At 67.6% G+C, this 54927-nt stretch carries 59 protein-coding genes, 2 pseudogenes and 1 riboswitch (2 of these 62 cut by a window edge); of the genes and pseudogenes, 33 read left to right on the forward strand and 28 right to left on the reverse strand.

The annotated features are described in order from the left end of the window. The 3 genes from NQV15_RS03955 to NQV15_RS03965 form a co-directional block, all read left to right on the forward strand. Positions 1–113, forward strand: the final stretch of a protein-coding gene (locus tag NQV15_RS03955; protein WP_232398302.1) for a sugar ABC transporter ATP-binding protein. Its footprint begins 1531 nt before the window's first position; 113 of the gene's 1644 nt are visible here — the last part of the coding sequence; its start codon lies off the left edge, out of view; it ends in the stop codon at positions 111–113. Positions 114–255: 142 nt separating this feature from the next. After that, positions 256–1299 (forward strand): sugar ABC transporter substrate-binding protein, encoded by a 1044-nt coding sequence (locus tag NQV15_RS03960; protein WP_255669683.1) that lies wholly within the window; start codon positions 256–258, stop codon positions 1297–1299. 274 nt (positions 1300–1573) lie between these two features. Continuing rightward, positions 1574–2038 carry a hypothetical protein gene (locus tag NQV15_RS03965; protein WP_232398304.1) on the forward strand — a complete coding sequence of 155 codons (465 nt, stop codon included), beginning with the start codon at positions 1574–1576 and terminating at the stop codon, positions 2036–2038. A 172-nt stretch (positions 2039–2210) separates the two neighbouring features. Here the strand turns inward: NQV15_RS03965 and NQV15_RS03970 are convergent, their stop codons facing one another. After that, positions 2211–2606, reverse strand: coding sequence for a nuclear transport factor 2 family protein (locus NQV15_RS03970; RefSeq protein WP_232398305.1), 396 nt, complete (start codon positions 2604–2606; stop codon positions 2211–2213). A gap of 196 nt (positions 2607–2802) precedes the next feature. Between NQV15_RS03970 and NQV15_RS03975 the strand changes: the two genes are divergently transcribed. From NQV15_RS03975 to NQV15_RS04030, 12 genes and pseudogenes are all read left to right on the forward strand, one after another. Further along, positions 2803–3675, forward strand: a complete 873-nt coding sequence (locus NQV15_RS03975) for an SDR family NAD(P)-dependent oxidoreductase (protein ID WP_232398306.1) — start codon at positions 2803–2805, stop codon at positions 3673–3675. A 149-nt stretch (positions 3676–3824) separates the two neighbouring features. Then, positions 3825–4625 carry an SDR family NAD(P)-dependent oxidoreductase gene (locus NQV15_RS03980; protein WP_232398307.1) on the forward strand — a complete coding sequence of 267 codons (801 nt, stop codon included), beginning with the start codon at positions 3825–3827 and terminating at the stop codon, positions 4623–4625. 150 nt (positions 4626–4775) lie between these two features. Then, positions 4776–6272 (forward strand): flavin-containing monooxygenase, encoded by a 1497-nt coding sequence (locus NQV15_RS03985; RefSeq protein WP_232398308.1) that lies wholly within the window; start codon positions 4776–4778, stop codon positions 6270–6272. A gap of 158 nt (positions 6273–6430) precedes the next feature. Continuing rightward, positions 6431–7975, forward strand: a complete 1545-nt coding sequence (locus tag NQV15_RS03990; RefSeq protein ID WP_232398328.1) for an AMP-binding protein — start codon at positions 6431–6433, stop codon at positions 7973–7975. A gap of 100 nt (positions 7976–8075) precedes the next feature. Further along, the gene (locus tag NQV15_RS03995; RefSeq protein WP_232398309.1) at positions 8076–8825 is read left to right on the forward strand and encodes a FadR/GntR family transcriptional regulator; all 750 of its coding nucleotides are present in this window, start codon (positions 8076–8078) and stop codon (positions 8823–8825) included. Positions 8826–9200: 375 nt separating this feature from the next. Further along, positions 9201–10364: an MFS transporter gene (locus NQV15_RS04000; RefSeq protein ID WP_232398310.1), complete on the forward strand. Its 1164-nt coding sequence runs from the start codon at positions 9201–9203 to the stop codon at positions 10362–10364. Positions 10365–10503: 139 nt separating this feature from the next. Next, positions 10504–11394 (forward strand): NAD-dependent epimerase/dehydratase family protein, encoded by an 891-nt coding sequence (locus NQV15_RS04005; RefSeq protein WP_232398311.1) that lies wholly within the window; start codon positions 10504–10506, stop codon positions 11392–11394. A 54-nt stretch (positions 11395–11448) separates the two neighbouring features. Beyond that, positions 11449–11640 (forward strand): hypothetical protein, encoded by a 192-nt coding sequence (locus NQV15_RS04010; protein WP_232398312.1) that lies wholly within the window; start codon positions 11449–11451, stop codon positions 11638–11640. Further along, positions 11637–12611: an NAD(P)H-dependent flavin oxidoreductase gene (locus NQV15_RS04015; protein ID WP_232398313.1), complete on the forward strand. Its 975-nt coding sequence runs from the start codon at positions 11637–11639 to the stop codon at positions 12609–12611. The genes NQV15_RS04010 and NQV15_RS04015 overlap by 4 nt, the downstream gene beginning before the upstream one ends. Then, positions 12604–12924: pseudogene (locus NQV15_RS04020) on the forward strand (aminotransferase class III-fold pyridoxal phosphate-dependent enzyme); the annotation flags it as partial. The gene NQV15_RS04015 and the pseudogene NQV15_RS04020, both read left to right, overlap by 8 nt. 103 nt (positions 12925–13027) lie before the next feature. Beyond that, the gene (locus NQV15_RS18180) at positions 13028–13495 is read left to right on the forward strand and encodes an aminotransferase class III-fold pyridoxal phosphate-dependent enzyme (protein ID WP_404801324.1); all 468 of its coding nucleotides are present in this window, start codon (positions 13028–13030) and stop codon (positions 13493–13495) included. After that, entirely contained in the window at positions 13398–14741 is a 1344-nt protein-coding gene (locus NQV15_RS04030; RefSeq protein ID WP_232398329.1) for an NAD-dependent succinate-semialdehyde dehydrogenase, read from the forward strand. The genes NQV15_RS18180 and NQV15_RS04030 overlap by 98 nt, the downstream gene beginning before the upstream one ends. 288 nt (positions 14742–15029) lie before the next feature. Here NQV15_RS04030 and trhA read toward each other — a convergent pair whose 3' ends face one another. Beyond that, positions 15030–15731: a PAQR family membrane homeostasis protein TrhA gene (gene trhA / locus NQV15_RS04035; RefSeq protein ID WP_232398314.1), complete on the reverse strand. Its 702-nt coding sequence runs from the start codon at positions 15729–15731 to the stop codon at positions 15030–15032. Between the two features lie 77 nt (positions 15732–15808). Between trhA and NQV15_RS04040 the strand changes: the two genes are divergently transcribed. The 7 genes from NQV15_RS04040 to NQV15_RS04070 all read left to right on the forward strand — a co-directional run bounded on the left by NQV15_RS04040 (position 15809) and on the right by NQV15_RS04070 (position 23895). Beyond that, positions 15809–16570, forward strand: a complete 762-nt coding sequence (locus tag NQV15_RS04040) for an isoprenyl transferase (protein WP_232398315.1) — start codon at positions 15809–15811, stop codon at positions 16568–16570. A gap of 374 nt (positions 16571–16944) precedes the next feature. Beyond that, the gene (locus tag NQV15_RS04045) at positions 16945–18270 is read left to right on the forward strand and encodes a PhoH family protein (RefSeq protein WP_232398316.1); all 1326 of its coding nucleotides are present in this window, start codon (positions 16945–16947) and stop codon (positions 18268–18270) included. A 217-nt stretch (positions 18271–18487) separates the two neighbouring features. Next, positions 18488–19621, forward strand: coding sequence for an extracellular solute-binding protein (locus NQV15_RS04050; RefSeq protein WP_232398317.1), 1134 nt, complete (start codon positions 18488–18490; stop codon positions 19619–19621). Further along, on the forward strand, positions 19618–20439 hold the full coding sequence (locus tag NQV15_RS04055) for a carbohydrate ABC transporter permease (protein WP_232398318.1): 822 nt from the start codon (positions 19618–19620) through the stop codon (positions 20437–20439). The genes NQV15_RS04050 and NQV15_RS04055 overlap by 4 nt, the downstream gene beginning before the upstream one ends. An 8-nt stretch (positions 20440–20447) precedes the next feature. Continuing rightward, complete coding sequence (locus NQV15_RS04060; protein WP_232398319.1) at positions 20448–21413, forward strand: carbohydrate ABC transporter permease; 966 nt, start codon at positions 20448–20450, stop codon at positions 21411–21413. Next, positions 21410–22573, forward strand: a complete 1164-nt coding sequence (locus NQV15_RS04065; RefSeq protein ID WP_232398320.1) for an ABC transporter ATP-binding protein — start codon at positions 21410–21412, stop codon at positions 22571–22573. The genes NQV15_RS04060 and NQV15_RS04065 overlap by 4 nt, the downstream gene beginning before the upstream one ends. Continuing rightward, on the forward strand, positions 22570–23895 hold the full coding sequence (locus NQV15_RS04070; protein WP_232398321.1) for a DUF2079 domain-containing protein: 1326 nt from the start codon (positions 22570–22572) through the stop codon (positions 23893–23895). The genes NQV15_RS04065 and NQV15_RS04070 overlap by 4 nt, the downstream gene beginning before the upstream one ends. 99 nt (positions 23896–23994) lie before the next feature. Here NQV15_RS04070 and NQV15_RS04075 read toward each other — a convergent pair whose 3' ends face one another. The 10 genes from NQV15_RS04075 to glpX are packed head-to-tail and all read right to left on the reverse strand — an operon-like array spanning position 23995 to position 32365. After that, positions 23995–25380 carry a class II fumarate hydratase gene (locus NQV15_RS04075; RefSeq protein ID WP_232398330.1) on the reverse strand — a complete coding sequence of 462 codons (1386 nt, stop codon included), beginning with the start codon at positions 25378–25380 and terminating at the stop codon, positions 23995–23997. Positions 25381–25434: 54 nt separating this feature from the next. Continuing rightward, on the reverse strand, positions 25435–26076 hold the full coding sequence (locus NQV15_RS04080) for a maleylpyruvate isomerase N-terminal domain-containing protein (RefSeq protein ID WP_232398331.1): 642 nt from the start codon (positions 26074–26076) through the stop codon (positions 25435–25437). A gap of 32 nt (positions 26077–26108) precedes the next feature. Continuing rightward, on the reverse strand, positions 26109–26726 hold the full coding sequence (locus NQV15_RS04085) for a spermine/spermidine synthase domain-containing protein (RefSeq protein WP_232398332.1): 618 nt from the start codon (positions 26724–26726) through the stop codon (positions 26109–26111). Between the two features lie 22 nt (positions 26727–26748). Beyond that, the gene (locus NQV15_RS04090; protein WP_232398333.1) at positions 26749–27795 is read right to left on the reverse strand and encodes a sulfate/molybdate ABC transporter ATP-binding protein; all 1047 of its coding nucleotides are present in this window, start codon (positions 27793–27795) and stop codon (positions 26749–26751) included. Then, complete coding sequence (locus tag NQV15_RS04095) at positions 27792–28583, reverse strand: ABC transporter permease (RefSeq protein ID WP_232398334.1); 792 nt, start codon at positions 28581–28583, stop codon at positions 27792–27794. The genes NQV15_RS04090 and NQV15_RS04095 overlap by 4 nt, the downstream gene beginning before the upstream one ends. A gap of 6 nt (positions 28584–28589) precedes the next feature. Beyond that, a complete protein-coding gene (modA, locus tag NQV15_RS04100; RefSeq protein WP_404801318.1) occupies positions 28590–29363 on the reverse strand; it encodes a molybdate ABC transporter substrate-binding protein in 774 nt (257 codons plus the stop codon). Beyond that, on the reverse strand, positions 29360–29758 hold the full coding sequence (locus NQV15_RS04105; RefSeq protein ID WP_232398336.1) for a TOBE domain-containing protein: 399 nt from the start codon (positions 29756–29758) through the stop codon (positions 29360–29362). Before NQV15_RS04105 ends, modA begins: the two co-directional genes overlap by 4 nt. A gap of 42 nt (positions 29759–29800) precedes the next feature. After that, complete coding sequence (locus NQV15_RS04110; RefSeq protein WP_232398337.1) at positions 29801–30436, reverse strand: FMN-binding negative transcriptional regulator; 636 nt, start codon at positions 30434–30436, stop codon at positions 29801–29803. Next, entirely contained in the window at positions 30433–31356 is a 924-nt protein-coding gene (locus tag NQV15_RS04115) for an alpha/beta fold hydrolase (RefSeq protein ID WP_232398338.1), read from the reverse strand. The genes NQV15_RS04110 and NQV15_RS04115 overlap by 4 nt, the downstream gene beginning before the upstream one ends. 1 nt (position 31357) lies before the next feature. Beyond that, complete coding sequence (gene glpX / locus NQV15_RS04120; RefSeq protein ID WP_232398339.1) at positions 31358–32365, reverse strand: class II fructose-bisphosphatase; 1008 nt, start codon at positions 32363–32365, stop codon at positions 31358–31360. A 130-nt stretch (positions 32366–32495) separates the two neighbouring features. Here glpX and NQV15_RS04125 point away from each other — a divergent pair, with 130 nt between their 5' ends. After that, a complete protein-coding gene (locus NQV15_RS04125; protein WP_232398340.1) occupies positions 32496–33020 on the forward strand; it encodes a DUF4245 domain-containing protein in 525 nt (174 codons plus the stop codon). Here the strand turns inward: NQV15_RS04125 and NQV15_RS04130 are convergent. The 3 genes from NQV15_RS04130 to NQV15_RS04140 are packed head-to-tail and all read right to left on the reverse strand — an operon-like array spanning position 32993 to position 35051. Continuing rightward, positions 32993–33235: an exodeoxyribonuclease VII small subunit gene (locus tag NQV15_RS04130; protein ID WP_232398341.1), complete on the reverse strand. Its 243-nt coding sequence runs from the start codon at positions 33233–33235 to the stop codon at positions 32993–32995. The genes NQV15_RS04125 and NQV15_RS04130 overlap by 28 nt on opposite strands. Further along, on the reverse strand, positions 33228–34481 hold the full coding sequence (gene xseA / locus NQV15_RS04135) for an exodeoxyribonuclease VII large subunit (protein ID WP_232398342.1): 1254 nt from the start codon (positions 34479–34481) through the stop codon (positions 33228–33230). The genes NQV15_RS04130 and xseA overlap by 8 nt, the downstream gene beginning before the upstream one ends. A gap of 27 nt (positions 34482–34508) precedes the next feature. After that, complete coding sequence (locus NQV15_RS04140; RefSeq protein ID WP_232398343.1) at positions 34509–35051, reverse strand: C40 family peptidase; 543 nt, start codon at positions 35049–35051, stop codon at positions 34509–34511. A gap of 3 nt (positions 35052–35054) precedes the next feature. Further along, a riboswitch (cyclic di-AMP (ydaO/yuaA leader) is annotated at positions 35055–35233 on the reverse strand. A gap of 165 nt (positions 35234–35398) precedes the next feature. Between NQV15_RS04140 and NQV15_RS04145 the strand changes: the two genes are divergently transcribed. Then, positions 35399–36394: a 4-hydroxy-3-methylbut-2-enyl diphosphate reductase gene (locus NQV15_RS04145; RefSeq protein ID WP_232398344.1), complete on the forward strand. Its 996-nt coding sequence runs from the start codon at positions 35399–35401 to the stop codon at positions 36392–36394. A 72-nt stretch (positions 36395–36466) separates the two neighbouring features. Here the strand turns inward: NQV15_RS04145 and ggt are convergent, their stop codons facing one another. Next, positions 36467–38302 carry a gamma-glutamyltransferase gene (gene ggt, locus NQV15_RS04150; protein WP_232398345.1) on the reverse strand — a complete coding sequence of 612 codons (1836 nt, stop codon included), beginning with the start codon at positions 38300–38302 and terminating at the stop codon, positions 36467–36469. Positions 38303–38392: 90 nt separating this feature from the next. Between ggt and NQV15_RS04155 the strand changes: the two genes are divergently transcribed. After that, positions 38393–40279 carry a Na+/H+ antiporter gene (locus NQV15_RS04155; RefSeq protein ID WP_232398346.1) on the forward strand — a complete coding sequence of 629 codons (1887 nt, stop codon included), beginning with the start codon at positions 38393–38395 and terminating at the stop codon, positions 40277–40279. A gap of 16 nt (positions 40280–40295) precedes the next feature. Here NQV15_RS04155 and NQV15_RS04160 read toward each other — a convergent pair whose 3' ends face one another. The 3 genes from NQV15_RS04160 to NQV15_RS04170 form a co-directional block, all read right to left on the reverse strand. After that, positions 40296–40718 (reverse strand): DUF6542 domain-containing protein, encoded by a 423-nt coding sequence (locus tag NQV15_RS04160; RefSeq protein WP_232398347.1) that lies wholly within the window; start codon positions 40716–40718, stop codon positions 40296–40298. After that, positions 40715–41797, reverse strand: coding sequence for a DNA recombination protein RmuC (locus NQV15_RS04165; protein ID WP_232398348.1), 1083 nt, complete (start codon positions 41795–41797; stop codon positions 40715–40717). Before NQV15_RS04165 ends, NQV15_RS04160 begins: the two co-directional genes overlap by 4 nt. A gap of 132 nt (positions 41798–41929) precedes the next feature. After that, positions 41930–42256, reverse strand: coding sequence for an antibiotic biosynthesis monooxygenase family protein (locus NQV15_RS04170; RefSeq protein ID WP_232398349.1), 327 nt, complete (start codon positions 42254–42256; stop codon positions 41930–41932). A 32-nt stretch (positions 42257–42288) separates the two neighbouring features. Between NQV15_RS04170 and NQV15_RS04175 the strand changes: the two genes are divergently transcribed. The 3 genes from NQV15_RS04175 to NQV15_RS04185 all read left to right on the forward strand — a co-directional run bounded on the left by NQV15_RS04175 (position 42289) and on the right by NQV15_RS04185 (position 44485). Beyond that, positions 42289–42822 (forward strand): GNAT family N-acetyltransferase, encoded by a 534-nt coding sequence (locus tag NQV15_RS04175; protein WP_232398350.1) that lies wholly within the window; start codon positions 42289–42291, stop codon positions 42820–42822. A 24-nt stretch (positions 42823–42846) separates the two neighbouring features. Next, the gene (gene ychF, locus NQV15_RS04180) at positions 42847–43935 is read left to right on the forward strand and encodes a redox-regulated ATPase YchF (RefSeq protein ID WP_232398351.1); all 1089 of its coding nucleotides are present in this window, start codon (positions 42847–42849) and stop codon (positions 43933–43935) included. Between the two features lie 196 nt (positions 43936–44131). Further along, on the forward strand, positions 44132–44485 hold the full coding sequence (locus tag NQV15_RS04185) for a DUF1801 domain-containing protein (protein ID WP_232398352.1): 354 nt from the start codon (positions 44132–44134) through the stop codon (positions 44483–44485). 108 nt (positions 44486–44593) lie between these two features. Here the strand turns inward: NQV15_RS04185 and NQV15_RS18120 are convergent, their stop codons facing one another. Further along, on the reverse strand, positions 44594–45160 hold the full coding sequence (locus NQV15_RS18120; RefSeq protein WP_304523568.1) for a TetR/AcrR family transcriptional regulator: 567 nt from the start codon (positions 45158–45160) through the stop codon (positions 44594–44596). A gap of 93 nt (positions 45161–45253) precedes the next feature. Here NQV15_RS18120 and NQV15_RS04195 point away from each other — a divergent pair, with 93 nt between their 5' ends. Next, the gene (locus tag NQV15_RS04195) at positions 45254–46267 is read left to right on the forward strand and encodes a hypothetical protein (RefSeq protein WP_232398353.1); all 1014 of its coding nucleotides are present in this window, start codon (positions 45254–45256) and stop codon (positions 46265–46267) included. Between the two features lie 91 nt (positions 46268–46358). Here NQV15_RS04195 and NQV15_RS04200 read toward each other — a convergent pair whose 3' ends face one another. Continuing rightward, positions 46359–47693 carry a DinB family protein gene (locus tag NQV15_RS04200; RefSeq protein WP_232398354.1) on the reverse strand — a complete coding sequence of 445 codons (1335 nt, stop codon included), beginning with the start codon at positions 47691–47693 and terminating at the stop codon, positions 46359–46361. 104 nt (positions 47694–47797) lie between these two features. After that, entirely contained in the window at positions 47798–48244 is a 447-nt protein-coding gene (locus NQV15_RS04205) for a DUF222 domain-containing protein (RefSeq protein WP_232398355.1), read from the reverse strand. 100 nt (positions 48245–48344) lie between these two features. Between NQV15_RS04205 and NQV15_RS04210 the strand changes: the two genes are divergently transcribed. Then, positions 48345–49403, forward strand: a complete 1059-nt coding sequence (locus NQV15_RS04210; RefSeq protein ID WP_232398356.1) for a tocopherol cyclase family protein — start codon at positions 48345–48347, stop codon at positions 49401–49403. Between the two features lie 103 nt (positions 49404–49506). Here the strand turns inward: NQV15_RS04210 and NQV15_RS04215 are convergent, their stop codons facing one another. From NQV15_RS04215 to NQV15_RS04240, 6 genes and pseudogenes are all read right to left on the reverse strand, one after another. After that, positions 49507–50118 carry a hypothetical protein gene (locus NQV15_RS04215; protein WP_232398357.1) on the reverse strand — a complete coding sequence of 204 codons (612 nt, stop codon included), beginning with the start codon at positions 50116–50118 and terminating at the stop codon, positions 49507–49509. Beyond that, positions 50115–50693, reverse strand: coding sequence for an MFS transporter (locus NQV15_RS04220; protein ID WP_232398358.1), 579 nt, complete (start codon positions 50691–50693; stop codon positions 50115–50117). The genes NQV15_RS04215 and NQV15_RS04220 overlap by 4 nt, the downstream gene beginning before the upstream one ends. A gap of 124 nt (positions 50694–50817) precedes the next feature. After that, positions 50818–51357, reverse strand: a pseudogene (locus NQV15_RS18185) (MFS transporter); the annotation flags it as partial. Between the two features lie 104 nt (positions 51358–51461). After that, positions 51462–51677, reverse strand: coding sequence for a hypothetical protein (locus NQV15_RS04230; RefSeq protein WP_232398360.1), 216 nt, complete (start codon positions 51675–51677; stop codon positions 51462–51464). Continuing rightward, on the reverse strand, positions 51674–53068 hold the full coding sequence (locus NQV15_RS04235) for a glycosyltransferase family 2 protein (protein WP_232398361.1): 1395 nt from the start codon (positions 53066–53068) through the stop codon (positions 51674–51676). The genes NQV15_RS04230 and NQV15_RS04235 overlap by 4 nt, the downstream gene beginning before the upstream one ends. A 114-nt stretch (positions 53069–53182) precedes the next feature. Next, positions 53183–53527 carry an HNH endonuclease gene (locus NQV15_RS04240; protein WP_232398362.1) on the reverse strand — a complete coding sequence of 115 codons (345 nt, stop codon included), beginning with the start codon at positions 53525–53527 and terminating at the stop codon, positions 53183–53185. A gap of 139 nt (positions 53528–53666) precedes the next feature. On the opposite strand from NQV15_RS04240, the gene NQV15_RS04245 reads away from it, so the two are divergent. The 3 genes in view from NQV15_RS04245 to rnhA are tightly spaced (at most 42 nt apart) and all read left to right on the forward strand, a layout consistent with a single transcriptional unit that may run on beyond the window. Beyond that, positions 53667–54182, forward strand: a complete 516-nt coding sequence (locus tag NQV15_RS04245) for a hypothetical protein (protein WP_232398363.1) — start codon at positions 53667–53669, stop codon at positions 54180–54182. Positions 54183–54224: 42 nt separating this feature from the next. After that, on the forward strand, positions 54225–54638 hold the full coding sequence (locus tag NQV15_RS04250) for an iron chaperone (RefSeq protein ID WP_232398364.1): 414 nt from the start codon (positions 54225–54227) through the stop codon (positions 54636–54638). Positions 54639–54680: 42 nt separating this feature from the next. After that, positions 54681–54927, forward strand: the 5' portion of a protein-coding gene (gene rnhA, locus NQV15_RS04255; RefSeq protein ID WP_232398365.1) for a ribonuclease HI. The gene runs 215 nt beyond the window's last position; 247 of the gene's 462 nt are visible here — the first part of the coding sequence; the start codon lies at positions 54681–54683; the stop codon falls past the right edge of the window.

The following is a 54927-nucleotide window of genomic DNA, read 5'->3' on the forward strand; positions in this document are numbered from 1 at the left end:
TACTGGTACTCCATGACGGTCGGCTCGCGGGGAGTTTCGACAACGGATCGAAGAACGTACAGGTGTCTGACGTTTTGTCGGCGGCCTTCGGCCTGGTCGGTACTGACAACTAAGAACTCGGGTCCGGAGAGGCGGCAGTTGAAAGTCGTCGCCGGATGTTCAATCAAATCACCGAAGGTCGAGAGAATAGGAACAGGGTCAATGATTTCAAGACGACTTAGTGCAATCACAGCCGGCGTTGCCGGCTGTCTTCTCATGGCAGGGTGCGGCTCTTCAGGATCATCTGAAGGACAGGACTTGTCGGGTTCCGGCGACTCAGTGTCCGTCGATGTGGGCCTGTCTTCGCCAATTAAGGTTTCGGGCGAGCCTAATATCGCGGTGCTGGTACCTGGGCTTTCGACTCCGTACGGAGCCGCGGTGGTGGAAGCCGTCAAAGCGCGGGGCGCGAAGTACGGCTTCGAAGTGACAGCCTTCGACGGTAAGTTCGACGCGCAGACGCAGGTCCAGCAAGTGCAGAATGCGATCACGCAGAAGAAGTTCAACGCGATGATTATCGTCCCGCAGGTGTCCGCCCTGCTGTGCAAGCCGTTGACCCAGGACGCACCTGCGGCCAACATCGTGGTAGTCACTGTGGACACGCCTGTGTGCGACGCCGGCGAAACCAGCGATATGTCAAAGGTGGCAGTGCCGGGGGTGCTTGCGCAGGTTGGTGACTCAGGTACGACCGGAGCTTTCATCGCCGGGATGAAGACCGCGCTCACCAAGTATCCCGACAACAAGAATGTTCTCCTCATCACGCCACCTACGGGCACATCGAACCACACCCAAACCGTGGACGCGTTCGATGAGGCACTCAAGCCAGCTGGCTACAAGGTTGTCGCCGAGACGGTCACAGCTGATTACTCGACTGCGAGCGGGTTGAAGGGGACACAGGATGCGCTTCAAGCCCATCCGGAAATAAACCTGATCCTCGGCCCTTATGCGCCCGTATCGTACGGAGCTTCTCTCGCCACGAAGGCCGCGGGTCGGGAGGACATTCCCATCATCGATTCCGCAGTGGGAGACAAGCTCTCCATGCAGTGGATCCAAGAGGGCAAGATCGACGCTGGTGTAACAGACTTCCCCCAGTTGATGGCGAGCGGAGCAGTTGATGCCTTGAAGGACGCATTCGAGGGCAAGGATGTGCCGCGGGTCATCACGACTGCGGAGGGCGAAGGGCCGAAGCCTGAGACGAAGGAAGGAACCTTTGTCATTGTCACACCAGACAACGTCGAACAGTGGATGAAGTATAGCTACTGAATCACGGTAGTTCTTGAGGCGTGAGGTCGGGCCTTGTCCAGCTCTGAGCTTGGGCAGGGCCCGACCTACCAGGATGAGCGGGGATTCTAGCGTGCAGAGATTGAGACGCGCCGTGTTCAGTGAGTTTCAGAAGCATCGCCTCGAGGAGATGATGAAGTACGGGTCCACCCAACCGAGCGTCGGCGGCGCGCTCATCAACACGGTGGAAGCGGTGCCGGGTCGGGAAGTCTCTTTCAACCGGTGGTAGGAGGACGACCACTTTATCTCGGGCGCCATGGTGTGGCCGTGGTGGTTCGCTGGCAAGCGACGGATTGCCACTGCCGAGCTGAAACGTATTCGGCAACCCGCTGTTTCTGACCTCGTGGATCCCATCACCACAGGCACCTTTTTGCACACGTACTTGATTAGCAGCGGTCAAATCGACGATGCCGAGTATTATGCCGTCGGAGCCGTGGAAAGATTGGCGGCGGACGGTCGGATGCGCGATTCGTCCGACCGTGTGCACGTCTATTCTCATTTTTGCGATTGCTTGGGCGTCGGCTACGCCAAGGGGTTCGAGCCCCGGGACGTTCACGCGCTGAACTACCTATTCGGGTATGCGGTGCTCGAGGTTGTCGACGCACCCAGCGTCGAGGGGAAAGAAGCGCTCGGGCATTGGCTGAGATCGCAGCATCTTCCGCAGAAGCTCCAGTCCGGCATGTCGATGTGTCTATTGTTCTCCCCTCGGCCCCCCACCTGACAAACCTGCCACCCGACATCCTCAAATCGGCCGCCCAGCACCTTTGCCGACGGCGTCAATCCGCTCGAAGAACCAGATCATCGTGATTCGCCCTTCGTGGTGGCCGAGACCTGACTCCGAGGTTCCTCAAGTAGAAGCCAGCTCGGAGACTGACGGTTTCCTGGTTGAAACGTCATTCGGCCCGCGTGACTCTGTTCGTGATTCGCCAGCCGGCGCTGGTCCGCGCCAGCGTGTCATCGTAAACGCCGAAGACGAGCGGCGTGGGTATCTCGGCAACCTTCCCGAGTACGACGAAGTAGCTTGTCGCTGTGGCGTGGTCCCCGTCGATGTCGACGCTGAGAGGCGTGACGAAATGGCGTGTATGCGATCCGGGTCCTGCGGTGCCAGCGGATCGACGGCCCTCAGCGCCCTCGGTAATGGCGGTGATTCCAGCCACAGTGCCAGCTGAATTCTCGACTAGAGCGTCGTCAGAATAAACGCTTGCGTAGGCCTCGAGCGGCAGTTCGTCTGCGACAAGAGCCGCCCGAACGATGAGATTGCGGATCGACTGCTCTTCGTTGGCTTCCATAGCTGTTCTCCTCGCGGACTCAATCCGCCTTTGTTAGATCGGCTGGTCTATCGACAAACTACGCTGCGACAGTTATCATAACTATTCTAGCCTAGATAACAGGGAGTTGCATGAATCACTCGATCTGCTGGCCGCCGGCGGGGACGTCGCTGGAGATTGCGGGCTATCGCTCACTTGACACCGGCTGGACGTTGGTATGAGCGCCTCTGGCAGCTTCATCGATCAACTCGCGGGGCTCGACGGCAAGACAGCCGTAGTGATCGGCGGCGCGGGCGGCCTGGGTGGCTATGCGACGTGGGCGCTGGCGCGTGCTGGCGCGCGTGTCGTATCTCTTGACAAGGTTGATGCCGACCTCCATCAGTTCGATGCCGCAAGTCTTGCAAACATTGAGTTCATTCAAGGCGATGCGCGAGACGCGGACGATCTGCAGCGGACATTTGTCGCGGCCGGCCCGCGAGTAGATGTTTTGGTGTGCGTAATCGGTGGAAGTTTCTTCGCAGAGTTTGAATCGTTGAGTGAGAACGCCGTCCAGAGCCTGGTGACACTGAACTTCTTGGCCCCAGTCGACGCGATCAGAGCCGCACTCCCCTTGATGAAGACCCATGGGGGATCGGTCATCACGATCACCTCCACCGAGGCTCATCGGGGATGTCCTCGGATGTCGATCTACGCGGCCATGAAGGCTGCCATGACCAGCATGACCGCAACGCTTGCAGTCGAGCTGGGCCATGCGGGGGTGCGGTTTAACACAATCGCTCCCGACGTGGTCCAAACGCCGAATCTGGAGCGACTGCTTCAAGAAGAATCGTATCCGGATGAGGCGGTGCAGCGTCGATATCGCGCGAGCGTCCCGCTTGGCCGCCCAGGCGTTCGGGAAGATTTTGTGGGCGCCGTGTTGTTCCTGGCGTCGGACTTGTCGAAGTACGTGACGGGGCAAGCGTTGAAGGTCGACGGTGGAACGTCGGCGGCACCGGGGTTCATGAATTGGGACGAACACGGATGGTTCTGCTTCCTGCCCATGGAGGTCAGTGCCGCGATAGGCGAGCGTGTGCCAGATCAGACGTCCTGACGCCTTGCCGGTGCGGCCGGCGGGGTAATTATCACAATAATAACGATGTACTCGTGGGATGGGTGTCTATCCCACGCTGAAAGTGAATGGAGCGGGGACATGGTTGGAGACATCAGGGTGACAGTTGGTCACAAACGAGATGGGACACGATGATGGCGCAGACTGACGTGCTTGGCCTCGATGGTGCGGCGGCGATCGTGCTTGGAGTCGGACCCGGCATGGGGCTGGAGACCGTGCGGGTTTTGGCCTCTGCCGGCGCCCGTGTCACATGCGTCGACCTTCAAGAAGATATCGCCGAATCCGCCAAGGAGCTTGCCGCCGAGCTAGGTAGTGAAGGTATGGCTTTGACCGGGGATGCCACCGATCGGTCATTCGTAGATTCGGTCGTCGAGCAATCTGTGTCGCGATGGGGACGACTCGACAGTTCAGTCTCCATCATAGGCAGGAACCAACTGGCAACGCTCGAAGAATCGACGGACGAGAACTGGACGTCCAACTGGGACATCAACCTTCGACCTCCGCTTTTGTTGACCCAAGCGTCCGCCAAAGCCATGAAAAAGCAAGGTTCGGGCAGCATCGTTGTCATCACGTCTATTAACGGAACCCTGTCGTCGCCTCGCGCCGCGGCGTACGGCGCCGCCAAGGCCGGACTGGTGTCGATGATGAGGACGGCGGCTGTCGAGTTTGGACGGTCCGGAGTCCGCGTGAATGCTATTTCACCCGGGGTCGTCTTGACTCCACGTATCTCTTTCTTGGCCGGCTCCGAAGAAGGGGCGCAGTTCGAAGCAAGAATTCCTATGGGAAGACTCGGTTCGCCTCACGAGATCGCGAACACCGCCTTGTTTCTCGCTAGTCCGATGTCGTCCTATGTGACGGGCCAAGTCATCGGCGTCGATGGGGGCGCGTCGGTTGCTTACCAGCTTCCGACGCCGGAGTGGAAGCAGCACTGAAGTCACCGAGGGCTCCGGCCGCGAGCGACTGGAGGGCTCCCCACCTCTTCGCACAGTCGGCGCGATGGCGCCGAACCGCACAGGCACGCCGGCGCGGCCGGTGAGGGGGCCGAGGTCCTTATCCACGCACTACTGGAAGAAGAGGCAAGTATGTCCATGACCGATACCGGGCGTCGACGTGACAAGGCGAGTTCGGGCGCACCGTGGCCACGGATTTGCATCGTAGGCGGTGGGCTGGGAGGCATCGGAACCGCTGTAAAGCTCAGACAGGCCGGCTACGAGCAGTTCACCATCTTTGAGTCCTCGTCGGGGCCTGGTGGAACCTGGCACACGAATCGTTATCCCGGATGCGAAGTTGACACCAGCTCCAAGGGCTATTCGTTCTCGTTCATGGACTACCCCTGGTCGAGCACGCACGCCAGACAGCCCGAGCTGCTTGGTTACGCGGAAGCCATGATTGAACGCTTTAACCTCCGCGACCGGTTTCGGTTTAACACTCGCGTCGTGGAGGCGCGTTGGGACGATGGTCGCGGCGCCTACTCAGTAATTCTCGAATCAGGAGAGACGCTCGAGTTCGATGTCCTGGTCAGTGCGGTCGGGATGTTCGCGTTGCCGAACATTCCGCAGTGGCCTGGAATGGAGAGCTTCGGTGGCGAAATGTTCCATAGCTCTCAGTGGCCGGAATCGATCGATCTCAGCGGCAAGCGTGTGGCTGTGGTGGGTACCGGGAGTACAGCCTCGCAAATCGTCCCTGAGGTGGCGCAGGTTGCCGAGACGGTCAAGGTATTCCAGCGGCAGCCAGGGTGGATCCTGCCCAAACCCGTCCGAACCTTCGACGACGCGGAGAAGCGTCGAATCGGACGACGGCGCTTGCGGCGCAAAGCCCGACGGGCTCTCATGTTTTGGGAGTACGGCGTTGCCGCCAAGGGGTTCACAGTGGGTTCACGCCAGCATCGGAAAATGACGGGGATAGCTCTGGAATATCTCGACTCCGCTGTTACCGACCCGGTGATCCGTCAGGCGTTGACACCGTCGTACCCGTTTGGCTGCAAGCGGCCCATCAAGACCTCCGGGTTTCTTGAGTCATTTAACAGGAGCGACGTTGAGTTGGTGGCGCAGTCAGTCACTGCGGTCTCCCCGTCCGGGCTGATCGACTCAGCGGGAAAGGAGCACCCGCTTGACGCAGTCATCATCGCTACCGGATTTCATGCTTCGAAGTACCTCGCCACCTTGCCGGTGTACGGGTTGGATGGCGTCGAACTGCAAGAGGCGTGGGATGGAGACCCTCAGGCGTTTCTGGGCATCACCGTTCCGCGTTTCCCCAATCTCTTCATCTTGTACGGCCCTAACACCAACGGTGGCGGTCCCATCACGTCTCAGATCGAACGTCAGATCGAGTTCACCGTTCGAGCTATTCGGCGCGCTGAGAAGCTGGGACGGCACACGATTCTGACAGATCCCTCCGCCTTGACGTCCTTCGTTGCGGAGGTGGATCAGCTCAACGCACAGGTGCAGTCGGCAGCGGATGCGGGATGCAACAACTACTACGTGTCCGAATCTGGCCGCAATGTCACCCAGTGGCCGACGAGTCACTTGCGATACATCCTGGCCCTCAGACGTGGGTTCGGGCGGCTCCGTTTTCAATGATGCAGGCGCCCCCCGCGATGTCCTGGGTGCTCGTCGCGCGAACGACCTCGGTCGGTGCGCCTCGGACGCGGAATTACCCACAGCCGAGGCAATTAATACTATTATAGTAGATTTACCCGAGGCGAAGTTGCCTCGAAGATTTAGGAGAAATGCGCACCATGCTCCCCAGCGTCTTGCATTATTTGGAAAGTCACGCACACGCCGATCCAGGAAGGCCCTTGATCCTCGATGCTGGGGGAGACCTGTCGTACTCGGAGGTTCGGTCTCGGGCGCGAGCGCTTGCTGACTCTCTCCGAAGGGAAGGGGTAGGGGCTGGCGACAGAGTCGTGCTCTGGCTGCCCAACAGTCCTGAGTGGGTCATTGTTGGCCTGGCTGTTCAGTACGCTGGCGCCATCGTCGTTCCTATCAACACCCGGTGGACCGTGTCGGAAGCCGCCTATATCCTTGAAAAGACCCGAGCGAGAGCAGTCGTGGCATCGGAAAAATTTCTCGGCAGAGATTATTTGACCGAGATCGAGTCATTCGCAGGAGAATTCCCGTCCCTCGAGCTGTTCATCTCCGTTGATGGCGATAGCACGCGACAAGCCACGGTCGCTTCGCTGATTGATCAAGGTTGTGCGTCCGACCCTGCAATCGATGCGCAACTCAATCGTGTGGCCCCCGGTGATACGAGCGACATCATGTTCACGTCCGGCACCACGGGGCTTCCCAAAGGCGCCAAGATCACGCACGGGTCGACGCTCGCAGCGATCTTGGGGGCCAACGAGCGTCTGCTCCTCAGGCCAGACGACCGGCAACTCATTGTTAATCCATTTTTCCATATGTTTGGCTACAAGCACGGGTGGAGTTATTGTGTCGTGATCGGCGCGTCATTCTACCCCGAACCCGTCTTCGATCCCGCCCGGGCCGCCGATATAATCGAGAAGTTTCGAGTGACGGTCTTTTCGGGTCCGCCGACGCTCTTCGAATCATTGATGGCGCTCCCAGACTTTGAGTCGCGCGACTTCAGCACCCTTCGCTTCAGTCTGACTGGGGCGACAAATGTTCCGCCGGACACGGTGCGAAAACTGCAATCTGCCCTGGGTATCGATCATGTAGCAAATGGCTACGGCCTTACGGAATCGACAGCGTGTGGCACCCACACCTCGATCGATGACGATATCGAGGTGGTCGCGACCACCACCGGTCGGCCGCTTGACGTCCTCGAATTCCGAATCGTAGGGCCCGACGGCGCAATGTGCGACGTTGACGAACCTGGCGAGATCGAAATCCGAGGACCCGTACTGATGAGCGGGTACTTCGAGGATGACGCAGCCACCGCCGCGACGATCGATGCCGACGGATGGCTGCACACTGGCGACATCGGCGCTGCCGACGCTGCGGGCAACATCCGAATCGTCGGTCGCCTCAAGGAAGTCATCATCGTTGGCGGGTTCAACGTGTACCCGGCAGAGGTGGAGCGAGTGTTAAATTCTCATCCCTCCATCGCGAGTTCTGCTGTTGTGGGCGTGCCCGACGATCGCCTAGGGGAGGTCCCCGTGGCCTACCTCGAGGTGACTGAGCCGCTAGAAGGTATGGAGAAATGGTGCCGCGAGAGGTTGGCCAATTACAAGCAGCCCCGGGAGTTCATCTTGGTGGACCAGATGCCTCGCAACGCGATGGGGAAGATCGTCAAGTCCGACCTGCAGAAGTGCGGCGCGTAACTGAGTCGCGGGGTGTTTCCCGTCGCATGGGCGCGCCATCAACGTCCGCTGCTATTAGGATAGTTGCTATGGCAATCCTAGTGTCGGTGAGGTTTCTGTGATGGCAAACGAACGAGTCAAGCATGTGCGGGTCGCAGACACGTTGGCTGACGACCTGCGAACGCGCATATTCAGCGGCGCGTTGAAGGACGGAAGACTCCCTCCGCAGCACCAGCTCGCAGAGGAGGCGGGTGTCGGTCTCGTGTCTGTTCGAGAAGCTCTGAGAATTCTCGAGTCGGAAGGCCTGATCTTCATTAAAAGGGGCAACCAGGGCGGTGCTGAAATTCGGCGTCCGGACCCTCGCACAGCGTCGTTCTCGCTGGGGTTGGTGCTCCAAAGCACTGGGACAACACTCGCGGAACTGAGTGCAGCGTTGCGAGCGTTCGAGCCGTACTGTGCTCGCATGTGCGCGGGGTCGGACGACTGCGCGCAGATCGCAGACGAGCTGGAACACATCAATGATGAGTTGTCTGGTCTCATCGACGACGCCAATGGATTTACGCCGGCGGCACGACGATTCCATGCCAGGCTAGTTGAATTGTGTCCTAACCGGGCGGTTGCGCTGGTGGTCCAATCCCTCGTCGACTTATGGAGCATCCAAGAGGACCAGTGGGCGCGCCGAATGAACGATGCTCGTGCGTACCCGGGCCCAAAGTACCGAATCGACGTGGTGAGCGTGCACGGCCGGCTAATCCAAGCCATCAGAGATGGAGACGAGGACGAAGCTGAGCGTACCGCGAGTTCCCACCTCCACGCAACGCAGTTGTACGTCATGCAGGGTCGAGAGCCAGAGGGCGTGCGGGTCACCTGAATCCGCGTGCATTGGCGCGACGAGCTCGACAGAGTCTCGGCGCTGAACTTTGCAGCTCTGGTAATTGGGCCATGGTGACTAGCTAGCGCTATCATAGCTGCAATAGCGATGGAGGCGTCAGATGCGCGAGGTCGAATGTGTGCGAGCCGGAGCGGCCAAGGCTAGCGGTGTCTTTGGACGTGTGATCGCTCCCGGTGAAACTGCGGCTGAACCACGGCGTCCGTCCTTATCAGGCCCCACCGAAACAAAGCTGTCTTGGCGTCCCAGAGATCCCCATAGGCTCCCGCTGGGAGTCGGCATGCCTCTTCTTGGGTGGAACGAGGGGTGAGTGCTGCCGAAACGCCGCCGGTGCTCGCTAGCGCTCGACGCCCCTGGGTGGTGATCTTTGACAGAAAGTTCGGCGCGCTGTTCTGGGGAAAGCTTCTGAGTACCACCGGAGTGTGGATGCACAGTGTGGTTGCAGCGATTGTCGTCTTCGACACCACCGGCTCGACCCTGTTGGTTGGACTGATTACGGTCGCGCAGTTCAGTCCCCAACTCCTGTTGACGATGCTGAGCGGAAAGTGGGCAGATCGGGGGAATCTGCGCGCCCAGATTGTGGCTGGCCGGGTCCTGTCGGCGTGCGGATCGGTTGGGCTGGCGATCTGGATCTGGTGGGCTAGTCCCAGCGGAGACGCGTTGGCGGCGAGTGTCATCGTCTCTTCTGTCGTCGTTGGGGTGGGGTTCGTGATCGGTGGGCCGGCTATGCAGTCGATCGTGCCATCCTTGGTGAGGCCCTCTGAACTCGCTTTGGGGGTGACGCTGAATTCTGTGCCACTGACCGCTGGGCGGATAGCCGGGCCAATTATCGGCGCGACTATGTACCGTGACGGATCCCCTGCGCTCGTCTTTCTTGTTGCTGGCCTGTGTCACCTCCTGTTCGCTGTCGCGGCGGCAACGCTTCCGCCGACTGACCGGCGATTGAATGGATCCGACGATGATGACTCGATCAAGGCCGCGCTGGCCTATGTTTGGCGAGATCGCAAACTCTGCATCCAGTTGGTCGCGGTGGCGGCGATTGGGTTTGGTGCAGAGCCTTCCTTGACGTTGGCGCCCGGGCTTGCGCGAGATGTGGGACTGGGGGCCGAGTTTGTGGGCCACCTTTCTGCCGCCTTCGGTGTCGGCGCAGCACTCGCGCTCATAGTCGTGTCGTGTTGGTCGACACTTCGACCCTCGGTAGCAGGTTTGGTCGGCCTATCAGTGACGAGTATCAGTCTCTTAGGTGCTGCGTTGACGAGGGACCCGGTCGCGCTGCTTTTGTGTTTCGTCCTGGGCGGTGCAGGCTTCTCGAGTTCTTTGGCCGGCTTCACCACGTTGATACATGGACGTGTGCATGACAGGTACCGGGGCCGTGTCATGGCGCTCTGGTTGCTCGGATTCATTGGTTCTAGGCCGATAGCAGCGGGAATAGTCGGCGGACTGGGCGAAATTGCCGGAGTGGCACTCGCGTTCGCCATCGTGTCTGTCGTAGTGGGCGGCGTGGCTCTCGCGGCGCGATGACTAGCCGCGCCCCATCGTCCGTGGCGCCGTCGCTTCGGCAGTATGGCTATGATAGCTATCATTATGATACTATGGGGCGAGCGAGGTCCCGTACGGGTTCTAGGTTCGATTCCGCCGTTTCATACTTGGGAGTCTTTTGATGCGCGTGTTCGTCGTGGGTGCCAACGGGTATGTCGGACGCCATGTTGCTCGGGCCTTTTCGGCTGCGGGCCTAAGTGTCCTCGGATCTGTCCGTAAGAACGCAGCTCAACTGAGCGAGGAGCTACCCGGAGTGGTTCTCCGCCAGATGCCCGAGGTTGACGAACTAGCGGTCCGCCGAATCGTCGCAGAGTCGGACGCTGTTGTTATTGCTGCTCAACTAAACTTGCAAGAAGAGAATGAGCTGTATCGACGATTCATCGCCGCAATGGATGGATCGGGCAAGACGCTCATTATGATCAGCGGGACATCTGTTCTAACTATCCGATCTGGAGGCGCAGAGGACTCCAGAAGGTTTGCTGAGGACGATCCATTCTCTCCGCTTCCCTGGCTAATCGGTCGTGTTGATACCGAAAACGATGTGCGGACAAGCGCGGCCCGAGGCGTGCGTGCCATGGTGATAAGACCGCCACTGATTTTTGGCAACGGCGGAAGTACTCAGATCCCGTTGCTGTTTGAGTCGGTGCGGAAGACCGGGTTCGCGTGTTACGTGGGTGAAGGGCTCAATCGGTACTCCTACGTACACGTTGAGGATCTCGCCGAGTTGGTGGTGGCGGCGGTGGCTCGAGGCACAGCGGGCGCGCTGTATCACGCGTCGGTGGGCGATATTCCATCGTTCAGGCACCTAGCGGAATTGATTGCTCAGCGCTTCGGGTGTCAGACGCGCAGCCTCACACTCGACGAAGCCACGCAGCTCTGGGGCAAATTCTCTGCCCACGTAGGGCTGGGGGGCAACAGCAGGACGCTGGCACCACGCGCGATGCGCGATCTCGGCTGGGAACCTCGTCGGCTCGACATCTCTAGTGACGTCCTAGCAGGTCCGTATGCCTGACAAGGGATGCCCGCTGGCACCGACTCAGTGTCATTCTGAGTACACCGCGAGAAAATGAACAAGGTGGCGACAGAACCGACGAGCGAAGTCGATCAAGCTCTCGGCGGTGACTTGCTAAGTGATGCACTCGACTTATCGCGCATGATCGAGGCAAAGAACATCTTCAACTGCCCGGACGGTAATCGAGTGTTTACCGATCTGAATGTACCTGACATCGCCGACACTAGCGAAGGGCCCCGCCCATGATCCGGACCCGGTTCACCGAGGACTTTGGAATCGACCACCCGATTCTATGTGGTGGTATGACTGGTCTCGGCACCGCCGAGCTGATCTCCGCAGTCGCCAATTCCGGGGCGTTGGGCTTCCTCACCGCGCTGACGCAGCCCACGCCAGAAGACCTGGCCAAGGAAATCGCCCGAACTCGCGAATTGACCGACGATCCGTTCGGAGTCAACCTGACGATCCTTCCGACGATCCACCCGATCCCTTACGATGAGTACCGCGGCGTAATAGTTGAGTCTGGCATTACCGTAGTCGAGACGGCCGGCGCGGACCCGGGGCCGCACATGCCGGACTTCCGGGCCGCCGGGATCAAGGTCATCCATAAGGCCACCTCAGTGCGCCACGCCTTGGCGGCCGAGCGGAGGGGTGTTGACGCCATCAGTATCGATGGCTTCGAGTGTGCAGGTCACCCGGGCGAAGACGACGTACCTGGGCTAGTTCTAATCCCCGCTGCGGTGCGGTCGCTGTCGATCCCTGTCATTGCTTCCGGCGGCATCGCCAACGGTCAGGGACTGGTGGCGGCACTCGCCTTGGGAGCGTCAGCGGTCAACATGGGCACCCGCTTCATGGCGACGACCGAGGCCCCGATCCACCAGAACGTTAAGGCTCAGATCGTCAAGAACTCCGAACGTGACACTGTGCTGGTGCTCAGGGAGTTTCGCAACACTGCCAGGGTCGTACGGAATACGATCTCTGAGCAGATCGTAGAAATCTCCGCACGGGAGGGCGCGACGTTCGACGACATAGCTGAGCTTGCCTCAGGGGTTCGAGGCCGGACCAAGGTCCTAGTCGAGGGGAACGTCGAGGACGGAATGTGGTGGGCCGGCCAGACGCAAGGCCTCATTCACGACATCGCCACGGTCCAAGAAGTGGTCAACCGGATTGTCGCTGACGCCGAGCAGATCATCGGCAATCTGTCGTCACTTGTTGAGTAGCCGAACTGGTGACGACGACGACCTCGCGGCCGTCGTGATCGCGCCGATCCAGAGCGAAGGTGGATTCATCGTCCCGGCCGACGGCTTCCGCCCGGCACTGAGTCGGTGGTGCACCGCCAATGGTGTCGTGTGCATCGCCTACGAGGTCCAAATTGGTTTCGCCCGCACCGGCGCGATATTCGCCTGCGACCACGAGGACGTCATGCCCCCTCTGATCGTCACGGCCAAGGGCATCGCCGGCGGCCTGCCGCTCTCGTCCGTCGCTGGCTGCGTCGACATTATGGACGCCGCGCACGTGAGCGGGCTGGGCGGCACGTACGGCGGCAACCCGATCGCGTGTGCCGCGGCCCTGGCCACGATCGAGACCATCCGAGGCGGACGGACTGCTCGAGCGCGCCCGCCAGATCGATCAGCCGATGCTCGACGCCCTGCAGCGGCTACAGAGCGAGGACGACCGGCTGGGCGCCGCCCGTGGACGCGGCGTGATGATCGCGGTCGAGCTCGTGAAGTCCGGCACCGACGAACCCGATGCCGAGTTCGCCCGGACTGTCGCGGCGAGCGCGCACCAGGCGGGCGTGATCGTGTTGGCCTGTGGGACGTACGGAAATGTCCTGAGATTCCTGCCACGCGTGCCCTCACCGATGAGCTCCTCGCCGAGGCGCTCAAGATCCTCACCACCGTCTTCAAGGAGTCCATCTCATGACCACCGACATCTTCATCGACAACCAGTGGATCGCGGGAGCCGATGGGACGTTCGATGTCGTCGACCCCGCGACGGGCGAGGCGATCCGGCCGGTCTCGAACGGCGGCACGGCGGATGCGAGGGCGGCCGTCGATGCGGCTGCGGGGGCGTTGGTGTCTTGGCGCAATGTGGCGCCTCGTGAGCGTGGCGAGATCCTGCGCAGGACGTTCGAGCTGATGATCCGCGATTGTGACGAGCTGGGTGAGCTGATCGCGGCCGAGAACGGCAAATCTCTCATCGATGCGAAGGGCGAGGTGACGTACTCGGCCGAGTTTTTCCGCTGGTTCGCCGAGGAAGGCGTCCGGATGGGCGGCGACTACGGCACGGCTCCGGCCGGCGGCACGCGAACGGTCGTGACGCATCATCCTGTCGGCGTCGCGGCGCTGGTCACGCCGTGGAACTTTCCCGCGGCGATGGCCGCTCGCAAGATCGCCCCAGCACTGGCTGCCGGATGCACGGTCGTTTTGAAGCCCGCCTCGGAGACGCCGCTGACCGCGTTCGCGATGGCGAAGCTCATGGTCGAGGCCGGGGTTCCGGCAGGTGTGGTCAACATCGTGCCGTCGAAGTCCGCCTCGAAGATCGTGGGCGCGTGGATGGAGGATCCGCGGGTGCGGCTGATCTCCTTCACGGGCTCGACGGGGATCGGGCAGATGCTGCTCAAGCAGGCCGCCGACCGGGTCATCAACTCCGCGATGGAGCTGGGCGGCAATGCGCCGTTCATCGTGACTGAGGACGCCGATATCGACGAGGCCGTGGCGGGCGCGATGATCGCGAAGTTCCGCGGCGGCGGCCAGGCCTGCACTGCGGCCAACCGGCTCTACGTCCATGCCGAGGTCGCGGCGGAGTTCACCGCCAAGCTTGGCGCAAAGGTTGAGGCGCTGACCGTCGGGCAGGCCAGCGAGGGCTCGGACATCGGCCCGTTGATCAACGCCGCAGCCGTCGACAAGACCCAGAAACTGCTGGATGGTGCGATCGAGGCCGGCGCGCGGGTCGCGCACCAGGCACCGATCCCGGCCGGCAGCAAGGGGTTTTACTTTCCGCCCACGGTGCTCGTCGACGTCCCGGCGGATGCCGAGATCGTGCGCGAGGAGATTTTCGGGCCGATCGCACCGATCGTCACGTGGACGTCCGACGAGGAGGTCATCGCGCTGGCCAATGACACCGAGATGGGCCTTGCGGCGTACCTCTACGCAGGTGAGCTGCAGCGCGCGATCCGCCTCGGCGAGTCGATCGAGGCGGGCATGGTCGGCATCAACCGCGGCCTCGTTTCAGACCCTGCGGCACCGTTCGGCGGCATGAAGCAAAGCGGCATCGGCCGTGAAGGAGCCCGCGTCGGCCTCGAGGAATTCCAAGAGACCCAGTACCTCAGCATCGCCTGGCCCAATTGACGCGCTGCCGTCTCGTGGCAGCGCGATGGCGGCGACAAGACACGCCTCACGCTGATGTGGAGGCCCATGGGCTATTCGTGGCACGTCGACATCGTCGACACGGAAGCGCAGCTCAGAGGCTCAGCGGCGACGTCCTGAAATCAACATCTCAGGCATGCCCGCAACCTCTTCCCGCCTCACTCAGACGGGCGTTGCTAGCGCGAAAGCGATTTGGGTTGCGCTCGGTCCGGCATCCCGGTGCCACGGTCTGATGCCGGTCGGGTCGATGCTCGTCGCCCTGGCTGCGGACTAGTACTGCTGGTACGCCAGCAGGCTGACGCCGATGTAGTGCACGATGAACGCCGCGATCGTGAAGGCGTGGAAGATCTCGTGGAAGCCGAAGTACGTGGGTGACGGATCGGGCCACTTGAAGCCGTACACGATGGCGCCGAGCGTGTAGAGCACGCCGCCGCCCACCAGCATCACCATGACGGCGGTGGAGGAGTTCTCGACGAACTCCGGGAAGTACAGCACGGCTGCCCAGCCCAGCACGAGGTACAGCGGGACGTACAACCAGCGCGGAGCGCCGATCCAGAAGATCTTGAACGCCACACCCAACAGGGCGCCGCTCCACACCAGCGTCAGCATGATCGTGGCGTGTCTCGGTGTCAGCAGCAGCAGCGAGAACGGAGTGTAGGAGCCGGCGATCAGCAAAAAGATGTTGGCGTGGTCGAAGCGTTTCCAGAAACCTCTGACGCGGTCGTTCCAGGTGCCGCGGTGGTACACCGCGCTGACGCCGAACAGCAGCATCGAGCTGACCATGAAGACCGCCACGCCGACGCGGACGCGCACGTCGTCCGCGATCACGAGCATGACGATGAAGGCGAAGAACGCCACCGGCAGCGTGACGGCGTGCAGCCAGCCGCGCAGCTTGGGCTTCATCTCGTCGACGGTCTCCCGGATGCGATCCGACGTCTCCTGGACGACGCCCTCGTGACCGTGGATGCTCATGGTTCAAGACTATGGCACCTGAGCGAGTCACCGGATGGGCCGTCAACGGCAGATGTGGTCAGCGTTACGCTGCCATCATGGGAGTCAGCGATCTGGCCTACGGCGTCTATGAACGACGCCTCGCCAAGAGCCTCGATCCGGCCAAGCTCCCGCGCCACGTCGGTGCCATCGTCGATGGAAACCGGCGTTGGGCCAAGCGTGGTGGCGCGAACTCGGAGGCCGGTTATCAGGCCGGTGCCGACAAGATCTTGGAGTTCGCCCAGTGGTGTGACGACCTGGGGGTCGAGATCGTCACTCTGTGGCTGCTGTCGACCGATAATCTTCAGCGACCCGCCGCGGAGGTCAACAGCATCCTGGCGGCCGTCGAGTCGTTGATGGAGCGGATCGCCGCCGACGGGCGCTGGTCGCTCGCGCTGATCGGCAACCGCGACATGCTCCCGGCGGAGTCGGCTGCGCGGATGAAGCGACTCGCCGACGCCACGGCCGGCGTCCAGGGCATGCGCGTCAACATCTGCGTCGGCTACGGCGGACGCCAGGAGCTGACCGACGCGATGCGCTCCCTGCTGCTCGACCAGGCCGCGAAGGGGCGATCGCTGGAGGAGGTCGCCTCCACCCTCGAGGTCGACCACATCGCCGAGCACCTCTACACGCGCGGGCAGCCCGATCCGGATCTGGTCATCCGGACGTCGGGGGAGCAGCGCCTGTCCGGATTCCTGCTGTGGCAGAGCGTGCACTCGGAGTTCTACTTCAGCGATGTCCTGTGGCCGGCGTTCCGCCACGTCGACCTGCTGCGTGCGATGCGTTCGTACGCGGCCAGGGAGCGCCGCTTCGGCGCCTGAACGCTGACGCGTGGGTTACGCACGCTGACGCGTGGCTTGCGTCCGGTGAGGCGTGGGTTGCGTGCCGTGACGCGTGGGTTACGGCCGGTGAGGCGTGGGTTGTGGCTGCCACCGGGTGTACCTAACCCACGCGTGAGCGTGCGTAACCCACGCGTCAGCGTGCGTAACCCACGCGTGAGCGTGCGTAACCCACGCGTCAGCGTTTGGCGGGGGTTGTTCACATGGATGTCACGTGGCGCTGCGCGTGTCGTCCGGGGAAACGCGTTGCGACGGTCGTACGTTCGGGGTGTGTTGAAGCTCGCGCCTGAGCCCGGATCCCCTACCCACGAGTAGGGTCCGGCGCAGGCGCGCGCGGGCCCGTTGAGGAGTCAGCTGTGGCCGCATCGCGCACGTCCGAGACCCCGAGCTCCACCCGCCGCACCTATGTCCTGGACACGAGTGTCCTGCTGGCAGATCCGAATGCCGTCACCCGGTTCCACGAGCACGAGGTGGTCATACCGGTCGTCGTCATCAGCGAGCTGGAGGGCAAGCGGCACGATCCCGAGCTCGGCTACTTCGCCCGCAGCGCCCTGCGCTTCCTGGACGACCTCCGGGTCCAGCACGGCACCCTGGACGTCCCGTTGCCGATCGGCGACGAGGGCGGCACGATCCGCGTCGAGCTCAACCACACCGACCCCTCGTCGCTGCCGTCCGGATTCCGTCTCGGCGACAACGACACCCGCATCCTGTCCGTCGCCCGCAACCTGGCCAACGAGGGCCTCGACGTCACGATCGTGTCCAAGGACCTGCCGATGCGGGTCAAGGCCTCGGCGGTGGGGCTGGTCGCCGAGGAGTACCGCGCCGAGCTGGTCAAGGAGTCGGGCTGGACCGGCATGCGCGAGCTCGAGATCGACACCGACGACCTCGACGTCCTGTACGAGACGGGCACGTTGGACCTGCCCGAGGCGCGTGAGCTGCCCTGTCACACCGGGCTCGTCCTGCTGTCCGGCAAGGGCAGCGGCCTCGGCCGGGTCACCGCCGACAAGGAGGTGCAGCTCGTCCGCGGGGACCGTGACGCCTTCGGCATCCACGGACGCTCAGCGGAGCAGCGCGTCGCCCTCGACCTGCTGCTCGACCCCGACATCGGCATCGTGTCGCTCGGCGGGCGCGCCGGCACCGGCAAGTCGGCGATGGCCCTGGCCGCGGGGCTGGAAGCCACGATGGAGCGCGGTCAGCACAAGAAGGTCGTCATCTTCCGCCCGCTGTACGCCGTCGGCGGCCAGGAGCTCGGCTACCTGCCGGGCAGCGAGTCCGAGAAGATGGGCCCCTGGGGCCAGGCGGTGTTCGACACGCTCGGCGCCGTGACCTCGCCGGCGGTGATCGAGGAGATCCTGGACCGTGGGATGCTCGAGGTGCTGCCGCTGACCCACATCCGCGGTCGCTCCCTGCACGACTCGTTCGTCATCGTCGACGAGGCCCAGTCGCTGGAGCGCAACGTCCTGCTGACGGTGCTGTCGCGCATCGGGGCCAACTCCAAGGTCGTCCTGACCCACGACGTCGCCCAGCGCGACAACCTCCGCGTCGGCCGCCACGACGGGGTCGCCGCCGTGGTCGAGCGGCTCAAGGGGCACCCGCTGTTCGCCCATGTGACGCTGACCCGCTCGGAGCGTTCGCCGGTCGCGGCGCTGGTCACCGAGATGCTGGAGGATCTCACCTTGTGATCTGACTCCTCGACCAGCATTGGAGGGCCCTTTTCGTGCGGCGGAGCCCGGCTGCCGGAAAGGGCCCTCCCTCTGTGGCAAAGTTGCGCCCGTGATGGCCCCAGGGAGACCCGCGTCACGGTGGCAGCGCCGCGCAGCGGGTGTTGTCGTCGCGTCCCTGATGTGCGCGCTCGCGGCCTGTGGGGGCGGGTCCGACGCCGACCGCGCGGCCCCCACCGTGACCTGGTTCGTGGGTCCGGACCGGCTCGACGCCGACCTGCTGGCGGCCGCCTGCACCGACGAGGCGGCCGGGGCGTTCACGATCCGGGTGGAGCAGCTGCCCGCCGATGTCACGGATCGGCACGCGCTGCTGGCTCGGCGGCTGCTGGCCGAGGACTCGTCGATGGACGTGCTGAGCCTCGACACCGCCTTCACCACAGAGTTCGCCTCAGCGGGATTCCTCACGCCCGTCCCACCCGCCCAGGCCCAGGCAGCGAGCGAGGGCATCGTGCCGGCTGCCCTTGCCGCAGCGACCCTCGACCACCGGCTCGTCGCCGTGCCGTGGTTCCTCGATCCGCAGGTGCTCTGGTTCCGCGGCAACACCGCCGAGCGGGCCGGGCTCGACCCGTCCAAGCCGATCAGCTGGGACGACCTGATCGCGGGGGCCCAGCGCATCGGCGTGACGGTCGAGATCGAGGACCGCGACGACAGCGGTCTGGCGGAGTGGGTCAATGCGCTGGTGGCCGGCGCCGGCGGCAGCCTGCTGACGGGTCAGGGACGGTCGGCGACGGCGGGCCTCGACTCCGAGGCCGGACGGGCCGCCGCATCCATCGTCGAGCTCTACCACCAGGCCGGCGTCGGGCCGGGGCCCTCGGCCGATGCCCTCACCCGTTTTGCCGGTTCGTCCGGTGGGTTCCTGCTGGCCTCCACGTCGGCGATCGCCGATCCGGCGCTGGCCGCCGTCCAGTCCGACATGCGGGCCACGACCTACCCGGTCGTCGGCGACGCCGTGGTCGCGCCGCTGGCCGGTGTGGCGCTCGCCGTCCCGACGCACGCGAAGCACCCCGAACAGGCCTTCGCCGCCATCGCCTGCCTGACCTCGCCGACGGCCCTGCAGCAGCTCGCGACGGGATCGCAGCACAGCGCGAGCCGCTTGGCGACCTTCGACGATCCGGGCGTCACGGCCGGGTTCCGCGGCAGGGACGCCGCCCTCGCCTCGGTCACGACCGGCGTCACGGCTCCGGCGACGCCGTACTGGGCGCAGGTGATCGATGCGATCGACGAGACCTGGCGGCGCGACGTCAACCAGGACGAGACGCCCGTTGCCTCGCAGGCCGAGGTCGTGGCCGCGATCAGGGGAGAGCTGCGATGAAGGCCTGGCGCTGGCTGATGCCGGCCGTGCTCGTGCTGCTGCTGGTGACGGCGTGGCCGATCGGCCGGGCGGTGTGGCTCTCGTTGACGAGCCGCCCGCTGACCGGAGCGGACGACCGCGGCTTCGTCGGCCTGGACAACTACGTCGACGTCCTCTCGAGCCGCACCTGGTGGCTGGCCGTGGCGGCGACCCTGGTCATCGTGGTGGCGGTCGTGCTCGTCCAGCTCGTGCTCGGGCTGGCCTTCGCGGCCGCGCTGCAGCGCCTGACCGCCGTGTGGCCCGTGACCCGGGTGCTGGTGCTGCTGCCGTTCGGCCTGCTCGCGGTCGTGTCGGCCGTCGTGTGGCGGGACGCCGTCACGACCGGGTTCGTCGCGGACTGGTTCGGCCTCGACGACGTCGGCCAGCTCGGGTCCCTCGTGGGTGTCGTGGCCGGCGAGGTGTGGCGCGGCACCGGCATCACGGCCGTGATCCTGCTGGCCGGGCTGCTGCGGGTGCCGCGCACCCTCATGGCGTCCGCCATCGCCGACGGGGCCACGGCCCGCCAGCGCTTCACCCGTGTCGTCCTGCCGGCGATGGGCCCGGCGCTCGCGGTGGCCACGACGTACCGCGCCCTCGACGCCCTCCGGATGCTCGAGGGGCCGCTCGTGGTCGACGAGCCCGGCGCCACGGTGCGGACGGCACCGTTCCTGGTCTGGGACACCACGTTCAGCTCCTTCGAGCTGGGCCTGGGAGCGACGATGTCGATCCTCCTGCTGCTGATGGCCGCTCTGCTGGCGGCCTTCCTCGTGCCGGTCCTGCGGGTCAGGAGGGTCCTGTGACTCCTTCGGTGCGCTCACGTCTGTTGGCCGCGGCGGCCTCGTTCGCCCTCGGCTTCGCGATCGGCAACTACGGCGTCCTGATGATCGCGACACCCGACCGATGGCTGTGGGTCGTCGTGGCGGTGGCCCTCATGCTGACCGGTGCGCTCGGCGTCCTGTTCGCCGACACGCCTCGCCGCATCTCCTTCTGGGCCGTGCTGGGCGGGGAGCTGTTCATGGTGTTCACGCTCGTCCCGCTGCTGTGGACGTTCCGGGTGGCCACCACGCCGGCAGAAGTGACCCCGCGGACGCTGTGGCCCCAGGACGTCACCTTCGCGGCGTTCGGTGACGCGATCTCGTCGGACGTCCTGCGCGACGCCGCCGGGACGTCCTTGCTGGTGGCGGCGCTCGCGACCCTGATCGCGATGCCGCTGGCGGTGTCGGCGGCCTACGCCCTGGTGCACCTGTCCGCGCCGGGACGCCGCTACGTCTACGGATTCGTGGTCGCGGCGCTGCTGATGCCGGTGCTGGCACTGGCCGGTCCGTGGGCCGACCAGCTCATCGGCCTGGGCGTCTACGGCTCGCGGCTCGCCCTGGTCGTTCCCACGCTGGTCATCACCGTGCCGCTGGCGATCTGGCTGTGCGTCACGGTGTTCCGCGATGCGTCGTGGGGGCTGTTCGACGCGGTGCGCGCCGACGGCGCCACCCGCGGGCAGCTGCTGCGGCTGTTCGCGGTGCCGCAGCTCGGGCCGGGGCTCGTGACGTCCGCGCTCGTGGTCTTCGTGGTCGCCTGCAACGACTTCGCGCTGGGCGCCGGGCTGGCCCCTGACCGCCCGAGCCTGCCGCTGCCGGCGACGCTGCTGCTCGCGGCGGGCCGCGTCGACGGGGCCGGCGCGATCGCCGCGGCGGGCCTGCTGTGGCTCCTGCTGCCCCTTGCCGTCCTGCTCGTCCTCCCGCGCCGGATCAACCACCTCCTCGGAAGGTCCTACCGATGACCTCGATCGAACTGCGTCACATCACGACCGACGGCCCCGGGGCCCGGCCGTTGCTGGACGACATCAACCTGGTCGTCCCGTCCGGCACGACGCTCGCGATCACCGGCCCGGACGGGGCCGGCAAGAGCCGTCTGCTGCGCACGATCGTCGGCCTGGAGGAGCAGACGTCCGGCGACGTGCTGATCGACGACATCGTGGTCAACGCGGTCGACCCCCGCGGGCGTGACATCGCGATGGTGTTCCAGGACTTCGCCCTGCACCCGCACCTGGACGTGTTCGACAACCTGGCGTTCTCGTCGGTCCTGCGCAAGGGATATGACAAGGACGAGCTGTCGGACCGCATCAACGAGGTGGCGGACCTGCTGGCCCTGACCGATCTGCTCGACCTGCGTCCCGCCGAGCTCGACGAGCCGCAGCGCCAGCGGGTCGCCCTGGGGCGCGCGCTCGTCCGTGAGGCGCACGCGTACCTGTTCGACGCGCCGTTCACCGCCCAGCCGGAACGGGTGCGCACCCACGTCCGATCGGTCACGACCCAGTGGCAGCAGGAGGCCGGACGGACGTCGATCTTCACGACCAGCAGCGTCGAGGAGGCACTCAGCTCGGCCGACCGGGTCGCCGTGATGCACCAGGGGTTCATCCACCAGGTCGGGACGCCGCGCGAGCTGTACGACCGTCCGGCCGACATGTTCGTCGCGGGCTACCTGGGCGCCCCGCCGATGAACCTGGTCCCGGCGACCCCCCAGGGCCAGCAGCTCGTGATGCCGCTGGGCACGATGCTGCTCGACGACGCACTGGTCGAGCGCATCGGGGACCGGGGCCTCGTCGTGGCGGGCATCCGACCGGAGCACTGCCACGACGGCACGCACCCGGCCACCACACCCGTGACCGACCGGGTCGAGTTCACGACCCGCATCGACGACATCGAGTGGCGTGGCAGCTCCCAGTTCGCCTACCTCGGCTACGAGATCGCCCCGGAGGTCGAGGCGTCGCTGACCGAGGTCGAGGACCTGCTCGAGTTCGGCCTGTTCCAGAACTTCCTCGTCGCACAGCTGCCCGCTGACAGCGAGCTGCGCGCGGGGATGTCGATCCGTGTCGTCATCCCACGTGGCAGAGTGCAGGTGTTCGACCCCCAGACCGGAGAGAACCTGACCCTGCCATGACCGCCAGTCGCGCCCAGCACGCGCTCGCCGGGGCTCTGGCCCTCGTGTGCGCGGTCGCCTACGGCGCGCTGACGCTGATCCGCTTCCATCGCTTCGCGATCAACTCCTTCGACAACGCGATCTTCGAGCAGGTCATCAAGAGCTACTCGCGACTGAGCACGCCGGTCGCGGACGTCAAGGGCCCCGGCTACAACATCTTCGGCGACCACTTCTCGCCCGTGACGGCGCTGATCGCGCCGTTCTACCGGGCGTTCCCATCGGCGCAGACCGTCCTGCTCGCCCAGGTGGTGCTGATCGCGATCTCGATCTACGTCATCGCGCTGCTGGCGATGCGACGGCTCGGGACGCCCCTCGGCCTGGTGATCGGGATCCTGTACGGGTTCTCCTTCGGCCTCCAGTCCGCCGTGCAGGTGAACTTCCACGAGGTCGCGTTCGCTGCGCCCCTGCTCGCGATGGCCGGCGCCGCCTACGTCGATCGGCGCTACGACCGGGTCGTGTGGTGGTCCCTGCCACTGCTGCTGGTCAAGGAGGACCTCGGTCTGACCGTCGCCGTCATCGGGGCGGTGCTGTGGCTGGCGGGCGAGCGCCGCCGCGGTGTCGTGCTGGCGCTCGTGGGAGTGCTGGGCTCGGCGCTGCTCGTCCTGGTCGTCATCCCGGCGTTCAACGGCTCGGGGGAGTACACGCACTCCACGCTGGGCGAGCGGGGGCTGCTGACGACTTTGTTCGACCAGGTCGACCGCAAGGCGGCGACGGTCCTGCTGACGGTGGGAATCACCGGGCTGGCGGCGCTGGCCTCGCCCTGGGTGCTCCTGATCCTGCCCACGCTCGCGGGCCGGTTCATCAACGACGTGCCGTACTACTGGGGCACGGAGTACCACTACTCGCTGGTGCTGATGCCGGTCGTCTTCGTCGCGATGATCGACGCGATGGTCCGCTGGCCGCGGCTGCGATGGGCGACGGTCGTCGGCGTCGTCGTGAGCGGGTTCATGATGATCAACTCGCCGCTCTCGGTCCTGGTCGAGTCGGAGACGTACGAGGACCCGCCGCGGGCCGACAGCGCCCGGCTCGTGCTGTCACTGGTCCCCAAGGGGGCCAGCGTCGAGGGCGACATCGGGCTGCTGAGCCACCTGGTCACCGACCACACGACCTACTGGGTCGGGACGGTCGGCAGTGGCGACGTGAAGCCCGAGTACGTCCTGTTCGACGTCCAGGCCCCCATCGGCTCACCCAAGGACGTCGCGGCGTACGCCGAGAAGGCCCACGGCGGCACCTACGACGTCATCTTCGAGCGCGACGGCTACGTCCTGGCCCAGCGCCGCTGACGCGTGGGTTGCGCACGCTGACGCGTGGGTTGCGCGGTGCGCAACCCACGCCTCACGGTACGCAACCCACGCGTCAGCGGATGGGGCGGAGAGAACTTCTCAGGGGTGGGTCATGCTCATGACGTCGAGGGCCTTGTCGAGGTCGGCCTCCGAGACCTCGCCGCGCTCGACGAAGCCCATCTCCACGACGACCTGGCGGATCGTCTTCTGCTCCTTGACGGCGGTCTTGGCGACCTTGGCGGCGTTCTCGTAGCCGATGTACCGGTTGAGGGGCGTGACGACCGACGGTGAGGACTCGGCCAGCTCGAGGCAGCGCTCCTCGTTGGCGGTGATGCCGTCGATGCAGCGGTCAGCCAGGACGCGCGAGGCGTTGCCGAGCAGGCGCATCGACTCCAGGATGTTGCGCCCGATGACCGGGAGCATGACGTTGAGCTCGAACGAGCCGGACGCACCGGCGGTCGCGATCGTGGCGTCGTTGCCGATGACCTGGGCGGCGACCATCAGCGTCGCCTCGGGCAGGACCGGGTTGACCTTGCCGGGCATGATGCTCGAGCCGGGCTGCAGGTCGGGCAGGGCGATCTCGCCCAGACCCGTGCGGGGGCCCGACCCCATCCAGCGCAGGTCGTTGCAGATCTTGGTCAGGCTGACCGCGATCGTGCGCAGCTGGCCGGACATCTCGACGAGGCCGTCACGGGCGCTCTGCGCCTCGAAGTGATCGACGGCCTCGGTGATCGGCAGGCCCGTGTTGGCGGCGAGGATCTCGATGACACGCTGCGGGAAGCCGATCGGCGTGTTGATGCCCGTGCCGACGGCGGTGCCGCCCAGCGGCACCTCTGCGGTGTGCGGCAGCGCCGACTGGACGCGCTCGATGCCGCGGCGGATCTGCGCGGCGTAGCCCGCGAACTCCTGGCCAAGGGTGACCGGGGTGGCGTCCATCAGGTGGGTGCGGCCGGACTTCACGACGGACGCGAACTCGGTCGCCTTGGCCTCCAGCGACGTGGCCAGGTGGTCGAGCGCGGGGATCAGCTCATTGGTCGCGGAGGCCGTCGCCGCGACGTGGATCGACGTCGGGAAGACGTCGTTGGACGACTGCGAGGCGTTCACGTGGTCGTTGGGGTGGACGTCCTTGCCCAGCGACTTGGTGGCAAGGGTCGCGATGACCTCGTTGGTGTTCATGTTGCTCGACGTGCCCGAACCGGTCTGGAAGACGTCGATGGGGAAGTGTGCGTCGTACGCACCGGTGGCGACCTCGTCGGCCGCGGCGACGATCGCATCGGCTATGTCCTGGTCGAGGATGCCCAGCTCGGCGTTGGCGGTGGCGCAGGCGGCCTTGATCTGCGCGAGCGCGCGGATCTGGGCCGACTCGATCGGGGTGCCGGAGATCGGGAAGTTCTCGACTGCTCGCTGGGTCTGGGCGCGCCAGAGGGCGTCGACGGGAACGCGGACTTCACCCATGGTGTCGTGCTCGATGCGATATTCGGTCATGGCGGCACGATATCGCTGCGGCGGTGCGCTTGGGGAAGCAGGACGCCGCTCGGGTCAGAACGCCGAGATGGTCGCGGGGGCGCGCTGCGGCCGACTGAGTGCCCGCACGAGCGCGCTCTGGCCGCGACGCCGCAGCGCCACCCCGGCGAGCAGCTGGACGATGTGCTCCGCCACGACGGCGGGGAAGACCACCGGTTCGGCGTCGATGCTGGCGGCGAGGTCGTCGCTGTGGACGACCAGCTCCATCGCCCGGGTCACGAGGAAGTCATCGGTGCCCAGCGACCAGCCCTGCCACGGGATCAGCACGGTGTCGGGGTCGCGCGTGGCACCCAGCGCAGCGGGGAGCTGCCTGATCAGCGGCTCGATCTCGGACAGCACCGTGTCGGGGCCGGTGTGGGCGGCGGTGTTGCCTTCGTCGCGGATCGACGTGTTCGCCTCGTCGTGCGGCTCAGCGCTGACCCAGGCGGCCCGGGCGTAGTGGTCCAGCAACGAGATGGGTGCCTCGTGGGCTGGGGGCCGTGACAGCAGGGTGGTGACGTGCCGGATCTGTGCCAGCAGGTGATGCGTGAGACCCCCGACCGTCATGCCTGCGCACGCGCTCTCGAGGTGCCATGTAGCGGTCACCTCCTGCCTGCTCGCCAGCTCGTGGGCGATCCGGCAGGCGGCAACGAACTCGTCACGGTCCAGAGGCTCCATGCCCCGGACGCTAGTCGCCGGGCCCGACGTCGTCACCCCCGACGGCCGGTGAGGATCCAGTAGTGCTCGCGCCTGCCCTGGAGCACCACCGGGACGGCCACGGCGTCGACGTCCAGGAGGTGCTCGGCCATCACCCGGCGCAGCTGCTCGGAGTCGGCCATCGACCACACGCACAGCTGTCCGTCCGGCCGCAGCCGCTCGGCGCACGTCGCGACGAAGCCGGGCCCGTAGACCGCTGCGTTCTTGTCGTGGACCAGGAAGTCCGGTCCGTTGTCGACGTCCAGCACGATGGCATCCAGGCTGTGCACCGGTTGCGCGGCGACGACGGCGCGGACGTCGTCGACGACGACCTCGAGCCGTGGGTCGCCCAGCAGATCGGCTCCCGGGATCGTGCCGTCGCGCATCCGGTCGACGATCTCGTGGTGCAGCTCGGCCACCACGACGTGCTCGACATCTGCATCGGCCAGCAGCTCGCGGGTCGTGAAGCCGAGGCCCAGTCCGCCGACCAGGACGCGCCTCGCGCCCCCGTCGAGGACGTGCCGGGCCAACAGCCGTTCCGAGGACGTCTCCACGTCGTCCATCACGAACACGCCGTTGACGCGCAGCTCGATCGCGCCGTCCTCGCGGCGCCGGAGGGTCACCTGGTCCATGGCTCACAGCCTAGGCAGGCGGTCAGGCGGGATAGATGGCCACCTCGCTGGCCTTGACGGCGAGGAAAACCTCGGCACCGGGCAGCAGGTCGAGCTCGGCGACGACCGGCGCGGTCACGTCCGCGCTGATCTGGTCGGTCTGCACCCGCACCTGCGAGCCGTGCGGCTCCAGCTCGCGCACGACGGCCGCGAAGACGTTGCGCGGGCTGCCGGTGGGCCGCTCGCGGTGGACGCTGACCGCGCCGGGGGAGAACACCGCGACGGCCGCAGCGCCCTCGGTGACCGTCGACTCGTCGTGCAAGCCGGCCACCAGCAGCCCGCTGGGCGTGCGGACGGCGCCGCCCTCGACCAGCCCGCGGGCCAGGTTGAGACCGGCGATCCCGGCGCCGAAGGTGCTGCGGGGGCGGGCCAGCACGTCCTTGGTCGGGCCCTGCTCGACGATGCGACCGGACTCCATCACGATGACGTGATCGGCCAGCAGCAGTGCGTCCAGCACGTCGTGGGTCACGATGACCGCGCTGCGGCCGGCCAGCACCCGTCGCAGCACCTGCCGCATCGCCGGGACGACCGTGATGTCCAGTGCCGCCATCGGCTCGTCGAGCAGCAGCAGGCGGGGCTCGGCGGCGAGTGCCCGGGCGATCGCGACCCGCTGGGCCTGACCGCCCGACAGCGCGGACGGCTTGCGGCCGGCCAGCTCGGTGGCGTCGACCCGCTCCAACCAGGTGCGGGCGAGCTCGCGGCTGCGTGCCCGGGACGCTCCGGTGCTGCGCGGCGCAAAGGCGACGTTGTCCAACGCGCTCAGGTGCGGGAACAGCAGCGGGTCCTGGGCGAGCAGCCCGGTGCCGCGCGCATGCGGCGGCAGCCACGTCCCCGAGGCGGTGTCGAACAGCGTTGCGTCGTCCAGCGTCGCGCGGCCCGCGTCGGGGCGCAGGATGCCCGCGATCACGGCGAGCAGGGTCGACTTGCCGGAACCGTTGGGTCCCAGGATCGCGACCGTGTGCCCACCCTGGACGTCGATCGAGACGTCCAGGCCCCGGGCCGCGACCGTCGCCGTCAGGTGCAGGCTCACGGGGCATCGCTCCTGGTGCCGCGGACCAGCCCGATGACCAGCACCGCCACGACGACCAGCACCAGCGACAGCGCCACCGCGGCATCGGGATCGGACTCGCGCTGCAGGTAGATCTCCAGCGGAAGGGTCCGGGTCACGCCCTCCAGGCTGCCGGCGAAGGTGATCGTCGCGCCGAACTCGCCCAGGGCGCGGGCGAACGACAGCACGGCGCCCGCGGCCAGCCCGGGCAGCACCAGCGGCAGGGTGACGCGGCGCAGGACGGTCGTGGGACGCGCGCCCAGCGTCGCGGCGACGATCTCGTACCGATCGCCGGCCGTCCGCAGGCTGCCCTCGAGGCTGACGACCAGGAACGGCAGCGACACGAAGGTCTGCGCGATCACGACCGCGGTGGTCGAGAACGCGATCTGCAGGCCCAGCACCTCGATCGTGTGGCCCAGCAGCCCCTGCCGACCGAAGGTGTACAGCAGCGCGATGCCGCCGACCACCGGTGGCAGCACCAGCGGCAGCAGGACGAGCGAGCGCAGCAGCGACTGCCCCCTGAACGAGGTCCTGGCCAGGACCAGGGCCATCGGCACGCCGAGCACGATGCACAGCAGCGTGGCCGTCGCGGAGGTCCGCAGGCTCAGCAGGAGGGCTGCCCGCGACGACTCGGAGGTGATGAGCGACCAGAACTGGCTCCACTCGACCCGAGAGGCCAGCGCGACGAGCGGCAGCACGATGAACAGGGCGCCGGCAGCGGCGGGCACGAACACCCACCGGGGCACGCCGGAGTGCTGCGGGGACGACATGGGCGCCTAGGGTGCGCCGAACCCGGCGGCGGCGAGGATCGCCTGTCCCTCGGGCCCGGTGACGAAGTCGGTGAACGCCTCGGCCGTTCCAGCATGGTCGCTGCGCCGGACGGTCGCGATCGGATAGGTGTTGACGACCTCGGACGACTCGCCGAACGGGACCCCCTGGACCTTCTTGCCGGCGGCCTTCACGTCGGTGACGTAGACCAGGCCCGCATCGGCCTCGCCGGACAGGATCTTGCCGAGGACGTCGGTGACCGACTGCTCCTCGCTGACCGGCTCGATGTCGACGCCGGACTCCTTCTCGACGGCCTCGGTCGCGGCACCGCACGGCACCGTGGGCGCGCAGACGACGACCTTGACGTCGGGGGAGGCCAGATCGGCCAGCGTCCGGATCCCGGCCGGGTTGTCCGGCGGCGTGGCGATCTCCAAGGTGTTGCTCGCGAAGTCGCGCGCGTCACCGTCCAGGACGCCCGCTACTCGCGCGGTGTCCATCGTGGCCTCGTCGGCGGACGCGAAGACGTCGGCCGGTGCGCCCTGTTGCAGCTGGGCCAGCAGGTCGGAGGAGCCGGCGAAGCTGAAGCGCACCGTGACCTCGGGGTTCTGCTTCTCGAACGCTGCGCCGATCCGGGTGAACGAGCCCTTCAGCGACGCGGCGGCGAACACCGTCAGCGTCTCGGGCGCAGGCGAACCGTCGACGTCCTTGATGCCGTCGTTGGAGCAGGCGGCGAGCGTCGTGGTCAGCACGACCGCCACCAGAGCAGCTGCCAAGCCCTTCATCCGAACGTCTCCAGCGACTCGATGATGACGTTGGTCGACTTGATGACGGCCACGGCGACGGACCCCGGCTCGAGCCCGAGCTCGTCGACGGCCTCGCTGCTCATCAGCGACACGACGCGGAAAGGGCCGCACTGCATCTCGACCTGCGCCATGACCGTGTCGGCCTTGACCGCGGTCACCAGTCCCACGAACCGGTTGCGGGCGGAGCTCTGGCTGCCGGACGGCTCGGCGACCGACCGTGCCTTGGCGAACTCGGCGAGCTCGCGGCCCTCGATGGCCATCCGCCCCGACGCGTCGGTGACCGACGTCAGCGCTCCGCCGCTGATCCAGCGGCGGACGGTGTCATCGCTGACCCCGAGGAAGCGGGCCGCGTCCGAGATCCGCACATGCGCCATGAATGGCACTCTAGAGCATCATCTGCGGAGGTCGGGGCGATGTCACTCCGCAGCCGGGCCGCCGATCCCGGCTGCGCGGGCGCGCTCCATGTCATCGGCCAGCCGGGGCTGCTGGTACGGCCCGGGTGCACGGAGGTGGTCGATGACGTTCTGCACCGACACCGGGTCCTTGTCCTGGCTCATCTTGATCTTGCACTCGAACCGGTCGACCGGGATGCGCAGGCCGACCGTGCCGCGGGCCACCGGCGCGCTGGACTCGCGGTCCAGCCACATCGGCTCGTCGACGTGCTGCTCGAAGTGGGCCGTGAGCCGGGTGAGGACGTCCAGGTTCTCGTCCGCGTCCAGGATCCGCGGCGTCCCCCAGCAGTGCAGCGCGCTGAAGTTCCACGTCGGGATGCGGCTCGAGCCGGGGGCGTACCAGCTCGGTGACACATAGCCGTGGGCTCCTTCGAACACCACGAGCACCTCGTGCTCACCGAGGCCGTGCAGCTTCTCGTCGGGTCGTCCGACGTGGGTCACCAGCGTCAGCCCGTCGGCCGCCTCGTCCAGCAGGACGGGGTAGCGCGACGCGACCAGCTGGCCGTCGTGATGGCTGATCAGCATCGCCCACGGGTTCTCGGCGATGAGCTGACGGGCCACCTGCTCGTCCGTGGTCGCGTACTGCGGGTTGGGCCTCATCGCGTCGCACCGCCGTGGACCCGCTCGGTCGTCCGGACGATGGCGTCGATGACGGTCGAGTACAGCTGCACCGGCAGGTCGTGCGCCATGCCGGCGATCTCGAGGTGCTCCGCGCCCGGGATCGCGTCGGCCGTGGCCTTGCCGCCCGAGCGGTGCACGAGCACGTCGCTCAGGCCGTGGATCACCAGCGCCGGCAGCTCGAGCCGGCGCAGGGCCTCGGTGCGGTCCGGCTGCGTCAGGATCGCCAGCATCTGCCGGGTGACACCACTGGCGGTCCAGCCACGGTCGTACGTCTCGAAGGCGCGGGCGCGCGCCGACTCCTCGTCGGTCGGGAAGGCGGGGGAGCCGATGACCTTAGAGCCCTTCAGGGACCGCTCGACATATGACTCACGGGTGCGCCCGGCCGGCGACAGCATCACCGGGTAGACCTTGGGGTGCTGGAAGCCGACGGTGCGGCGCCCCGTCGTGGACATGATCGAGGTCAGCGACAGGGCCCGCGAGGGATGCTCGATCGCGATCGTCTGGGCGATCATGCCGCCCATCGAGATGCCGACCAGATGGGCGCGCTCGATGCCCAGGTGGTCGAGCAGGCCCAGCGCGTCGCCGGCCAGGTCGCTCAGCGTGTAGGGCGGAGTGACCCGTCCCAGCACCGGGAGACCGGTGAACGCGCGCACGACGTCGACCCGGCTGACCGGGTGCTGCCGCAGCTTGGTCGAGCGTCCGGTGTCGCGGTTGTCGTAGCGGATCACGAAGAAGCCGCGTCCGGCCAGCTGCTCGCAGAACTCCGGGGTCCACCAGCCCATCGGGCCGCCGAGCCCCATGATCAGCAGGATCGCCGGATCGTCCGGGTCGCCGAAGGTCTCGTAGCACAGGTCGATTCCGGAGGGCAGGGATGCGAACAGCTCTCCGGACCGGCTCATGTCAGTGCTCGTAGTCGATCGCGGAGTACGCCTGCAGCTTGCCGAGCTGGTGCTCGCTGGTGATCTTGCGGATCGTGCCGCTGCGCGAGCGCATCACCAGCGACTCGGTGTATGCCTTGCCGGCGCCGTAGCGGACGCCGTTCATGAGCTCACCGTCGGTGATGCCGGTCGCGACGAAGAAGCAGTCGTCGGCGGTGACCAGGTCGTTGGTGTGCAGCACCCGGTCCAGGTCGTGGCCGGCGTCGAGGGCGCGCTGGCGCTCGTCGTCGTCGATGGGCCACAGCTTGCCCTGGATCGTGCCACCGATGGCCTTGATGGCGCACGCGGTGATGATGCCCTCGGGGGTGCCGCCGATGCCGACGAGCAGGTCGACGCCCGTGTCGGGACGCGCGGCCGTGATGCCACCGGCGACGTCGCCGTCGATGATGAACTTGATGCGGGCGCCGGCGGCGCGGATCTCGTCGACCAGGCCCTGGTGGCGGGGGCGGTCCAGGACGCACACCGTGACATCGCTGTTGGAGATGCCCTTGGCCTTGGCGACCAGGGCGATGTTCTCGGCGACGGGCAGGCGGATGTCGACGACATCGGCCGCCTCGGGGCCGGCGATGAGCTTCTCCATGTAGAACACGGCGGACGGGTCGTACATCGAGCCGCGCGGCGCCACGGCCATGACCGACACGGCATTGGGCAGGCTCTTGGCGGTCAGGGTGGTGCCGTCGATCGGGTCGACCGCCACGTCGCAGGCCGGGCCGGTGCCGTCGCCGACCTCCTCGCCGTTGAACAGCATGGGGGCTTCGTCCTTCTCCCCCTCGCCGATCACGACGACACCGCTCATCTGCACGGTGTTGATCAGGGAGCGCATCGCGTTGACCGCGACCCCGTCGGCGCCGTTCTTGTCACCGCGGCCGACCCAACGGCCGGCGGCCATGGCTCCTGCCTCGGTCACACGGACCAGGTCGAGGGCGAGATTGCGGTCTGGCGCCTGGGCGGCGGGCTTGAGGCTGTCCACAGGCTCATCGTAGCGGGCGCGCGCTCAGGGGCTGCCGGCCATGGAGGCAGCACGGCGTCGACGTGGGTCCGCCGCGTAAAGTGGCAGCGCCGACGTCGCTGGGACGTCGCTGCTGTGGAGGTAGACGTTCATGAGCTCGACCACTTCGTCGCGCGGGAATCCCGCGTTCGGCGACATCGTCCGATCGATGGTGGTCATTGCCGTGATCCTGCTGGGTCTGTACGGCGTCGGGCAGCTGTTCACCAACGACGACAAGGTCGAGGCCGAGACCGTCGACTACGCCTCGGTCGTCGCCCAGGCCCGACCGGCGGCGACCTTCCCGCTCGCGGCTCCCAGCGAGCTGCCGAAGGGATGGCGCGCGACGTCCGCCCGCTTCCAGACCAATGGCTGGCACCTGGGCGTGCTGACCGGCAGCGGCGACTACGTCGGGCTCGAGCAGCTGCGGGCCAGTGTCGATCGCTCGGTCGACAAGTTCGCCGACGGCAGCAAGCCCGCCGGCACGGCGGAGGTCGCCGGCCAGACGTGGACCGTGCGCAGCGGACCCAAGGGCCGCTGGACGTACGTCCGTTCCGAGGACGGGCTGACGACGCTGGTCAACACCACGGCGTCCCGCGCGGTGCTCGAGCGCTACATCGCGTCGCTGTCGACGTCCTGATCGTTCCCGGTGGCCTTGGCCAGCCGGGCCCGGGCGCCGTCGAGCCACTGCTGGCAGATCGCGGCCAGCTGCTCGCCGCGCTCCCACAGGGCCAGTGACTCCTCCAGGCTCGTCCCGCCCTGCTCCAGGCGGGACACGACGGCAATGAGCTCGTCGCGGGCCTGCTCGTAGGGGACGTCGGGGGTCCCGGAGCCGTCAGGGGTGGTCTCAGCCATGGTCGCCGTCCTCGGTGGGGGTCGTGGTGGTCGGATCGTTCTGCGTGCTCTTGACCAGCGTGGTGATCGTGCCGTCCGCGACCCGGATCGTGAGCTCGCCATCGGCCGGCACCTGCCGGACGGACGTCACGACGGTGCCGTCGCCCAGCTGCGCGACGCTGTAGCCGCGCTCGAGCGTGGCCAGCGGTGACAGCGCACGGACGCGTGCCAGGTGGTGGACGATCTCGTCGCCGGCGCGATCGAGGCGGTGCCCCAACGAGCGCCGGGCCCGGTCGCGCCAGTCGCGCACGACGTTCTGCTCGGCGTCGACGAGCACACCCGGCTGGGCCAGGACAGGACGTGAGCGGAGATCGGCCAGGCCACGCACCTCGCGCTCGATGCGGGTACGGATCGCGACCGATGCGCGCTCGCGCATCATCGCGACCCCGGCGAGCTCCTCGCGGACATCGGGGACGATGCGCTTGGCGGCATCGGTGGGGGTCGAGGCCCGCAGGTCCGCCACCAAGTCCAGCAGGGGGGTGTCGGGCTCGTGCCCGATCGCGCTGACGACCGGCGTCCGGCAGGCGTGGACGGCGCGGATCAGCGCCTCGTCCGAGAACGGCAGGAGATCCTCGACCGAGCCGCCGCCGCGGGCGATCACGATGACGTCGATCGACGGGTCGCCCGACAGCTCGGCCAGCGCCGCCATGACGTCACGGGCCGAGTCGTTGCCCTGCATGAGCGCGTGACGGACCACGAAGTGGACGTCCGGCCAGCGCAGCCGGGCGTTCTCCAGGACGTCGTGCTCGGCGGCCGAGGCGCGTCCGGTGATCAGGCCGATGCCGCGGGGCAGCAGCGGCAGGGTCCTCTTCAGGCGCGGGTCGAACAGGCCTTCGGCGGCCAGCAGCTGCTTGCGCCGCTCCAGCCGGGCGAGCAGCTCGCCCTCGCCCTGGGGTCGGATCTCCCGCAGGTCGAGGGCGAGGCTGCCCCGGGGCGCGTAGAACGTCGCCTTGGCGTGGACGACGACCCGCGAGCCCTCCGTGACCGGCGCAGGCGAGGCGTCGAGCACCGCGGAACGGCAGGTGGCCTCGATCGAGATCTTGGCCCGCAGGTCACGCAACGTCAGGAAGCAGATGCCCTGACGGCGGGTGAGCTGGGCGATCTCGGCCTCGACCCAGACCGCCCCCAGACGCCCGATGTATCCGTCCAGCAGCTGGGAGATCTGGCGCAGCGGGGCAGGAGTGTCCGCGCTGGTGTCGAGGGCCATGCGCCCACACTAGGACGTCGTGACGCCTCAGCGGGCGGTGGCCGTCGCCATCTTGGCGGTCGCGGTCGAGATCTTCGTGGCGACGTTGCCGGCGGGCCGGCGAACCACGTAGCCGCTGGACCAGATGCTGTGCTTGCCCACGGGGACGCCCGTGCGCTGCGCCTCCCACATCTTGCCGCCGCCGGCGTAGATCGCCGAGTGGTACGCCGTCTTGCCGCGCATGAAGATCATGATGTCGCCGGGCTTCTTCTTGCTCTTGGGCACGCTCTTGCCGGCGGACAGCTGGGCACCGGAGGTGCGGCCGATCTTCTTGCCGGCCTTCTTGTAGACGTACTGGACGTAGCCGGAGCAGTCGAACGAGCGCGGGCCGGCGCCGCCGTAGCGGTAGGCCTTGCCCTTGAGCTTCTTGGCGTGCTTGAGGACCGCGTGCGCGCGGCTGTCGTGCTTGTACTTGACCTTGACGGTGGCGGTGTTGGTGTTGGTGCCGGCGAGTGCGGGACCGGACAGGCCGGTCAGGACGATGGCGACGCCCAGGAAAAGGCTCGCGAGGGCGCGTGAACGCATGCGCATAAGAGGTTCCTTCGTGCACGCCTGTGAAAGATGACCTGTCGGGTTCAGGCGCGAAGGTTGCCTGTCGGTCGGGACCGATTAACCCCAAGGCTCCGCGGGGGAGCCGCCGTGCTGGGTCTTCCATGCCCGTCGCTGGTGAATCGATGAACTGCGGACGTGACGGGCCTCGGCGCGTACGCAGGGTGGCCCGGGGGGAGCCAACGTCGGCCCACGTTACAACGCTGCCCCCGCCATCGCTCGTCGGGATGGTGTGATAAGAATCGCCCGGAACCCTTGGAATGGCAGGGGACAGCCTCTCAGGAATGATCGGGACAGGGCGTCATGGCGCATCGCCTAGGATGGGAGCCATGTCTTCACAGGTCACTCTCGGCATGCCCAGCGTCGGCGGCAGCGTGCTGCTCGCGGACCCGCGCGGTTACTGCGCAGGCGTCGATCGAGCCGTCATCACCGTCGAGAAGGCGCTGGATCTGTACGGCGCGCCGGTCTACGTGCGCAAGCAGATCGTGCACAACAAGCACGTGGTCAACAACCTGGCCGCCCGCGGCGCGATCTTCGTCGAGGAGCTCGACGAGGTGCCCGAGGGAGCCACGGTCGTCTTCTCGGCGCACGGTGTCTCGCCCATGGTCCATTCCGAGGCGGCCGAGCGTCAGCTCAAGACCATCGACGCCACCTGCCCGCTGGTCACCAAGGTGCACCACGAGGCCCGTCGGTTCGCGAGCGATGGCTACCGGATCCTGCTGATCGGCCACGAGGGGCACGAGGAGGTCGAGGGCACCGCCGGCGAGGCCCCCGACCACATCACGCTGGTCCAGACCCCCGACGACGTCGATGACCTGGAGTTCCCCGAGGGAACGCGCCTGTCGTGGCTGTCGCAGACGACGCTGAGCGTCGACGAGACGATGGAGACGGTGCGCCGGCTGCGCGAGAAGTTCCCGCAGCTGGAGGATCCGCCCAGCGACGACATCTGCTACGCCACGCAGAACCGCCAGGTGGCGGTCAAGGAGATCGCCAAGGACGCCGATCTGGTGATCGTGGTCGGTTCGGCGAACTCCTCGAACTCGGTGCGCCTCGTCGAGGTCGCACTCGAGGCCGGCGCCAAGGCGTCCTACCGCATCGACGACGTCTCCGAGTTCGACGAGGCCTGGCTGGAGGGCGTCGAGCGCGTGGGCGTCAGCTCGGGCGCCTCGGTGCCGGACAACCTGGTGCAGGACGTGCTGGCCTACCTCAGCGCCCACGGGCACCCCGACGCCGATGCCGTCCGCACCGCCGACGAGAGCCTCATCTTCGCGCTGCCGCCCGAGCTGCGCCGCGACATGAAGGCCGCCGGCATCCCGTTCAGCTGATCGGCCCCCGCCGGACGAGCCGGACCGAGGATGAGGGTTTGCGGTAGCCCTGGCTGCCGCAAACCCTCATCTTCAGTCCCTGACGACCCGCGCGCTGCCTCCGCCGCGCCGCTTCGGCTCGGCCACGGCCGTGAGCCGGCCGTTCTTGCCGACCTCGATCGTGGCCGCCGCGCCGATCTCAGCGGCGGATGTGAGCTTGTCGCCCGACGGGGTGAGCTGCTGGCCGAACGGCGCCAGCAGCTTCTGGTACTTCGCGATGAACGCCGGCTCGGCCGGCGTCACGGCGGTGTTGCGCTGCGAGGCACGGGGCGCCGCCACGGCCTGCGGCAAGGACATGCCCAGGTCGATCCGGTTCATCAGGATCTGCAGCACCGTCGTGATGATCGTGGCGCCGCCGGGGGAGCCCACGACGTACTTGACCTTGCCGTCCTCGAGCACGATTGTCGGCGCCATCGACGAGCGCGGACGCTTTCCCGGGATGATCCGGTTGGGATCGGCGGGATCGTAGACGGCCGTGAAGTCGGTCAGCTCGTTGTTGAGCAGGAAGCCACGGCGCGGGACCGTCATCCCCGAGCCGCCGGTCTGCTCGATCGTCAGGGTGTACGCCGCGGCGTTGCCCCACTTGTCGACGACCGACAGGTGCGTCGTGGACACGTTCTCGGTGTCCGCCTTCTCCTGGTGGGCGACGGTGCCGCAGGTGCGGCCGTTCAGCGTGCCCGCGGGCACGGGCCGCGTCGATGCGGCCCGGGCGTCGATCGTGCACCGGCGCGAGTTCGCGAACTTCTGGCTCAGCAGCCGGTCGGTCGGCACCTTGACGTACTTGGCGTCGCCCACGTACTTGGCCCGGTCGGCGAAGGCGCGGGCCGAGGCCTCCAGGTACAGGTGCAGGCTGCGGCCGAGACGCTTGCCGCTGCCGAGCTTGTACGTCTCCAGGATGTTGAGCGCCTCGCCGACCGAGATGCCGCCTGAGGACGACGGCGCCATGCCGTAGACGTCCAGGCCGCGATAGCGGATCTTGGTGGGCTTCTGGTTGCGGACGCGGTACCGCGCCAGGTCCTTGGCCGTCATCGAGCCGGCCGGCGCGGGCAGGGCCGAGGCCGGGTCCTTGCGCGGCGACTGCACGACGGAGGCGATCTCCTTGGCCAGGGCGCCGCGGTAGAACGCATTCGGTCCTCGGTCCGCGATCGACGTCAGGGTGCGGGCCAGGTCAGGATTGCGGAACCGGGTGCCGACGCGCGGGGCGTCCCCGCCGGGCAGGAACAGCTTGGCGGTGTCCGGGAAGGCCCTGAAGCGGTCCGCATTGTCGAGCGTCTGGTTGCGGAACGTCTTGTCGACCTTGAATCCCTGCTTGGCCAGCTTGATCGAGGGGGCCAGCGACTGCTTCAGCGAGCGGGTGCCGAAGCGCTTCAGCGCGGTGTCCCACGTGGCCACCGTTCCCGGGACGCCGACCGCCACACCGGACGAGACGAGCTGCGGGGTGAACGGATAGGGCTTGCCGGTCGCCGGGTCGATGAAGGCGTTGCGGCCGATGCCCGCCGGGGCGGTCTCCCGACCGTCGATCGTGCTGACCTTCTTGGTCTTGGCGTCGAAGTACACGAAGTACCCACCGCCACCGATGCCGGCGCTGTAGGGCTCGGCGACACCGAGGGCCGAAGCCATCGCGACCGCGGCGTCCGCTGCGTTGCCGCCGCGCTTGAGCACGTCCCGGCCGATCTTGCTGACGTTGGCGTCGACCGACGCGACCGCGCCACCGGTGCCCCGGGCGGTCGACTTGCTGCTGCCCGCCGCCGACGCGCTGGGCGGCGCTGCGACCAGGACGGCGGCGGCCACGGCGGTCGCGCTGGTGACAGCCACCAGACGCCGGGCGCGGCGGCGCGGTGAGCGGATGTGGACGACGGGCTCGATCATGGCTTCCCCCCGGAAGACGATGGTGACGTCTGCCGAGCGTACGACCGCTCAGCCCTCGTGGCTACCGCTGCGGGCTGAGACAATGGGTCGGTGGAGACCGCTCTGACATTCGTGACCCTGCTGGCCATCGTGGTGGCGGTCAGCGCGATCGCGGACAAGTTCTCGATGTCTCCACCGCTGGTGCTGATCGTGGTGGGGATCATCGGGTCGTACCTGAGCTTCGTGCCGGACTTCGAGCTGACGCCGGAGATCGTGCTGGTCGGCCTGCTGCCACCGCTGCTGTACGCCGCGGCGATCCGGACCTCGTTGATCGACTTCCGCGCCAATCTGCGCCCCATCGCCCTGTTGAGTATCGGGCTGGTGCTGTTCACGACGGTCGTGGTGGGCTTCCTGGTCTCGGCGCTGCTGGACGTGTCGCTGGCGGTCGGGTTCGCGCTGGGGGCGGTCGTGGCGCCACCCGACGCGGTCGCCGCGACGGCGATCGCCCGACGCGTGGGTCTGCCCCGACGCGTCGTGACGATCCTGGAGGGCGAGAGCTTGGTCAACGACGCGACGGCGATCGTCACGTTGCGGACGTCGATCGCGGCGATCGCGGGCACGGTCAGCGTCTGGCAGATCGGTGCGGGATTCGTCGTCTCTGCCGTGGGAGGCGTCCTCATCGGCCTGGCGGTGGCGTTCGTGGTCGGCAAGCTTCGCCGCCGGATCGAGGACAACCAGACCGATGTCGCCGTCTCCCTGCTGACGCCCTGGGTGGCGTACCTGCCGGCCGAGGAGATCCACGTCCCGGGACTGGACTCCCAGCCGTCCGGCGTGCTCGCGGTCGTGGTGGCGGGCGTCATCCTGGGGCACAAGTCACCGCTGATCCAGTCGGGCGGCTCCCGGCTGTTCGAGCGCACCAACTGGGCGACGATCTCGTACGTCCTGGAGAACTCGGTGTTCCTGCTGATCGGGCTGCAGATCCGGTCCATCGTCGACGCGATCGGCGACAGCGATCTCAGCGCGACCCGCATCACCATCTCGTGCGTCGCGGTGCTCGTGGCCGTCATCGTCCTGCGGTTCATCTGGGTGTTCCCAGCGACCTACCTGCCGCGGCTCATCCCGCGGATCGCCGAGGCCGAACCCAGGCCCTCCCCCCGGGCGACCTTCATGGTCGCCTGGACGGGCATGCGTGGCGTCGTGACCCTTGCGGCGGTGTTCCTGCTGCCCGCGTCGACTCCCGAGCGCGAGGTGCTCGTGCTGATGGCCTTCGTCGTGACGGTGGGCACCCTGCTGCTCCAGGGTCTCTCGCTGCCGATGCTGGTGCGGAAGCTCAATGTGCCCCTCCCTGATCGCCACGAGGACCACCTGCAGGAGGCCACGGTCTTCCAGGCCGTCACCGATGCCGGCATGGCCTTCCTGGACGAGCAGCCCGAGGGGTCGGTCTCCGATGCCGTCATGCACCGGCTGAGGGAACGCGCGACCGATCGCACCAATGCCGTGTGGGAGCGTCTGGGCGGCGTCGAGACGCCCAGCGCCCAGTACTCGCGGCTACGGGCGGCGATGCTCGCGCGGGAGCGCGCCGAGCTGCTGCGCCTGCGCAGCATCGGCACCGTCGACCAGTCGGTGCTCGTCGGTGTCATGAACGCCCTCGACGTCGAGGAGTCGATCCTCGACCGCCAGTCCGAGGGCGAGACCACCGCCGACCGCGAGACCGAGCTGCGCCCGACCTACGATCCCGACGGGGCGTGCAAGCACCTGGCAGTGGCCTGCTCCGTGCCGCAGCCCCGCACGCCGAGCGGCTGTGAGGAGTGCCTGCGCGACGGGACGGACTGGGTGCACCTGCGGCTGTGCATGGAGTGCGGGCACGTCGGGTGCTGCGACTCCTCGACGCAGCGCCACGCGACGGCGCACTTCCACGAGACCGGGCACCCGGTGATGCGCAGCTTCGAGCCGGGCGAGGCGTGGCGTTGGTGCTTCGTCGACGAGGTCACCGGCTGATCGCCGGTGGAGCGGGTCAGCGGGCGGGGTCGCCCAGCACCCGCAGCCCGATGGCGGCCAGAGCCAGTGCCTCACCGATGGCCAGGGTCCACCCGTGGTCGATCGTGGCGGCGATGAGGCGGGCGACGGTTCCGGCACCCGGATCCATGCCGCTGACCTGGATGGCGGAGGAGTTGAACAGGCACACCGCGAACAGGCTGAGGACCATCAGCAGCGGCGGCAGCACGCCGGTCGCGAACAGGCCGCGCGCATCGACGCTGAGCGGGGCCGTGACCACGATCAGGCAAAAGCCCACCGAGTAGAGCAGGTCGAGGCTGCCGTCCCACAGGTCCAGCCCGAGGATGACGGCCATCGCGAGGCAGGCGAAGACGATCGCTCCACGGGCACTCGGTTCGGGCCGGGCCGTGCGAGCGGGCGTGCGGGGTGCCGCCTGCGTCATGGCAATGACCGTAGTTCATCCACGAGCTCAGGCGCTGTCATTGCGCGGGGTGTCGTCTCGACGAGTCGCGGCGAGGTGACGGGCGTGTCGGAGACGTGCATCGCGTTGAAACGCCGTGCGGTGACCAGGAAGCGTGCCTCGATCGACCCGACCGCCTCGTTGTACGAACGGACGGTGCTCTCCAGCGACCGGCCCAGCCGGTCGACGTGGCCGGCCACGGTGCCGATGCGCTCGTACATCTCGCGGGCGACGGTCTGGATCTCGCGGGCGTCGGCGGCCAGCTGCTCCTGCGTCCACGCGTAGGCGACGGTGCGCAGCAGGGCGATCAATGTGGTCGGGGTGGCCAGCACGACCTTCTTGGCCGAGGCGTGCTCCAGCAGCGTCGGCTCGACCTCGAGGGCGGCCGACAGGATCGACTCGCCCGGCACGAACAGCACCACGAACTCGGGCGCCTGGTCGAACTGCGACCAGTACGACTTGGCCGCGAGCTGGTCGATGTGGGTGCGCACCTGGCGGACGTGGCGGCGAAGGTGCTCGGCGGCCTCGGCCTCGGTGTCGGCCTGCGCGGCGTCCAGGTAGGCGTCGAGCGGGACCTTGGAGTCGACGACGACCCGCTTGTCACCTGCCAGGCGCACGACCATGTCGGGGCGCAGCACGGAGTCGCCGTCCGTGACGCTGACCTGCAGCTCGAAGTCGCAGTGGTCGATCATCCCGGCCAGCTCGGCGGTGCGCTTGAGGTGCATCTCGCCCCAGCGTCCGCGCACCTGCGGGCGGCGCAGAGCGGTGGCCAGCGAGGCAGTCTCCTTGCGCAGCGAGTCGTTGGTCAGCCGCACCGCGTCGACCTGCTCGCGCAGCTGGGCGTGCCACTCGATGCGGCTCGACTCGAGCTCGCGCAGCCGCTCGCCGAACCGGTCGAGGCTCTCCTTCACCGGTCCGACGGCCTGCGCGGTCGCCGCGGTGGACAGGCTCAGGTCGTGCGCGGACGCGCCGGGCGCCCGTCGTCCGCCCAGGAGATAGCCGATCGACAGCCCCGCGACGAGCGCGAGAAGGGCGGTGAGGAGGAGGGGGAAGGCATCCATGGTCAGAAGAATGCCCACCAGCACCGACAGAACCCGCCCCCGAACCGCGAGTGGTGGATTCTGGGGATTCCGAGACGGCGTGTCGCGCGCATTTGCGCCACTCGCGGCTGGCTTTGCACCACTCGCGGGAAGTCAGCCCTTGGAGCCGCCGGCGACCTCGTAGCTCCAGACCTCGCTGTGGGTCGAGACGGGCTTGGGTGCGTCGCCCCCGGCCCGCTCGGCCGCCGTGCGATGGCCCTCGGCGAAGGACGGCGAGCTCGTCCAGGCCTGGAAGTCGTCCTCACTGGCCCACCGGGTCAGGACGAGCCACTGCGTGCGGTCGTCGGTGGGCTTGAGCAGCTCGAAGCCCTCGAAGCCCGGGGCGCCGTCGACGGCGCCGGCGCGGGCGGCGAAGCGGTGGGCGAGCTCGTCGCCCGATCCCTCGGGAACGGTGATGGCATTGATCTTGATGACAGTCATGCATCGAGTCTCGCACCTGATAGGAACGGGGGATGGACGTCATCGAGACCGAACGGCTCGTCCTGCGTCCGTTTACGCAGGACGACGCACCCGCACTGTTCGAGCTGTTCTCACTGCCCGAGGTCGCGCGCTGGAGCGGTACAGGACAGCCGATGACGGACGTCTCGGAGGCGATCGCACGCATCGAGCGGATGCCCGAGCGTGCCGGTGGCCATCCCGCCGCAGGCCTGTTCGCGACCGTCCGGCGCGGCACCGGCGCCTTCGTCGGGATGACGTTGCTGGTGCGCATCCCGTCGAGCGCGGGCAACGACCGCGAGGACCACGAGATCGGCTGGCACCTGCACCCGGACGCCTGGGGGCACGGGTACGCGACCGAGGCGGCGACGGCGCTGGTGCAGCGCGGCTTCGACGCCGGGATGCCTCGCCTGGTGGCGGTGACGAATCCGGACAACATCCGCTCGCAGGCGGTCTGCCATCGCCTCGGCATGACCGATCTGGGCCTGACGTCAGACTGGTACGACCGGGAGCTGCGGGCGTTCAGCCTCGACCACCGCCGCTGTGATTGACGCTGCCACGTAGGATCGTCCCTTGTGGCTCTCAGCATCGGCATCGTCGGACTCCCCAACGCGGGCAAGTCGACCCTCTTCAACGCACTGACCAAGAACAACGTCCTCGCGGCGAACTACCCGTTCGCGACGATCGAGCCGAACACCGGCGTCGTCGGCGTGCCGGACCACCGGCTGGCCAAGCTCGCCGAGATCTTCGGTTCGGAGAAGATCCTGCCCGCGACGGTGCAGTTCGTCGACATCGCCGGCATCGTCCGCGGTGCGTCCGAGGGCGAGGGGATGGGCAACAAGTTCCTCTCCCACATCCGCGAGTCCGACGCGATCTGCCAGGTCACCCGCGTGTTCCGCGACGAGGACGTGACGCACGTCGACGGCGACGTGAACCCCGCCAATGACATCGAGACGATCTCGATCGAGCTGGCGCTGGCCGACCTGCAGACGCTCGAGAACGCGCTGCCGCGCCTGGACAAGGAGTCGCGCAAGGACAAGTCGCTCGTCCCCGCGTTCGAGGAGGCCAAGAAGGCCAAGGAGGCACTCGAGGCCGGCAATGGCGTGCTCAAGGCCGGGCTCGACATGGAGCTGCTGCGCGATCTGCACCTGATGACCGCCAAGCGGTTCATCTACGTCTTCAACTGCGACACCGACGAGCTGCAGGACGAGGAGCTCAAGGACCGCATGCGCGCGCTCGTCGCACCGTCCGAGGCAATCTTCCTGGACGCCAAGTCCGAGGCCGAGCTCGTCGAGCTGGGTGACGACGAGGACGCCGAGATCATGCGCGCCGAGATGCTGGCCGACATGGGCGTCGAGGAGCCGGGCCTGGACGCCCTCGCGCGGGTCGGCTTCGAGACGCTGGGTCTCCAGACCTACCTCACCGCCGGCCCCAAGGAGTCGCGCGCGTGGACGATCCCCAAGGGCGCGACGGCCCCGCAGGCCGCCGGCGTCATCCACACCGACTTCGAGCGTGGCTTCATCAAGGCCGAGATCGTCTCGTTCGACGACCTCGTCGAGGCCGGCTCGATGGCCGCTGCCAAGAGCGCCGGCAAGGTGCGCATGGAGGGCAAGGAGTACGTCATGGCCGACGGCGACGTGGTGGAGTTCCGCTTCAACGTCTGAATTGACGCTGAGGCGGGATCAGTCTTCGGTACGCTGAAGGTGGTGGCTCGCGCCACCGACAGCACTTCCAGGTGAAGAACGCCTGAATCTTCGCGGAGAGGCCTGAGCAACTCAGGACACGTCCGGTTGGGGTGCGGCGCATCACGCGCCGACTTCATGCGCCGATGCTCGCCATCGGTTGACGAGAGGACATGCCATGTCATCGAAGGACGAGAAGAACCTCACGCAGGTGCTGGAAAAGATCGCGAAGACCGACGAGCCGCGGCGGTCGATCATGCGGCGCGTGCACGACATCATCGTGACCGTCGCGCCCGATCTGAAACCGCGGATCTGGTACGGAATGCCCGCCTATGCGCTTTCGGCGAGCACGCCAGCACTGGTGACGCTGCGTAACGACGAACGCCTGAATCTCGCCATCACCGAGAAGGCCGATTTCCGGCCCGCTGGTGGTGCGGACGGCGCTCTGATGCCGGCTGCCTGGTACTTCGAGACCTTGGACGTTGACACAGAGAAGCGCATCGCCGAAATCGTCGGCACTGTGGTCTCATGACTGTCGGTGCCCTGCCCGCCTGGGCAGGGCACCGGCCCACCTGTGCTTTTGAGGGCGACGAGGTAGTCAGGACCGCGTCAACGCCTACGTGCCTCGAAAAGCGCAACCCTACGACGCCCTGCTCCACAGCAGGTACGCCTGCGCCAGCTGGGTCTGCACCTGCGGCGCCGCTTCACGGATGGGAGCGACCTGTGGCCGCGTGATCGTCGCAACCGCCACGATCAGGTCCAGCGCGGTGAGGGCCTGCCGGACCACCCCCTCGGCCTTCAGTGCAGCCAGCACCTGATCGAGCGCCTCGACGGCCGGGCGCTGAACCTGCGCCAGGGGAGTGGCGTCCAGGTCGCGGGCGGCGCCGGCCTGCAGTGCGAGGCCGTCGGTCAGCGCACCCAGCTCCATCGACATCAGCTGCGACAAGAGCTGCTCCCAGGACGCTGCTGCGTTCGTCTCGAGCCCGGCTCGAGCCTCGTTCGCAGCATCCAGGATGCCCTCGACGGTGTCCTGGACCACGGCTCGCACCAGATCCTCGCGGGACGGGAAATTGCGGTACAGGGTCGCGATGCCCACTCCGCTCGCCGCAGCGACCGTCTCCAGCGCAACGTCGCCGCCCCGCTCGGCAAACAGGTGCCTCGCCTGGGCGATGATCGCCTCTCTTCGCCGCGCAGCGTCAGCCCTCATCCCAGCTCCTTCAGGTTGACTTGCAGTCTAAACCGGAGGAATATCATCCGTAGATACGGAGGAAAACCCTCCACATAGATGTTTGAAGGATCCATGACAGCTCAAGCGCCGACATCCGGCTCCCATCGCAAGCACGCAGCCATCTGGGCGGGCCTGACCCTCGGCCTCTCGGTCATCCTGCTGGCCCTCCTCATGCTCTTCATCTCGCCCTCTCTCCATTCGGGACCGCGGGATCTGGGGCTGGGTGTCGTCGGGGCTCAGGGGAAGGCCGAGTCGGTCTCGGACGCACTGGAGTCCCAGTCGCCGGGCGCCTTCGCCGTCCAGGCCTACGACAGTGCCGACGCCTTGGAGCAGGGCATTCGGGACCGGGACGTCGTCGGCGGCTTCGACTTCTCGGATCCCGAGGACGTGCAGGTGTACGTGGCGAGCGCCGGCTCGACCGCGGTGTCGGGGACCGTCGGCAACGTCGGCACCATGCTGGCGGACAGCACGGGTCAGACGGCCGAGATCGTGGACGTGGTTCCGCTTCCCGCCGACGACCCGACGGGTGTGGGCATCGGCGGTCTGGCCTTCCCGCTGGTCTTCGGCGGCATCGTGCCGGCCGTGGCGTTCCGCTCCATGCTGTCCGGGAAGCGCGGGTGGATCTTCGCCGGCCTCACGGGCTTCTCGGTCGCCGGCGGGTTCGTCGTCGCTGCGGTCCTGAAGTACTTCTTCGGCAGCATCGACGGCCCTCTGGTCCCGGTCGCGGCCGCCGTCGCCCTCGGCATCGCAGCACTGGCGCTGCCACTGGCCGGCCTCCACGAGTGCTTCGGTCCCAAGGGCTTCACGATTGCCGCGATGTCCATGATGTTCGTGGGCAACCCCTTCGCCGGCATCTCGACCGGCGCACAGTGGCTTCCCTCCGGGGTGGCCACGATCGGCCAGCTCCTGCCCCCCGGCGCTGCCGGCACCCTCGTCCGTTCCGTGGCGTACTTCGACGGCGCCGGCGGAGGCGCTGCGGCCTTGACCTTGGGCATCTGGGTCCTGGTGGGAATCGTCCTGTGGTTCAGCGGCCCGCGCATCGCGGCCCACAAGACCCAGGACGAGGCAGCACTCGCGACCGCCTGAGGTTGTCGGGCCGGAACCCCGGGCGACGGCAGCGGTCGCCGCGAGGTTGCCGATGGCTCCTGGGCCTGATCCGCACGGAGGCGTCAGCGGGTCAGCTTTCGTGGGCGGAAGCGGAGTCGCCGTAGCCGGTGCTCAGGATCAGCGCGCCCGACGCGTACGCCGCCTGGCCGATGTGCTGAACTGCGTCGTCGATGATCGAGATCAGGCGCTGCCCCCGGGTCACCGGCGGATCCCAGTTCCGGTCGACGATCTCGTCGAACGCACTGTCGGGAAGTCGCGACGCGTAGTCGATGAGCGCGGTGAGCGTCGCTTCCAGGTATTCGACCAGCAGGCGCTGCTCATCGACCTTGATCTGGCCGGCCTGCTCGGCGCTGTGGCCATACCCGACGGACTCACCGAGCTCGCCCAGGTCGAACCGGCTGCGGTAGACCTCCCACTGCTGTGCCTCGCCGGACAGATCGGCGAGCTGCACGTCGACCTCTCGACCCGTGTGCCACAGCAGCCAGGCGACGGAGTTGGGGTGGGCGGCCGGATGCATGTTGAGCTGCTCAGACGTCAGGACCGGGAGATGCCGGGCGGCGTCGATGGGGCGGCGTGCGAATTCCGCGAAGACCTCGGAGACGTCCATACGTTCCATTGTGTGCACGACACTCCCGGTCTGCCACTGGTGGGCGCTGGCGCTATTGGCGTAGGTGTCCGGGGAGCAGCGGTGGTGGGTCGGAGCGGTACTGGTGGCCGGTGGGGGTGCGCCAGACGGTGGCTTTGCCGTCGGCGGTGACGGCCCAGCCCGGCAAGGTGGGGGCACCTCCCTGCACGAAGTGCTTGGGGGATTGATGCTGTGGGAGCGGGCGCAGAGGCCTTGGCCGTGTTGTCCTTGACGGACAGTCTGCCGTGCTCGTAGGCGTGGACGTGGTCGTCGTGGCGGACCTTGGCATCCTCCATCGCCGCTACGCGCCTTGTGCGATGGCTCCATTGCCGGTTGGCGGCAGTACTGGTCTCGGGTGCGGATGTGGGCTGAGGTGGTGCGGTCGAACCTGCGGCGGCGGGGTTCGCGGACGGCCAGGGTGCCGTCGACGGGGTCGATGAACAACCGGCGGACGGAGGCGCGGGGCGCGCGGGCGAGGATCTCCTCGGCCACATCGGGGCAGATGGGTCCGTAGCCGGTCAGCTCGACGGGAGTGTCGCCGCCGGCGACGAGGGTCTTGGCGTCCAGGACCAGGTTCAGCTCGACATCACAGGAGTCTGCGTAGGTCAGGCCGGTGACGCGTTCGACGAGGGTCTGGCACATGATCTGGCCGCGGGTGCGGGGATCGCCGGTGGCGCGCAGTCCGGTGGCGTAGTCGTCCAGGGCTTTGTAGGCGGCGAGGATCTGCTCGGCGGGGCCGCGGACGTGCAGGTGCGCGACGCCGTCCTTGTCGGGGAACATCGACACGCGTTGGTCGGCGCGGTTGCGGGTGGCGCGCTGGTGCGCGGCTTCGGCGTCGATGCTGATGACGACGCGGGCGGCAGCACGTCTGGCTTCGGCGGTGGTCAGGCCCGGCAGCTCGGGGCGAGTTCGCCGTCGGCGACGATCAGGTCGTCGACGTGCAGGGAGTCGACTTCGTGGGCGATGCCCCGCACGGTCGCTTCGCTGATCACACCGGTGGCGAAGAGGTCGAACACCGCGGGCATCTGCGCCATCACCAGTGCGACACCGACCTGGGTGCCGGCGGCGGTGGGCCCGATGTTGCGGGCCATCGCGACCTCGCCGATGACCGAAAGGGTCGGGTCTCCGGTGCCCAAGGGCATCAGCTTGGTGCGTTCGGAGTGCAGTCCGGCGATCTGCGCGAGCTGTTCGGCCTGCAGCGCCCGGATTCCACGATCGAGGGCCACGATCGCGTCGATCCGGTGGCCGCCGCGGTCCAGAACGGGGTCCCCACCGAAGTCGTGGGCGCGCACCTGAGTCAGTACTGACTCGGTCGGCGCGTCCTTGAACATACCTCCGTCGACCCGCAGTGGCACTGCCCAGCAGGGGGCCTTGGCCCCCATCGTCATGGACTGAAGAGCGCGGCGGCGCGGGCTGGGCCATAGTGCACAGATGACATCCGTTCTGGGCAATGCCGTCGACTCGCTGAAGCAGGCCTACCGGTCCAGTGGTGCCGACAGGCCGTTCGGTGACCCGCTCCGCTCCCACGGCGTGGCGATGGAGGGGTACTTCTGGCGATTCACCGATCCCGTGTCCGGGCGCGTCGTGCTGGCGCTCAACGGGGCGAACGACGGTGCCCGGGGGACGTGGTCGACGCTCGGGCTCGCGTCCCATCCCAACGGTTTCCTGCACACCTGCGTGCACCCGCTCAGCGCGACGGCCCCCGACAGCCTCGGAGTGTTCGCCGGTGATGCCTTCCAGGGCACCGCAGATCGTCTGCGAGTGGACCTTGCACCGGATGCCCGCCTCGACGTCGAGGTGCGCGATGCGGTGCCGTGGCCGCGCCGGAGCTTCGGCGGCTCCAGCGTCTTCCAGTCCGTTCCCGCGCTGAACCAGTACTGGCACCCGTGGCTGCTGGGCGGCTCGGCGCACGGACGCGCTGTGGTGGGGGACGAGACCTGGGAGCTCGACGGGTGGTCGGTCTATGCCGAGAAGAATTGGGGCAAGGGCGGTTTCCCGGACTCGTGGTGGTGGGGACAGGCGCAGGGATTCGCCGAGCCGTCCGCGTGCGTCGCGTTCGCGGGTGGTGAGGTCACGGCCGGACCCATCCGGACCACCGTGACGGCCGTGGTCGTGCTGCTGCCGGACGGGCGACTCATCCGGCTGGGTGATCCCGTGGTGTCCCCGGTCCGCGCCGAGGTCACCGACGAGCGCTGGGTGCTCCGCGGACGCAGCGCCCAGTGGCGCGTCGACATCGAGGGTTCGGGCAGCCTGGACCAGGCGCACGTGCTTCCTGTCCCTCTGCCCGGCGAACGACGCAACGTGCCCGGCGCGATCGAGCACATGGGCGCCACGATGCACGTGACGGTGCGCCGCCGGGGCCGGATCGTCTGGGAAGGCACGTCGGACCTCGCCGCCCTGGAGCATGGTGCGATCGACCGAGCCCGCGCCGAGGTGCTGCGCCGCGGGCATGGCGAGGACGCCGTCGACGCGCCGCCGGTCCGTGACTGACAGATCGGCCAGGATGTTGTCGAGCCGGCTGACGAGGGACAGGTGCCCTTCGTCGTCGAACAGGTGGGCCCTCAAACTCCGGTCGGGCGCACGGATCACTGAATCAGATCAGGCCGCGCAGGCGAGCCTTCAACGAGTCCTCGACGGCCTGGGTGACCGCCCGCTGCACCTGCCGCTCCAGGCTGTCCTGGTCGTCCAGGTCGGACAGCAGCTCGCGCAGATCCAGATCCTTGATCGCCCGGACGAGGACGTCATCGGTCTTCAGCGCCTTGTCGATCACCGAGTCCGGCAGCGCGCGGATGGCCGCCTCGAGGAAGCGGTTGAGGTTCGCCGAGTCCAGCGCCTCGTCGACCAGGTCGGACGCCGGCGGCAGGGAGCCGTCCGCCTTCATCTGCCTGACGGCTCGCAGCAGGCCCTGACGCAGCGCGTCGATCTCGGCGTCGGTGCGCTCGTCCGACTGCGCGAGCTCCAGGGTGAGTGCCTCCCGGCTGATGCCCAGGTCGCAGGCGGCGTTCGCGACGCCGCGCACCACGAGACGTTCGGTCAGTCCGTCGATGCCACCGGCTCGCGAGACGACGGGACGCTCCGCGCACGCATCCGCCGGCTGCAGGGGCTCGTACGTCCCGCCGCCGTGGGCAAGCTGCACGCCGATCACCCCGGCGACCAGCAGCACCGCCGCCACCGGCAGGGCGGCCCACCGGGGAAGCGCGCTCATGACGTCCTCCGCCGGCGGAACGGGATCACGGTCAGCAGGGCAGCGACGGCGAAGCCCGCCCCGATGAGGAAGGAGTCCCGGAAGGCGTGGGTCGCTGCCCGCTCGACCTGGCCGGTCAGCTGACGCTCGAGCCGGGCGACAGCCGGACGGTCCCCGGGGTCGACGTCGAGCGTCGCGAAGGCCCCGTGCAGATCGGGCACCTGCTGCTTCTGCTCCGTCAGCACCCGGCCCAGCGCCTGGGCCACGGCGATCTTGTCGTCCGGGGGCAGCGGAGCATCCAGCACCAGCGAGGTGATGGCCTCCTGGGCCGGCTCCTGCGCATCGCGCAGATCGGCGGTGAACACCGGCGTCAAGATGGCGAGCCCGAGGACGACGCCGATGTGGCGGGCGCCGATGGTCCATCCGGCGTGCCGCGCGCGCGGCAGGCGCATCTCCAACGCCTGGGACGTCAGCCGGTCGACGGTCATGCCGAGCCCCAGGCCCACCAGCGCCTGGGGCGCGATCGTCCAGGCGAGATCGGACGACGGGGGGATCGCGAGCCCGACCAGGCCGCCGGCGACCAGGAAGCAGCCCACCGCGACCTCGACGTCCGGTGGGGGGCGCAGGAGCCGGACGACCAGGGCGGCCCCAGCCCTGGACCAGCAGCAGCACCAGCAGGAACAGGGCCGCGGTGAGGGCGGCCGACATCAGCGCGAGCGTCAGGTTCGCGCGCACGAGCGGGCGGTGCCGGTCGGACTCCTCGAGCGGGGCGGACGCGACGCTGAGCGCCGCCGGGACGGCCAGCAGGGCGAACGGCACCTGCACCACGAAGATGGCCTGCCACGAGATGGCCTGGGTCAGCAGCCCGCCGACGACCGGACCGGCCGCCGTCCCGATCACGCCGGCGGTCACCCAGGCCGCGACGCCGCGACGCTCGCCCCGCTCGGTCACGAGCTGCTTGAGGCAGCCGACCAGGGCCAGTGCGCCGCCGACGGCCTGCACGCACCGCGCGATGATCAGCACCTCGATCGAGCCGGCCAGGGCGCACCAGGCGGACGCGCCGGCGAACACGGCGATGCCCGCGGCGCTGAAGACTCGCGGCGGCACGCGGACGAACGCCGCAGCCGCCGGCACCGCGGCCAGGCCAAGCACCAGGTTGTAGGCGATCAGCACCCACGCGACCTGCCCGACGGACGCATCGAGGTTGAGCAGGATGTCGGGCAGCGCGAGCGTGACGATCGCGGAGTCGGCGAGCACCATCGCCACGGTCACGGCGAGGAGGGAAGGCACGGCACGACGCACCCGGTCATCCTGTCAGCGGGTGCGCCCGGGCGCGAACCGCACCGGATGGACGCGGCTGGCGTTCAGTCGTCCGGGTGGATGCTGCGGGTCTCGAGCCGGCGACGCTTGCGGTGCAGCAGGTCGCTGACGTAGATCTTGGGCAGGATCTTGGCGAGTGCGAGCGCGCCGTACACCAAGGTGTTGATCGCCACGAATGCCGCCAGGATCGCGACCTCCTCGTGCTGCAGGACCGACTCGGGGATCAGCGCACCCGTGGACAGCGCCCCGGCGGCCGTCACCGGATCACCTGCGGCGGCACGGTCTCGGGCGGCAGCGTGTGGACGACGTGCTTCCACTTGGCGCTGCGGCCCAGGGCGATGTCCAGGATCCCCTTGACGTACACCACGTTGAGGACGGCCGCGAAGCACAGCTCCGGCAGCAGCGTCGCGCCGAGCACCCGGGCCTTCCAGCCTCCGTGCCAGACCGTGACGACGCGCTCGACCACGAACACCAGCCCCAGCCCGATCCAGAACGGGAACCAGATCCAGCTGTCCTGCGCCAGGACCATGAGGATCGACAGGGCGAAGTACGCACCCAGGGCGATGACTCCGTAGCCGATGCCGAGCTGCTGGATCCAGTAACGGAAGGTCTGGGGCGTGATGCCGTAGGCGCCCAGGTTCTCCACGGCGCCGCGCTGCCACCGCAAGCGCTGGGCCCACAGTGTGCGCCACGTCGGCATCAGCTCGGTGACGACCGTGCACTCGGCAGGGGACACCATGAGCGCGCCCAGGGACTTCAACGCGATCGTCAGCTCGTTGTCCTCGGTCAGCGAGGTGGTGTCGTAGACGTCTCCGGTGCGCCCGGGCAGGTAGAGGCCGCGGCTGGCGGCCACCGCCCGCAGGGCACGCGGACGAAACAGCGACGCGGTCCCGGTCAGGACGAACACGAGTCCGCGCCGCCGCCGGATCTCGCGGCCGTAGCGGATGTACTCGTTGCGTTGGAGCTGCGCGAGCAGGCCAGGGCTGTCGTCGCCGTAGAACAGGCCACCGACGGCCATCAGGGCGCGGTCGTCGCCCAGACGGGCGACCGCGGCTGCGAGGAAACCCTGATCGAGGCTCGTGTCCGCGTCCATCACCATCACGACGTCGTTGTCGCCGAGCCCGGGCAGCACCCGGGTCATCGCCTGGTTGAGTGCACCGGCCTTCTTGTGCACGTTGTCGACCGACTCGATGACCTCGACTCCGTGCCGGAGGGCGATGGCGACCGTCGAGTCGGTGCAATTGTCCGCGACGACGATGATCCGTTCGGGAGGATGCGACTGGGACGACAGCGACACGATCGTCGCCGCCAGCGAGGCCTCCTCGTCGTGTGCGGGGATCAGGACGGTCACGGTCACCGGGCCGGCGTAGACGTGGGCGGTGGCGGCCATGACGAGTCGCGGCGACAACGGCTTGTGCAGCGGGTCGGTGGCCCGGTGGGAACGGTTGACGATGGCCCGTTCGAGCGAAGCGATGCCCGCCGCGAACAGCAGCGCCAGGGCGATCGCCGCCACGATGACGTCGGCCGGCGGGGCGACCGTGTCGTAGACGACGTTCCAGACCCCGAAGACGATGCCGTCCTGATGTGCTCCGGCGACCGGGGGATCCCCGGACGCGACCGCGAGCCAAAGCAGCAGAGCTGCGCCGCTCACGACCGCCAGGATGACCAGGCCGACCGCTCGATGAAACCGTCCTACGCCCATGGGGCCCACTCCCGTTGTGCGTCACCCTACCGCCGCCGGGCGGGCCGCCCGACCACGCCGGGCTCAGTCCAGGGCGGCGAAGGACGCCAGGACCTCGACCTGCCGGACCAGGAAGCGGCCCTCGTCCAGCTTCTTGCGGCGCATCCAGGTCGTGACCTCCAGATTGCACTTGCTGGCATTGCAGGAGCCGCACGCCGGGACCACATTGGCCAGCGTGTACCGGCCGCCGCGCGAGATCGGCAGCATGCAGTCCTTCTGCAGGGCCTTGCCCGACTCGCCGCAGTAGGCGCAGCCGCCCCACGCCGCGGTCAGCGCGCCCCACTGCTCCGCGGTCAGGTCGCGGTCGACCTGTGCCATACGACGCTTGCGCCGACGCGCATAGGTGGCTGCTCGGGTTCGGGACGGCACGTGCTGATCGTACGGCCACCGACGGTGTGGACGACCCGGCGACATGTGACCGGATGTCCTGGGTCGCGGCGCGCACGTGTGCGGTTGCGCACTTGCGCGGTTCACGTGCCCAGCTGTCACACGCTGTTACTGTCGGCGGATGAACCGTCGTGTCGTGGGGACCGTGGTGTGGATCGCCCTGCTGGCAGGGGCGGCAGGGTGCGGAACGGGCAGCGATCGCGCGCGGGGCACGTGCGACGAGGCTGACCCGGCGGCGGTCAAGGAGGTCATGTCCCAGGCCCGGGCGGACTACCGGACGAGCGCCTCCGACGCGTCCCCGGAGATTCAGATCGACCACCTGGAGCTGCTGGGCTCGGGATCGGCGCGGTTGCCCGAGACGAGCCGGGAGCACGGCGCCGATCGGCTGCTTGCTGTGCTGGTGAAGACAGTTGTCGGTGGCGAAGCGGCGTCCTACAGCGCCGGAAGCGTCAACGAAGTCGTGTTCTTCGCAGCAGACGCGAAGGGCGATCTGCTCGGTCCGGTGGGTAGCCACACTGCCAGCCGTTTCGATCTCGAGGCGCCGGACGACCCCGACTGGACCGCCTGGGGTGAGCAGATCGAAGACTCGAAGCTCGCGTTCGAGCTGTTCACGTGCCTGCAGCCGGCGGACAGCTGACAGCCCTGGCGGGCGACCTCTGGTCTGGCTACGCTCGGCCCCATGCCCGCACCGAAGGTCGCCGACGTCGATGAGTTCTTCGCCCGGCTCGGCGATGTGCAGCGTCCGCACCTGGGGACGCTGCGCGGGCTGAGCCTCGAGGCGGCCGCCGGGTCCGGCGTCGTCGAGGAGCTGAAGTGGAACTTCCCGGCGTACACCAAGCAGCAGATGCTGTGGATGTTGCAGGGGTTCAAGCACCACTGCTCGGTCCGCTTCCCGGTCTCGTTCTTCGCGCCGTACCGCGACGAGGCGTCCGCCGCGGGCTACGAGGCGATCGAGGGTGCCCTGAAGATCCGCTGGGACCAGGACGTCCCCGAAGCCCTGATCGGTCGTCTCCTCGCAGCCCGGATCGACGACTTCGAGGCCGGCAACACCGCGTGGTCGGTGCCCGGTCAGCACAGCGGCAAGAAGAAGTAGCCGGGCATCGCCGCGGACACCGGCGCGACTACGATCGGGCCGGTGAGCCAGACCGAGACCGCCGAGATCGTCGTCATCCACACCGATGGCGGGTGCACCCCCAACCCGGGTCCCGGCGGCTGGGGAGCGGTGCTCCGGATGGGCCAGCACGTCCGCGAGATGTTCGGTGGCGACCCCGAGTCCACGACCAACAACCGCATGGAGCTGACCGCCCCGATCATGGCGCTGGAGGCCCTGACCCGGCCGGTCACGGTGCACCTGCACACCGACAGCACCTACGTCCGCAGCG

It is taken from the genome of Aeromicrobium wangtongii, from assembly GCF_024584515.1.
In the GTDB taxonomy this organism is placed as follows: domain Bacteria; phylum Actinomycetota; class Actinomycetes; order Propionibacteriales; family Nocardioidaceae; genus Aeromicrobium; species Aeromicrobium wangtongii.

What these genes read in the sequence shown, in the direction of transcription:
- NQV15_RS04095 (WP_232398334.1), bottom strand. Translation starts at nt 28,583, where the DNA reads ATGTCGTCCCCGCAGCACTCCGGCGTGCCCCGGTGGGTGTTCGTGCCC.
- NQV15_RS04070 (WP_232398321.1), top strand. Translation starts at nt 22,570, where the DNA reads ATGACCGCCAGTCGCGCCCAGCACGCGCTCGCCGGGGCTCTGGCCCTC.
- NQV15_RS03995 (WP_232398309.1), top strand. Translation starts at nt 8,076, where the DNA reads ATGGCAAACGAACGAGTCAAGCATGTGCGGGTCGCAGACACGTTGGCT.
- NQV15_RS04205 (WP_232398355.1), bottom strand. Translation starts at nt 48,244, where the DNA reads ATGTTCAAGGACGCGCCGACCGAGTCAGTACTGACTCAGGTGCGCGCC.
- NQV15_RS03970 (WP_232398305.1), bottom strand. Translation starts at nt 2,606, where the DNA reads ATGGAAGCCAACGAAGAGCAGTCGATCCGCAATCTCATCGTTCGGGCG.
- NQV15_RS18120 (WP_304523568.1), bottom strand. Translation starts at nt 45,160, where the DNA reads ATGAGGGCTGACGCTGCGCGGCGAAGAGAGGCGATCATCGCCCAGGCG.
- xseA (WP_232398342.1), bottom strand. Translation starts at nt 34,481, where the DNA reads ATGGCCCTCGACACCAGCGCGGACACTCCTGCCCCGCTGCGCCAGATC.
- NQV15_RS04165 (WP_232398348.1), bottom strand. Translation starts at nt 41,797, where the DNA reads ATGGATGCCTTCCCCCTCCTCCTCACCGCCCTTCTCGCGCTCGTCGCG.
- NQV15_RS04110 (WP_232398337.1), bottom strand. Translation starts at nt 30,436, where the DNA reads ATGAGGCCCAACCCGCAGTACGCGACCACGGACGAGCAGGTGGCCCGT.
- NQV15_RS04210 (WP_232398356.1), top strand. Translation starts at nt 48,345, where the DNA reads ATGACATCCGTTCTGGGCAATGCCGTCGACTCGCTGAAGCAGGCCTAC.
- NQV15_RS04065 (WP_232398320.1), top strand. Translation starts at nt 21,410, where the DNA reads ATGACCTCGATCGAACTGCGTCACATCACGACCGACGGCCCCGGGGCC.
- NQV15_RS04130 (WP_232398341.1), bottom strand. Translation starts at nt 33,235, where the DNA reads ATGGCTGAGACCACCCCTGACGGCTCCGGGACCCCCGACGTCCCCTAC.
- NQV15_RS04055 (WP_232398318.1), top strand. Translation starts at nt 19,618, where the DNA reads ATGAAGGCCTGGCGCTGGCTGATGCCGGCCGTGCTCGTGCTGCTGCTG.
- NQV15_RS04175 (WP_232398350.1), top strand. Translation starts at nt 42,289, where the DNA reads ATGGACGTCATCGAGACCGAACGGCTCGTCCTGCGTCCGTTTACGCAG.
- NQV15_RS04015 (WP_232398313.1), top strand. Translation starts at nt 11,637, where the DNA reads ATGATCCGGACCCGGTTCACCGAGGACTTTGGAATCGACCACCCGATT.
- NQV15_RS04250 (WP_232398364.1), top strand. Translation starts at nt 54,225, where the DNA reads ATGCCCGCACCGAAGGTCGCCGACGTCGATGAGTTCTTCGCCCGGCTC.
- NQV15_RS04170 (WP_232398349.1), bottom strand. Translation starts at nt 42,256, where the DNA reads ATGACTGTCATCAAGATCAATGCCATCACCGTTCCCGAGGGATCGGGC.
- NQV15_RS04185 (WP_232398352.1), top strand. Translation starts at nt 44,132, where the DNA reads ATGTCATCGAAGGACGAGAAGAACCTCACGCAGGTGCTGGAAAAGATC.
- NQV15_RS03965 (WP_232398304.1), top strand. Translation starts at nt 1,574, where the DNA reads ATGGTGTGGCCGTGGTGGTTCGCTGGCAAGCGACGGATTGCCACTGCC.
- NQV15_RS03990 (WP_232398328.1), top strand. Translation starts at nt 6,431, where the DNA reads ATGCTCCCCAGCGTCTTGCATTATTTGGAAAGTCACGCACACGCCGAT.
- NQV15_RS04115 (WP_232398338.1), bottom strand. Translation starts at nt 31,356, where the DNA reads ATGAGCCGGTCCGGAGAGCTGTTCGCATCCCTGCCCTCCGGAATCGAC.
- NQV15_RS04075 (WP_232398330.1), bottom strand. Translation starts at nt 25,380, where the DNA reads ATGACCGAATATCGCATCGAGCACGACACCATGGGTGAAGTCCGCGTT.
- NQV15_RS04200 (WP_232398354.1), bottom strand. Translation starts at nt 47,693, where the DNA reads ATGTTCCCCGACAAGGACGGCGTCGCGCACCTGCACGTCCGCGGCCCC.
- NQV15_RS04195 (WP_232398353.1), top strand. Translation starts at nt 45,254, where the DNA reads ATGACAGCTCAAGCGCCGACATCCGGCTCCCATCGCAAGCACGCAGCC.
- trhA (WP_232398314.1), bottom strand. Translation starts at nt 15,731, where the DNA reads ATGAGCATCCACGGTCACGAGGGCGTCGTCCAGGAGACGTCGGATCGC.
- NQV15_RS04140 (WP_232398343.1), bottom strand. Translation starts at nt 35,051, where the DNA reads ATGCGCATGCGTTCACGCGCCCTCGCGAGCCTTTTCCTGGGCGTCGCC.
- NQV15_RS18180 (WP_404801324.1), top strand. Translation starts at nt 13,028, where the DNA reads ATGCTCGACGCCCTGCAGCGGCTACAGAGCGAGGACGACCGGCTGGGC.
- NQV15_RS04010 (WP_232398312.1), top strand. Translation starts at nt 11,449, where the DNA reads ATGAACAAGGTGGCGACAGAACCGACGAGCGAAGTCGATCAAGCTCTC.
- NQV15_RS03975 (WP_232398306.1), top strand. Translation starts at nt 2,803, where the DNA reads ATGAGCGCCTCTGGCAGCTTCATCGATCAACTCGCGGGGCTCGACGGC.
- ggt (WP_232398345.1), bottom strand. Translation starts at nt 38,302, where the DNA reads ATGATCGAGCCCGTCGTCCACATCCGCTCACCGCGCCGCCGCGCCCGG.
- modA (WP_404801318.1), bottom strand. Translation starts at nt 29,363, where the DNA reads ATGAAGGGCTTGGCAGCTGCTCTGGTGGCGGTCGTGCTGACCACGACG.
- NQV15_RS04145 (WP_232398344.1), top strand. Translation starts at nt 35,399, where the DNA reads ATGTCTTCACAGGTCACTCTCGGCATGCCCAGCGTCGGCGGCAGCGTG.
- NQV15_RS04080 (WP_232398331.1), bottom strand. Translation starts at nt 26,076, where the DNA reads ATGGAGCCTCTGGACCGTGACGAGTTCGTTGCCGCCTGCCGGATCGCC.
- NQV15_RS04160 (WP_232398347.1), bottom strand. Translation starts at nt 40,718, where the DNA reads ATGACGCAGGCGGCACCCCGCACGCCCGCTCGCACGGCCCGGCCCGAA.
- NQV15_RS04125 (WP_232398340.1), top strand. Translation starts at nt 32,496, where the DNA reads ATGAGCTCGACCACTTCGTCGCGCGGGAATCCCGCGTTCGGCGACATC.
- NQV15_RS04215 (WP_232398357.1), bottom strand. Translation starts at nt 50,118, where the DNA reads ATGAGCGCGCTTCCCCGGTGGGCCGCCCTGCCGGTGGCGGCGGTGCTG.
- NQV15_RS04040 (WP_232398315.1), top strand. Translation starts at nt 15,809, where the DNA reads ATGGGAGTCAGCGATCTGGCCTACGGCGTCTATGAACGACGCCTCGCC.
- NQV15_RS03980 (WP_232398307.1), top strand. Translation starts at nt 3,825, where the DNA reads ATGATGGCGCAGACTGACGTGCTTGGCCTCGATGGTGCGGCGGCGATC.
- NQV15_RS03985 (WP_232398308.1), top strand. Translation starts at nt 4,776, where the DNA reads ATGTCCATGACCGATACCGGGCGTCGACGTGACAAGGCGAGTTCGGGC.
- NQV15_RS04245 (WP_232398363.1), top strand. Translation starts at nt 53,667, where the DNA reads ATGAACCGTCGTGTCGTGGGGACCGTGGTGTGGATCGCCCTGCTGGCA.
- NQV15_RS04085 (WP_232398332.1), bottom strand. Translation starts at nt 26,726, where the DNA reads ATGGACCAGGTGACCCTCCGGCGCCGCGAGGACGGCGCGATCGAGCTG.
- NQV15_RS04005 (WP_232398311.1), top strand. Translation starts at nt 10,504, where the DNA reads ATGCGCGTGTTCGTCGTGGGTGCCAACGGGTATGTCGGACGCCATGTT.
- NQV15_RS03960 (WP_255669683.1), top strand. Translation starts at nt 256, where the DNA reads ATGGCAGGGTGCGGCTCTTCAGGATCATCTGAAGGACAGGACTTGTCG.
- NQV15_RS04105 (WP_232398336.1), bottom strand. Translation starts at nt 29,758, where the DNA reads ATGGCGCATGTGCGGATCTCGGACGCGGCCCGCTTCCTCGGGGTCAGC.